Origin of the sequence: Hymenobacter negativus, from assembly GCF_016056375.1 — a bacterium.
In the GTDB taxonomy this organism is placed as follows: Bacteria; Bacteroidota; Bacteroidia; order Cytophagales; family Hymenobacteraceae; genus Hymenobacter; species Hymenobacter negativus_A.
Window position 1 is genome coordinate 57672 of sequence record NZ_JAEDAE010000005.1, and the last position, 57671, is coordinate 115342.

A 57671-nucleotide genomic window follows, 5' to 3' on the forward strand; every position below is an offset into this window, starting at 1 on the left:
GCTGCGGCAGGCTGGCCTCGTCGCCGTTCAGATAGGCCTGCACGGTGGCCTGGTGCTCGGGCGGCAGCACCTCGCGAAGGTCGCGGCCCACCAGCTGCGCCGCGGGCACGCCCATCAAATGCTCAATGGCCGGGTTCACGGAGAGCAGCTTGCCGCTGAGGTCGTGGGTACAAATCAGGGCCTGCGAGTAGTGCACCAGGTCGTGGTACTGCTTTTCGCGGCGTTCCAGCTCGTTGCGGGCTTGCTTCACAGCCGTGATGTCGGTGCTGATAGTGAGGACGTCGACCTGACCATCGGCCCGAAGCATGGGCCGCTTGTGCACCTGAAAATACAGGATTTCGCCCGAAATCTGGGTGAAGGGCAGGTCCACGGTCAGCGCCTGCCGGGTATCCTGCACCCGCTGGTTGAGGCCGCGCACCTGGTCCCGCTCCTTCAGCACCGTGGGGTCATCCACGCCGGGCTGCTGATGCCGGGCGTGCAGCACTGCGTTGTTGTAGGCTCTGTTAGAAAACGAAACCCCGCCCTCGGCGCTCACCAGGTAAATCACGTTGGGAAGCGTATCCACAATCTGCCGGATAAAATCCTGCTGCTCCTGCAGCATGGTTTGCACTTCCTGCTGCAGCTTTTCGGCCTGGTAGCGGGCCGTGATGTCGATGCCCGAGCCCACTACCAGGCGCAGGGCGCCATCGGCCCCGAACACGGGCCGCAGGTGGCGCAGCATCAGCTGCGGGCGCCGGTTGGGCCCGGTGCGCATCTCCTCCCAGGTCACGTCCTGGCCAGTGCGCACGGCCAGGTCGAAGTACTGGTTGCGCTGCTGGTCCACGCCGGTGGGGTGCCGCTGCCGGCGCAACGCAAAATACTCGTCGTTGGTGAGGCCGACGATTTGCCGGCGCACCGCCGGGTCCGAAATCGACGACGGGTTGACGAACAGGAAGCGGTGCTCCGCATCAAAAACCGCCACATCCACGGGCAGCAGGTTCAGGATGGACTCGTAGAATTCCTGCTGGCGGGCTATTTCCTGTTCGGCCTGCTTGCTGGCCGTGATGTCGGTGCCCGAGGCAATGACCAGCGGCGTGCCGTCGTGCCCCTGCACGGGCCGGTAGCTCCGCAGCAAGTACTGCGGGCCGGGGTAGGTTTCCTCCCAGGTCACCTCGGCCCAGGTGTGCAGGGCTTTGGCAAACGCGGCGGTGCGCTGCTCGATGATGGCGGCGGGCCGCCCGCGGTATTTGCTGGCGGCCTCGCTGGTCTGGCCCAGCATCCAGGCGCGAAGGGCCGGGTCGGGCTCCACCACCGGGTTGACAAACAGGTAGCGGTGCAGGGTATCGAACACGGCCACGGCCGTGGGCACCTGCTCCAGAATGCTTTCGTAGAAGGTGCGCTGCTCGGCCAGCTGCCGCTCGGCCAGTTGCCGCGCCGTGATGTTGGTGAGGTACAGCGTGACAGTTTCCTCGTCGGGCCCGGCCACGGCGGTGCACAGGTAGTGCTGCCCGTCCACCGGCAATTCCTGCTGCTGGTGCTCGGGCACGCACAAAGCCGCCTGCACCAGCGCGTACAGGCGCTGCGGCAAGTGGCCTTGCGCGTCGGCGGCCAGGGCTTGCAACAGGGGCTGGGCGGCCGGGTTGGCATAAATCACTTCGCCGGCGGCAGTCAGGCGCAGGATGGGGTTTGGGGTTTGTTGCGGAATGAAGGAGAGCGTCCGAATCTCGGCGTCGCGCTGGTGGCGCTCAGTCACGTCGCGGTAGCAAATCAGGCGGCCGGCCCCCACGGTATCCAGCACCAGGTAGTCAAGCTCAACCATCCGCCCGTCGGCCAGCCGGAACACCTCGTGCAGAGCAGTTTGCCCCGCCGCGTTCAAGGCGTGGGCCCGGGCCGTGAAAGCAGCCGGGTCGGCAAATCGGTTATCGATGTAAACCGCCGAATACGGAATCGGTGGTTCAGCCTCCAGCGGCCCGGCTACCGGCGGCAGGCCAAACAGGTCCCAAAACTGCTGATTGACAAACTGAATCTGGCCCGCGTGGTCAACCAGCACCAGACCCGCCGGCAGGTGCTGCACCAGGGCCGTGAGCTGCGTGTAATAGCGCTGGGCACCAACCGCGGCGGCGGCCAATTGCGCTTCGAGGGTAGCGGCCTGGGCCTGGGCAACGGCCAGGGCCGCTTCGGCCTGCTCGCGGCGGGCACGCTCGGCGGCCACTAGCGCGGCCCAGTCGGCATCGGATTGGGGTGCAGCAGGCATGGCCGGCGGGGAAAGGTGGCAAAAGACCACGGCCGCTATTGGTAGCAGCGGCCGTGGGGGCGGCAGCCCAAGATACGGCCGAGCTCCCGGCAAACAAGCGCCGCCGCCCGATTCCGGCCCGGCCGGGACTACATTCATTCGGTTTTTAACCACATGCCACCCTGAGCATAGCGAAGGACTTTACCCCGTCCGCTTACTTTGCTTCGTCATGTCCCTCAAACTCAAAATCCGCCTCAGCGTTTTCCTGCTGCTGGTGCTCCTGCTGGGGCTGGGCGGCTACACCTTCCTCACCATTCGCTTCCTCGAAAACGGGGCGCACGGCATCGAGCAGGCCGATTTCAACACGGCGCGCTTTGCCGTGCTGGCGTTTTTGGCAGCCGGCACGGCCGTGGGCGTCACCATGATGGTGCGGCTGCCGCGCATCGTGGTGCGCCCGCTGCACCGCCTCACCGCCGACATGGAGCGGGTGGCCGGCCCCGGCCCGGCCACCCGCGTGGCCGTGGGCAAGCGCGACGAAGTGGGCACCGTGGCCGCCGCCGTAAACCTGGTGCTAAGCCAGGCCCAGGACGAGCGCCGCGCCACCCTGGCCGAGCTGTTTACGGAGCGCAACCGCATGGAAAGCCTCGTGCGCAGCCTCGATGAGGGCCTGCTGCTGCTCGACGAGCATGGCACCATCGTGCTGGCCAACCCCGTGGCCTGCGACCTGCTGGGCCTGCCCCAACCCCGGCTGCTGGGCCAGCCCGCCGCCGCCGTGGCCGCCACCAACGAGCTGATGCGCGACCTGCTGGTGCCCCTGGCCGAAGCCAACCTAGCCGGCGACGCCGTGCCCGACCCCGTGTTCACGTTTCCGCACAAAGGCGATGCGCCGCACTACCAGCTCAGCATCAGCCCCATTGAGCTGGCGGCCGGGCCGGGGGGCAAAACGGTGGCGGGCGGCCACATTTTCTGCCTGCGCAACGTGTCCGATTTCAAGAAGCTCGACGAGGTGAAGTCGACTTTTCTGGCCACCATATCGCACGAGCTGAAGACGCCCCTGGCCAGCATCAAGCTCAGCCTGATGCTGTTGCAGAACGCCCGCACCACCGACGCCGAGCGACAGACCCTGGCCACTGGCATCGGCGAGGAAACCCAGCGCCTGCTCAACATGGTGGGCCAGCTCATCGAAGTGTCGCGCCTCGACGCGGGCGCGGGCATCAAGCTCAACGTGCAGCCCATGCACCTGGCCGACGTCATCCGCTACGCCACCCAAACGGTGCACCCGCAGCTGCACGACAAGCAGATTCAGCTCGACCTGCAGCTGCCCGAAGCCCTGCCCGAAGTGCACGGCGATGTGGAAAAAACCACCTGGGTGCTCATCAACCTGCTTTCCAATGCCATTCGGTATTCGCCCGCGGAAGCCCCGCTCATCATCCGGGCCATGCAGTGGGGCGAGATGGTGCGCGTGAGCGTGGAAGACCGTGGCCCCGGCATTCCGGCCGAGTTCCACAAACGTATTTTTCAGCGCTTTGCGGGCGTGCCGGGCCAGGGCGGGCACGGCAGCTCGGGGCTGGGGCTCAGCATCTCACGCGAGTTTATCGGGGCGCAGGGCGGGCAGCTGTGGGTAGAAAGCCAGCCGGCCGCGGGCAGCCGGTTCCTGTTTACGCTGCCGGTGGCAGTTTAACCAAGTACAAAAAAAGTATTAGACACCTCCTGGCCGGCATAAGAACGCACTGGAAATAGGGCGGTATCTGGCCCGTAGTAGGCTTCCGCATTTGCAGCCGCAAGAAGCAGTGCGTTAATCAGAATTGCAATACCTGACCGTGATGGCTGGGTGTCAGAACATTGGGCTAAGTCTCGGTTGTTTGCCGCCACCGTGCGTAAACACAACCGTACCGGCGGCTTCGTACTGCCTTTTATCCTCGAATTATATGCTGCCCCCCGCCCCCAAATTTACCGTTGAGCGCCTCACCTTTGCCACTCTCACCGAATTGCCCAATACCTGGCAAAACGCTGACTACAAGGCGCTGCTGGTGAAGATGAACTACGTCAACCCGGACGCCATCAGCGAAGCCGAGCTAAAGGAAATGTGCCTCATGGCTTTCACCGATTTGGAGCCGCGCGAGGCGGCCGAGGTGGTGCTGGGCTACTTGTACCCCGAGGAGCTGACGGCCGGGCAGGTTGAAAACCTGGCCCACCAGATGCTCACCGAAAAGCTCTGGGAAGAAAACCCCGAGCTGCCGCTACATAAGGGCTTCTACCAAGCCACTCAGCTGCTGCACGATGCCTTCAACGGCACCTTCCCGGCCACCAAAGCCGTGGAATTTCAGGTGAAATGCACCGCCGAAAACCCCGCCGATTTAGCAGTATTCGACAATGAGCCGGCCGCGCCGCTGATGCGCCTGCTAGCACCCGGCCTGCCCGATAATGCGCTGATTAACCGACTGTTTTCGCCGCAGGTGGAAGGCGATAAATTTGAGGAGGCCAAAGCTATGCTCTGGCAGCTGACCACGACGGAAAAAACCGAAAATTCCATCACCTTCGACGTGGTGAGCTCGGCCTACTGGCTGGAAGATTTCAAATACGCCGACACTTACGAAGCCACCACCCACGCCGACGCTGTGGTAACGTCCGAAGAATAAGCTTCTCCCCTTTCGGGCCGGGCCAGCATACACGGAAGCAACTTTCGCGTATGCTGGCCTACATTGGCTCCTTAGCTCGCGGCAGCCCTGCTGCGCCCCCGGCATTCTATGAGATTTTTCACCCTGCGACGAGTATTGGCACTGGTGCTGCTGCTAGCCGTGCTGGGTGCAGTAGTAGCCGTCTGGATACTGGGAAGTGACTACGGCCGCCGCCTGGTGGCCCAGAAAGTGCGCAAGGGTTTAACGCAGAATTCGGAGCTGGTACTGGCGCCGTTTCGGGTCGAAATGTCGCCCTGGCGCGACTTTCCGCATCTCACGGCCTCCATCCAGCACCTGGCCCTCACGGATACTTCGTTTCAGAAATCGGTGCCGGTGCTCAGCATCGGCCGGGTCGATTTGCGAGTTGAGCTGCTGAGCTTGCTGCGCGGCCGGGTGGAAGTGGCGCGGGTCGAAATAGATGATGTGAATTTTCAGGAGCGGGTCGACTCGCTGGGCCGCGCCTGGGGCCTGCGCGGTAAGCGCCGCAAGGGCACCGGCAACGTCCCCAAAATCAACCTGAAGCTGGACGAGCTGGTGGTGAACAACTTCCGCTTCAGCTCGCACAACGGGTACTCGCGCGGGGCCTTTGGGGTGCAGGTGCGGCAGGCGCGGCTGCAGGGACGGCTGCGGGGCGGCGTGCTGCGCGTGGCCGGCACCCTGGAGGGCGAATTGAGCTACCTGCGCACCCGCGCCGGCACGCTGTTCGAGCGCGAGCCCGTGACGGCCTGGGTGAACTATAAATACTCGTTCGAGAACCGCCAGGGCCTGATATACCGCACCCGCGCCACCCTCAACGGCGACACCATTCGGGTGAGCGGCACCCACACCGTGGCCGCCGACCAGCCCGCCGGCACCATGATGGCGCTGCGCTTTGTGGGCAACCAACCCCTCGTGGACGTGCTGCACGCCGCCCTGCCGCCGCGCCTGGAGCCCTACCTGGCCGGCACCACCAGCCCCAGCAAAGCCCACATTCACTACACCATCACGGGCCTTAGCGGGCCGAAGGTGACGCCGCGCAACGTGCTCACCTTTGGGCTGCGCGGGGCCAGCCTGCAATGGCCCGAGCCCGCCCGCCACATCCGGCGCTGGGACCTGGTGGGCACGTATGACAATGGGCCGCAGCAAAACATCCGCTCCACGGTGCTCACACTGCGCCGCTGCCGGGTGTATTCGGCCGCCGGCCAGCTCGACGTAGCCCTCACGCTTCAGAACTTCCGCCGTCCCTTCCTCAACGGCCACTTCCGGGGCCGCACCGAGCTCACCGAGCTGGCCGCCCTGCTGGCCTCCAACCGCTGGCAGGCGCGGGGCGGCACCGCCGATATCGACGTGCACCTGCGCGGCTTGCTCCCGCCCCGCGCCGACCGCCCCGCGCCTAAACGGCCGCAACGGCCCATGTCGCTGCGCGGCACCGTCACGCTGCACCGGGCCTCGCTGGTGCTGCCGGCTCGCGGGGCCGACATCTCGGGCCTGGATGTGCAGGTGGGCCTGCGCGACAGCCTCTGGCACCTGGCCAATGCCTCCGGCGTGCTCAATGAAATGCGCTTTAAAGCTTCGGCTACTACGGTTGATTTGCTGGGCTACCTCAATGGGCAGCTGGCCACGGCCAGCATCAGCGGCCAGTTTGCGGTGGATGAGTTGCGGGTGCCCCAGCTGCGCACCCTCATGCAGCCCGTGCCCCGCACCGGCGACGAGGGCTTTGCGCCCACCAGCCTGCCCAAACCCAACCGTACTCGCACGCCCCGCGACAAGGCCCAGCTGGCCGCCACCCTGGGCAGCGCCCTCATTCCGCCGGGCCTGCTGCTTGATGTGAGCCTGCGCTGCCAGCGCCTGCTGCTGGCCACCGATACGCTCAGCAACCTGGCCGTGACCATTCACCACGACGGCCAGCGCGTGCGGCTTGAGCACCTGGCCGGCCGCGTGTGGGGCGGCGACGTGCGCGGCGACGTGCAGTGGCCCACCGACCCCGAAAACCGCGTGGCTCCTGTACAATACCGGGTTGGCGTGCACTTTGCGTCCATCAACTACCAACAGTTTCTGGCGCGCCTCAACCGCCCCGCCCCCGAGGCGGTTAAGGTCGTTCGCACCCGGCGGCGCAAGGCCAACGGTGGCGCCAGCCCGGCCCTGCACGACCTGCTGCTGTCGGCCAACGGCCAGCTCACCCTCGACATCGACCGCGTGGACCTGCCCGAGGACGAAACCATGCGCCGCGTGAGCTTGCAACTCGAAAAAAGCGGCCCCACCCTGCGCATGCCCTACCTGCGCTTTCTCACGCCGGAAGGCGGGCACGGTGAAGCCTCGGGCACGGCCCAGGTAGAGGGCCTGCGCCTCACCGCAGCCGATGCCGACCTGACCCTGCGCTACGGCAACCTCGACGTGCAGCGTCTGCTCGGCCTCATCGCCAGCCTCACCGCCCACCCCGACTCGGTGCCGACCGCCCGCACCCTGGCCCGCGCCGAACGCCGAGCCGAGCGGCGCGCCCAACGTCGGCTATTGCCTGGCAACCAATCCCTGTTTTCGAACGGGGTGCTGAGCGCCGTGCTGCGCGTGGAGGCCGATAATGTGCACTATGGCCCGCTGCGCGGCGGCCGGTTCCGGCTGGTGTCGCACCTGCTCGACGGCGAGGCCCGGCTCGATAACTGCTCGTTTGATGGCTTGCAGGGGCACCTCAGCCTGAGCGGCTACATGCGCAGCACCGCCAACCGGGCCCACCACGCCACGCAGCTGCAGGTGCGCCTGGAAGACATTGAGCTGCCCGCTCTTTTTGCCACCGCCACCAGCATGGGCCTTAACATGTTGGGCGGCGACAATATCAAGGGCAGCCTGCGGGGCGTGGCCGATATCCGCACCGACCTCGGCCCCACGTTCCTGCCCAGCTTGCTCCAAACCGCCGGCTACCTCAAAACCGACGTCCGCGACCTGGAACTCATCAATGTGGAAGCCCTGATGGAGGCGCTGAAATTCATGAAATCCGAGCGCACCGGCCACCTGTACTTCGAGCCCGTGCGGGCCGAATTTGTGCTGGCGCAGGGCCAGATTATCATTCCCGGCCTGCACCTGAACAGCAATTTGAGCAACCTCGAAGTGAGCGGCCACTACGGGCTGGAAGGGGCCACCAACCTCTTCATCGGCCTCAAGCCCCTGCAAGCCCTGTTTGGCAACAACGACAAGCGCGTGGAGCGCATCCAGAACGGCGAAACGGTGAGCAAATCCACTTCCGGCAAGCTCACCTACGTGAACCTGCGCCGCACGGCCCCCGGCGAGAAATACAAGGTCCGCCTGTTTCAGCGCGACGAGCACCGCGACGCCATGACGCGCCTGCAGGAGCAGTACCGTGGCTTCCTCCGCACCCAGCGCCTCGATACCACCGTGCGGATGCTGCGGTAGGTTTTGCCTGACTGCCCCCGGCTTGCTGGCGCGCGTCTGCGACGCGTGCCGGCTGGCGGCAAGCCTGTGGCTCGGGCACCAACAAGTTGCGACAGAACTTACCTACGTTGCCATATCATAATCAACCAGTCGGCACGCGTCGCAGACGCGCGCCAGCAAGCGGTATTTACCGTTCTTTGCCCCGCTCCTCATATATGCCCATTACCATGCCTCGCTTGCTCCTCGCCGTCCTTCTGCTGGCTGCCACGCCTGCCGCTCAGGCCCAAACTTCGCCCCGCGCCCAGGATTCTGCCTTTGTCAGGGCAAACTACACCAAGCTCGACCGCCAGATTACCATGCGCGACGGCGTGAAGCTCTACACCACCATCTACGTGCCGAAAGATGCCTCTCCGGCCTCGCCCTACCCGTTTCTGATGACACGCACGCCCTACTCGGCCGGGCCGTATGGGGAAAGCAAATACCGGTTGCGCGGCCCCGGCCCCAGCCGGGAGCTGTCGCAGGAGAAGTACATTTTCGTGTATCAGGATGTGCGCGGGCGGTACATGAGCGAGGGCCAGTTTGAGGAAATGACCCCGGCCTTGGGCGCGCAAGCCAAAGGGAATAAATCCGTGGCCCACGACGAAAGCACCGACACCTACGACACCATTGAGTGGCTGCTGAAGAACGTGCCCGGCAACAACGGCCGCGTGGGCATGATGGGCATCAGTTACCCCGGCTTCTACGCTTCGGCGGCGCTGCCCAATGCCCACCCGGCCCTGAAAGCGGTGTCGCCCCAGGCCCCGGTCACGGATGAGTTTATCGGCGACGATGCCCGACACAAGGGCGCGTTTTTTCTGCTCGACAACTTTGAGTTCACCAACTATTTCGACGTGCCCCGGCCCAAGCCGGTGGCGACTTATGAGCCGCTGTTCAAGTTTGAAACGAAGGACGCCTACAAGTTTTTCCTCGACCTCGGGCCCATCAAAAACGCCAACGGCCCGCAGTATTTCAACAATCGCGCCCGCATCTGGAACGAGTACCAGCAGCACGAAACCTACGACGCCTACTGGCAAAGCCGCAACATCCGTACCGCCCTTACGGGCGTGAAACCGGCCGTGCTGGTGGTGGGCGGCTGGTTCGATGCCGAAGACCTGTACGGCGCGCTCAACACCTACAAGGCCATCGAAAAGCAGAACCCCGGCGCCACCAACCGGCTCGTGATGGGCCCCTGGACCCACGGCGCGTGGGCCCGGCCCGAGTGGAGCAAGTTCGGCCCCCTCAGCTTCGGCTCTAACACCGCCCAGACCTACCGAGAGACGCTGGAAACGCCGTTTTTCAATTTCTACCTGAAAGACAAAGGCACCTTCAATCCGGCCGAAGCCACGGTCTTCAACACCGGCACCAATGAGTGGAAAACCTACCCGGCCTGGCCGCCCAAGGCCGAAGCCCGGACGCTATTTTTCCAGCAGGCCAATAGCCTGGCCTTTAGTGCCCCTACCGCCGGCCAGAAGCCCAATGAATACCTCAGTGACCCGGCTAACCCTGTGCCGTACACCGACGGCACCCACGGCGAGCGCAACAACGAGTACATGATTGAGGACCAGCGCTTCGCCGCCAAGCGCGCCGACGTGCTCACCTTCCACACCGAAGCCTTGCCCGACGACCTCACCCTGGCCGGCCCCCTCACCGCCGACCTGTGGGTGAGTACCTCCGGCACCGACGCCGACTTCATCGTGAAAGTCATCGACGAGCAGCCCGATGGCACCCAGCGCCTGGTGCGCGCCGAGGTGATGCGCGGGCGCTTCCGCAACAGCTTTTCCAAGCCCGAGGCTTTCAAGCCCAACCAGCCCACCGAATTAAAATACGAACTGCCCGATGTGCTCCACACTTTCCGCAAAGGCCACCGGCTGATGGTGCAGGTGCAAAGCACCTGGTTCCCGCTCGTGGATAGGAACCCGCAGACCTTCGTGCCCATTGCCACGGCCGATGCGAAGGATTTTCAGAAAGCCACCATCCGGCTGTACCACGACGCCGGGCACCCCTCGGCAATGCTGGTGCCGGTGCTGCCGTAAAAGGGTTTCGTCATCCGTGCGACGCGCAACCCCAGCCCGACCGTAGCACGTAGGAGAAGCATTCCTCATCCTTTCCCCCGCTTTATGAAACTCCTCACCCTGATGCTTTCGCTGGGCCTGAGCACCGCCGCCTTCGCCCAAACCACGCCCGCCAGCAACGCGCCGGCCGACAACAACACCAACCCCACCGCGCCCTCCAACAACCAGCCCCGCGTGGGCACGGCCATGGACGGCTCCAACATCGCCAACAACCGCGACGTGCTGTCGTCCGGCACCGGCACCCCTGTCCGCACCCGCACCAATGCCGAGAAACAGGCCCACCGCGAGGCCAAGCGCGCCGCCAAGGGCAAGTCGAAATCGAAGATGTAGGCTTTATCTGCCATCCTGAGCGCCGCGAAGCACCTTATCACGCAAGAATATTCCAGCGTAATAAGGTCCTTCGCGGCACTGAGGATGGCAGACTTTTTTCTGTCCTGACCTACGCCCCTACCAACCCGCGCACAAACGCGTCGGTAAAGTCGGGCGCGAAGTGCAGCACGTTGGGCAGGTGAGCAAACTCCGCCACTTCGTGCGTGGTGGTGAGCACCACGGCTTTCATGCCGGCATTTTGGGCGGCCTCGGCCCCCTTGGGCACGTCCTCGAACACGAGGCAATCGGCGGGCGGCACGCCCAGCAGCTCGGCGCAGCGCAGGAATACTTCGGGGTTGGGCTTGCTCACGGTCACGTCGTCGGCGCTCACGATGGCCTGGAAGTAGTGCCGAATGTTAAGGTTATCGAGCACGAAATCAATATTGAACGGGATGGCGGCCGAGCCGATGGCCATGGGAATGCCCCGCTGGTGGGCCTGTTCCAGCAGCTCCATCAGGCCCGGCAGCAGGGCCAGGTGCGGCAGAAACTCGCGCTGGTAGCGCCGCTCCTTTTCAAGCGAAACGCGGTCCATTTCCTCGTCCGTGAAGCGGTCGGGGCCGAAGAGGCGCACCAGCACTTCGCGGTTTTTGCCGTACATCTGGGGCTTCACCTCGTCCCAGCTGAAGCTGCCGCCCAGGTCCTCGTTGAAGAGTTGCTGCCAGGCGCGGGTGTGGTATTCCATGTCGTGCACCATGGTGCCGTTGAGGTCGAAAATAAAGGCTTTCATGGGGAATTATGGGGATATTAATAGGATGTAGGGACGGGGCTTGCCCTCGCCTGGTCGGAGAACGGAATCACTGAAACGACGCGAACGCCGAGCGGGGACAAGGCCCGCCCCTACAGATACACCCGAAACGACGTGCCCTCTCCCACTTCGCTCTCTACCTCGATGCGGCCGCCGTTGCTCTGCACAATGCGGTTGATGAGGTAGAGGCCCACGCCCGTGCCCTCGGTGTGGGTGTGGAAGCGGCGGAAAAGTTGAAACAGCTCGTCCTGGTGGCGGTGCATGTTAAAGCCCAATCCGTTGTCCTCCACCAGCAGCACGGGCCGGCCGGCATCCTTCCACACCGATACGTGCACGCGGCAGGGCCGGGCGGGGTCGGCGTACTTGAGCGAATTGCCAAGCAGGTTGACCAGAATGGTGCGCAGGTTGGCCCGCGAGTACACCACCGTGGGGGCCGCCGCAAAATCGACGGTGACGCGGGCGCGGGCGGCCTGCATCTGGGGTTGCAGGGATTGCAGCACTTCCTGGGTCAGGTCGGGCAGCGAAACGGGCTCGGTGGGCAGGCCCGTGTTTTGCTGCGTCTGGCCCACCAGCGCCAGGTCGTCGACGGTGGTGCTGAGCTGGTGCAGGGCCTGGTGCAGCATGGGCAGCAGCAGCTCGCCCTCGGCGGGGTCGGCGAAGGTGACGGACCGCTCCAGCTCCCCAAACAGGCCCACCAAGTTGTTGATGGGTTGACGTAGGTCGTGGCTGGCGGCGTACACAAACATATCGAGGTCGGCGTTGGTGCGGGTGAGCTGCCGGTTGGTGGTATCCAGCGCGGTGTTGGCGACGGTGAGGCCGTCGTTGGCCTGGGCCACCAGCAGGCGGCTGAGCACCTTGTCGGTGGAATCGACCACGAAGGCGAGGATGCCGTGCGGCTTGCCGGCCTCGTTGGTGAGGGGCTGATACACAAAATCGATGAACCGCTGGGCAGACTGGCCCGTGTGGGCATCGTCAATCATCACCGACGACTCGACCCCTACGTAGGGCCGGCCCGTGGCAAATACCTCGTTCAGCAACTCAATGAAGCCCTGCGGCACCATTTCGGGCAGGGCTTCGGCCACCGTGGCGCCCAGGCGGGCCCGCCCCCCCACCAAGGCCTGGTAGTTGGCATTGAAGAAGCTGAAGCGGTGCTCAGGGCCTTCCAGGGTAGCCACCGAGGCGGGCACTTCGCTCAGCACCTGCGTCAGCCGGTGCTGCTGCTGGCGCAGGTGCTCGCGCTGCCGCTCGGTTTCCACCAGCGCCTGGTTCAGGGCGTGGGTGCGGTCGGCCACGCGGGCTTCCAGCTCTTGGTTGAGCTCGCGCAGGGCCTGCTGGGTGCGGTGCAGCTCGTCGTTATTGGCCAGGATTTCTTCGTTGGCGGCTTGCAGTTCCTCGTTGGCAGTGGCCAACTCCTCGTTGAGCTGGTTGGCTTGCTGCTCTTTTTCCTCGATGAGGCGGCGGGCCAGCACCTGCTCCGTTACTTCCACGGCCACATCGAGCACGCCGCGCAAGGTGCCGTGCGCGTCGAAGAGAGGTTGGTACACGAAGTTGTAGTAGGTGGTTTGCATCTGGCCGGCGCGCAGCATCGCGGCCGGCGCTTCGGTGCCGGTCACCGGCACCAGGGTGCGGCTCACCTGTTCCATCAGCTCATCAAATCCCTGCCCGCGCAGCTCGGGCACGGCTTCGAGCAGGGGCCGCCCCAGCACCTCGGCCAGGGGCCGGCCCCAGAGGGCGGCCATACGCTCGTTGGCCACGGTGATGCGCAGCTCGGGGCCCTCAAACAGGCCGATGGCCACGGGGGCCTGCGCGAGCAGTTCCTCCAGGCGGGTGCGCTCCAGCTCGGCTAGGGCCAGGGCGGCCTGCTCGCGGGCCTGGCTTTCGCGCAGGGCCTGCTCCACGGGGGTGCGCTCCTCGTCGGACGTATCGGTGAAGCTCACCAGCAGCCCGGCTCCCACGCGGCGGGCCGCCAGGCGGTAATAATCATCGAACCCGTCGAGCTGGTAGTTGAATTCGCGGTGGCCCGGCTGGCCCGAGGCCAGTACTTCGCAGTAGAACTCAAAAATGCCGCCCGGCGCCAACGTGCCGGGCACCAGTTGCGAGTGGGTCCGGGTGGGCCGGGCAGGCAGGCGCAGCATGCGCTGCGCGGCCTCGCTGAGAAGCTCGAAGGTGAAATCGGTCACGGTGCCATCGGCCGCGAGCACCGGTTTCAGCAGCACCAGCGCCGTGATGGACGTAGCAAATATGCCCGCCAGCAGGTCATCGGCCGGAAACTGGGCAAGAACTTCGGCGGGCAGTGCCGGCAGAGTAGTAACGGAATCAGGCATTAATTACAGATGGGAAGAACACGGCCCCACAGCACGCGCTTGTTCTACTCTACAAACATCGGGACTGGCTATCTATTAGAAACCAAACCCGCCGCTCGAGCCCCGCTAAAAATGCTGCCACGCCGCCTATCCGCAGCCAATACCTGTCGAGAATTGGTATTGACAAGATGGTGCGGGGCGCGAAGCAGGCGAATTTCAATCCGGACAGCAAGGGGCGCTGCCGAGCGTGTGAAAAGTAAGCCAGCCAGTGCATACCACGCCCGCAAAATCTTTCGTTAGCCCTTGCTTACATTTAAGTCCTTCATCCTTTCTGCGCTATGAAAACCGGTCTACACCTCTTCGCCCTGGGCCTGGCCCTAGGGGCCGGCCTGCTGGGCAGTGCATGTTCCAAAAAGGCCCAGGATACGCCTTCCCCGACCGCCGAAGTACCTATCGGGCCGTCCATCACCGGGCTCGTGCAGCCAGCCGATGCCTTGCTGGGGGTTTCGGTGATTGATAACACCACCCACCAGACCATTGTCAGTGTTGCCCCCGACAGCAAAGGCACTTATCAGTTCGATGCCGTGCCGGCGGGCACTTATATTTTACATTTCAACGTGAAGCGCGGCTACGTGCCGCCCCGGGAGCTGAGCGTGACCGTGACGGCTGGCAAAACCACGGTGGTACCCACGGTTACGGTGGTGCAGTCCAGGGCCTCGTTTACCGTCGATGGCGTCGCGGCGGCTCCCCCGCTCATCGATTTGATGCTATTATCTACCAGTTCCGGAAATTTTGAGCTGGTTTTCAGCAACGGCACCCTCGGGGCCACGCCCGACAGCTACCGGCTGCGCCTCTCAATGCCCTACAACCTGACCGTGGGCTCCTACCCCCTGAACAGCACGGCGGCCTTCGCCACTTTCAGCGGGGCCGATTTGGTGAGCTACGATTCCCGCGTAAGCACGCCCGCGGCCCCGGCCAGCGGAACGCTCACCATCACCTCCGTTTTCGATGTCCCCCCCTACCCCCGTTACGCTTCGGGCACCTTCACTTTCACGGGCGGAGCAGCGGCCGCTTCGGGGAGCAAAACCATCAGCGGCGCGTTCAGCGACGTTAGCTACTAGTCGGTTCTGCGTAGCCGTTTATAAAAAAGCCCCCGCTGCGGAGTTGCAGCGGGGGCTTTTTCGTGGCACTTGCTTTCCAGCCTATTTCAGCTCGTCGCCAATCACGGCCACGGCTTCGGCCAGGGCGGGGTCTTTGCGCAGGGGCTTGAGGAAGCGAGCCACGCGCCGGGCGGCCACGGAGTCGGACGCCGGGCGGGCGTCGGCCGCGAGGGCCGATACGTCGAGCACGGCCAGGGCATTCTGGGCGTCGGTTTGCTGCTTATTGATGGCGCGGGCCTCTACCTGCTGGGTGCGGTAGGCGGCCAGGTTCAGCGACAGCACGGTTTGCTTCTGGCGGGCAGTGGCGCGCTGGGCGGCCTCGGTGATGAGCTTGAAGCCGGGGCTAGCGGCCACGCGGGCGGCGCTGGCGGCCTTGAGGGGGGCCAGGGCGGGCAGCGTGTTGGCGGGCTGATACGTGGCGGGCGCAATCTCGTCCCAGGGCAGCGGGTATTCCGATTCCTGCTCGCCCTTGGCGTAGGAGGCCAGTGCATCGGGCACCACAATGTCGGGCGTCACGCCCTTGAACTGGGTCGAGCCCCCGCTCACGCGGTAAAATTTCTGGATGGTGAGCTTAAGCGAGCCCAGCGGCTTGAGGGCGTTGGCCTGCGCATTCACGGCGTTGTCCAGGTCGAAAACCTGCTGCACGGTGCCCTTGCCGTAGGTAGTGCTGCCCATGATGATGGCGCGGTGGTAGTCCTGCATAGCGGCGGCCAGAATTTCGGAGGCTGAGGCGCTGTACTTGTTCACCAGCACCACCAGCGGGCCGCTGTATTGCACAGTGGGGTCGGTATCGGCCACGGGCTGGGCCGGGCCACGGCTGGTTTTCACCTGCACCATGGGGCCGGTGGGCACGAAGAGGCCGCCCATGTCCACGGCATCGCGCAAGGAGCCGCCGCCGTTGTAGCGCAGGTCGAGCACCACGCCGGCCACGTTTTCCTTGCTGAGCTTGGCCAATTCAGCCTTCACGTCGGCCGCGCTGCTGCGCCCGCCCTTGCCGCTGAAGTCGGCGTAGAAGCCGGGCAGGTTGACATAGCCGTAGGTGCGCCCGCCCTGCTTGATGAGGGCCGACTGGGCGTAGGTTTCCTCAATCACCACCACGTCGCGGATGATGGGGATGACCTGCGTCGAGCCGTCGGGCTTGCGCACCGTGAGGCGCACTTCCGTGCCCTTGGGCCCGCGAATGAGCTTCACGGCCTTGTCCTGGCGCATGCCTTCCACGCTCACGGGCTCGGCCGCGCCCTGGCCCACGCGCAGGATGATGTCGCCTACTTTCAATTCGCCCTGCCGCGACGAGGCCGAGCCCGGCACGATGTCGATAACCTTCAGCTTGCCTTCGTCTTCCTGCAGCTGGGCACCCGTGCCCTCCAGCCGGCCCGACATCTGAATGTCGAAGTTTTCGCGGGCAATGGGGGCCAGGTAGTCCGTGTGCGGGTCGTAGCTGTTGGCAATGGCCTCGGCAAAGGCGGCCAGGCGGTCGTTGCTATCAATCTGCAGCTGGTCGGTAAAAACCTCGTCGTAGTACTTCAGCACGCGCTTGCGGGCTTCGGCCTCCATCTCGGCGGGAGTGCGGGATTTCTCGGTGGTGGTGGCCGGCGAGGCCCCAACTTTGGTGGCGGCCAGGGGTTTGTCTTTTTTCTTGGCCTCGTCGTCCATCATTTCTGAGAGGCGGGCCAGCGTCTGGTACTTCAGCATCTTGCGCCACTGCTCGCGCTGCTCGGCGGCGTTGGCGGCGTAGGTGGCCTTGGCGGGGTCGGTTTCCCAGCTTTCCTGCACCGAGAAGTCAAAGGGCTGGGCCAGAATCTGACGGTAGAGGGCCTGAATCTCGGGCATGCGCTTGGCCAGCAGCGCGCTCGTGGCGTCCAGAAACTCGTGGGTGCCGCCGCGCATCTGGTCGTCAATCTGCGTTTTGAACTGGCTGAGCCGGGCCACTTCCGGGGCCAGCAGCAGCTGCTTGTTCACGTCTATGCGCTTAAGGTACAAGTCGTACACGCGCTGCGAGAACTGGTCGTCAATCTTCTCGGGTTGGTAGTGGAGCTGGTTCAGCCCCTGCATCATCACGCCGAGCACCACCTGGTCGCGCGGCGGCGTGCCCTGGTACACGGAGTAGGAAGCCAGCCCCAGCAGGGCCAGCACGGAAGTGGAATATAATCCCAGTTTAAAGCGGGGGAATTGCATGCGGAGAGGTCTAGTGAAGAAAGGAAATTGGCAGCGGCCGGGGCCGGCCCTTACGCCCTGACGGACTGAAAGGGTAAAGATGATGCTTCCTTAACCAGAATCGCACCACTAATTGCTCCCAAAGTCGAAAAAGAACCGCCAAAGGTTGCGAAGTGGCCGCTTAGAAGCTCAACGTGAGCTGCCGGCCGGCCGTGGCGTGCTCATTATCCAGGTTGGAAAGCGTGACGCCCAGCAGCCGCACGCCCTTTTCCAGCGGAAACAACCCCTCCACCAGCTCCCGGCAAATGCGGGCCAGCACCTCCGGCCCCGGCACCGGGCCCACGCCGCTGCGGCTGCGCGTAATCTGCTGGAAGTCGCCGAATTTTACCTTCAGCGTCACCGTCCGCCCCCGGATGCCGCTGCGCTGGCAGTATTCCCACACGTCTTCCAGCAGCGGCTGCAGGGCTTCGATGAGGTCCGAAAACTCCCGTAAATCCTGCGCGAAAGTGGTTTCCGAGCCCATGGACTTGCGCAGGCGGTCGGCCACAACGGGCCGCTCGTCTTCGCCCCGCGCAATGGCGTAGTAGTAGCGCCCCACCTTGCCAAAGTGCTGGTGCAAAAATTCCACCGGCTGCGCCCGCAAGTCGGCCCCGGTGAAGATGCCCAGTTCGTTCATGCGGGCCGCCGTCACCGGCCCCACGCCGTGGAACTGGCCTACGGCCAGCCCTTCCACAAAGGCCAGGCCCTGCGCCGGCCGCACCACAAACTGCCCGTTGGGCTTGCGGTAGTCGGAGGCCAGCTTGGCCAGAAATTTATTATATGAAATGCCCGCCGAGGCCGTGAGCCCGGTTTCGGCCAGAATCCGGGCCCGGATTTCGCGCGCAATCTGCGTGGCCGAGTCCAGCTGCTTGAGGTTGTGCGTCACGTCGAGGTAGGCCTCATCCAGCGACACCGGCTCAATCAGCGGCGTGTATTCGGCAAAAATGGCCCGAATCTGGCGCGACACTTCTTTGTACACCGCAAAGCGCGGCGGCACAAAAACCAGTTCGGGGCATTTGCGCAGCGCCGTAGCACTCGGCATGGCCGAGCGCACTCCAAACTGCCGGGCCTCGTAGCTGGCCGCCGCCACCACGCCGCGCTCGCGGGCGCCGCCCACGGCCACGGGCCGGCCGCGCAGCTCGGGGTGGTCGCGCTGCTCCACCGAAGCATAAAATGCATCCATGTCCAAATGGATGATTTTGCGAATGGAGCTGGCAGTCACTATGTTTACTTTTTATTCCGGCAAAGATAAAAGGCAGGCTGCGGAAGACGGATTCTTTGTTTCCAGCGCATATAGCGGGTTTCGTATTTTAGAAATGCTATTTCCGAACTACGATTTTGCCTGATTCTCAAAAATTAGCAATGAAACAGTCTAAATAATTATATTTTTATTGATAATTCTTTTACGTAGTTTTGAATTATCAACCTTGTGGGGTGGCGGAATTGGCAGACGCGCTAGCCTATCTCGCTAGTAAAATTAGAGGTTCGAGTCCTCTCTCTACAGCAACAGTCCCGGTCGCAGCAGCGGCCGGGATTTTTTGCGTTCGGGAGTTTCGAATGGAGTCGAGGAATGGTGAGGGGGACGTAGAAACGGGCCGCCCGATGGGACAAGCATAGCCCCTCGATTGCCGGAAAAATTGTTGGCAGCGGCGCGGACCGAAAGGGATTTTACCAAAATTATTGTGGAGGCTAGTAAGGGTACTTGGCTGGTTCGGTGTAATACCCCAAACGTTTGCAGCGCGCGACTGCAATCGTTTGGTGGCGGCGCTGCCAACGGGCCAGCCAACCGCTCTTTTTACCTCCTGAACCTTATTCCCTAACGAGAATTCCCCTTATGCAAAAACTCGACTCTTTGCTATGCAGTCGGAAAAAGTCCGGCCGTCGTTTCAGCTTACTTTCAGCACTGCTGCTGAGTGCCGCCGGGGCCGGTGCCCAGACGCTCAGCGGCACTTACTACGTGGGCAGCAGCACCTCGCCCAACCCGGCCCGCACTTACGCCGACCTGCCGGCAGCCATGACGGCCCTGGGCAACGGCGTGACCGCCAACAGCAGCGTGACCTTTACCCTGCTCGATGCCGCTTACCCGCTGGGTGCTACGTCGCTGGTGGTGCCCGCTGTCGCGCTCAGCACAGGCCAGGGCGTAAGCCTGGTGCCCGCCGCCGGAGTGAGCCCAGTGATTTCGGGCAGCAACACCACGGCGCTGATTGACCTGAACGGCACGGATTATTTCACCATCAGCGGGTACGACGGTAGCACCAGCGCCCGCACCCTCACGCTGCGCAACACGGCGGCCGGGCCGGCCGTGCTGCTGCGCAACGATGCCACCTACAACACGCTGCGCAACCTAATCATCGAAAGCGCCAACACTAGTACCAGCAGTGGCACGGTGCTTTTCAGCACCTCCACCGGCACCACCGGCAACGACTTCAACACCCTGGCCAGCTGCGATGTGCGGCCGGCCAACAACAGCACCACCGTGCTGCCGGCCAACGGCATCTACTCGGTGGGCACGGCCGGGGCTACCAACAGCGACAACACTGTGCGGGGTTGCACCATCTACAACTTCACGGCCACTGGCCTGAACGTGAACACCAACAGCGGCGACAACTGGACGGTAGGCGGCGCAACGGCCGCCGAGGGCAACACCGTGTACGAAACCGTGAGCCGAAGTGTAGACCTGCGCTTTCTGCGCTTGGGCAGCGGCAGCACCCACACCGTGAGTAATAACCAACTGTACTACGCCAGCGGCACCCTTAGCGCGGCGTTCTATGGCGTGGTGCTGGTGGGCGGCACCGGCCACACGGTGAGCAACAACGCCATCGGCGGCTCGCAGGCGGGCGCGGGCGGCACGGCCTTCACCATTGGGGCCGTGGCGAGCTTTGTGTATCCAATTTACTTGGATTTGAGTGCCACGGCCGGAGCGGCCGTTACGACGGTGCAGGGCAACGTGATTCGCAACTTCGCCTCGGCTTCGACGGGCACCATGTACGGGGTGCACGCCCGCAACGGCACGGCCAACATTGTGACGCTGCAGGCCAACACCATTGGGGGCACCAGCGCGGGCCAGGGCATCACACACGCCGGCACGTTCTACGGCTTCGACCTGGGCAATGCGGTGGGAGCCACGGTGCAGAATAACACCGTAGCTGGCATCACCACAACCGTAACCAACGCGACCGGCCTGAGTGGCACGCTGGCGGGCGTGAACATGAGCAGCAGCTCGGCCAGTACCATCAGCGGCAACACGTTCAGCAATTTCAACGGGACGACGACCAATACTGTGACCAGCAACACGGTGAACACTGCCAATGCCACGCCCGTGGCGGGTGTGTACGTGAGCGGCAGCGGCGCGGCCACCATCAGCGGCAACACGATGAGCACCCTTGCTAGTGGCTCGACGTATGCCACCGGCGGCACAGGCGTCAACATTGCGCTGGCGGGCGTGTGGCTGAACGGCGGCGGCGCGGTAGCAGTGGCCAACAATACCATCAGCGGCCTGACGGCGGCCACCGGCGGCGCGGCTGTGTTTGGCATATATTCCAGCGGCAGCGGGAGCGGCACCATCAGCGGAAACCAGATTAGCGGCCTGAGCAGCAGCCTGACGGCGGCCGCGCAGCTGGCCGGCATCAACTCGACGGGCAGCGGCGTGGTGGCTATCAGCACTAATACGCTGAGTAGCCTGAGCCAGAGCGGCGCATCGGGCAACCTCTATGGCATTCAGAACACGGCCGCAACTGGCTCGGACGTGACCGGCAACACCATCACCAACGTCACCTACGCGGGCACTTCCACGGGCCAGACGGTGTACGGCATTTCGGCCAACGGCTCGAACAGCATTAGCAACAACACGATAACCACGGTACAGGCCACGGGCCCGGCTAATGCCAACGTGCGTGGCATGTACGTGGGCGGCACCAGCGCGGTGGCCATCGTAAGCGGCAACGCCGTGAGCACCGTGCTGAACGGTACCAGCGGCGCCAGCACCAACACGGCCGGCATTTACGTGGGCGCAACTTCGGGCGTGATGGGCGCAGTGACCATCAGCGGCAACCGCATCAGCAACGTGGGCACCACAGCCACGGCCGCGCCCACGGGCGGCACGGTTTATACTGTGACGGGCTTGCAGTGCGGGGCGTCGGCGGCGGGCTCGGTGATTGAGCGCAACCGGGTGTGGAACGTGTACGGCAGCAGCGCCGGCACCGGCGCCAATGCCGACCAGGTGCGCGGACTGGCCGTGATTGGCACGTATTCGGGCACGTTTGCCAACAACCAGATTAGCCTGGCGGCGGGCGCGGCCACCCAGCTTTCCTTCGGGATTCAGGACCTGTCGACCACCGGCAGCAACAGCTACTATTACAACTCAGTGTACCTGGCTCCGGCCGGCGCGGCAGCCGCCAGCAGCTACGGTTTCTGGCGCAGCGCCACCACCACGCCGGCCACCGTGCAGCTCCGCAACAACCTGTTATACAACGGCCGCACGGCCGCCAGCGGTGCCACAGCCTACGCCATCGGCACGGCCAGCACTACCGGCTGGAGCGCCACAACTTCGGATTACAACCTGCTGATTTCGCCCAGCGCCACTGCCGTGGGCAACTGGGGTGGCACGGCCCTGAGCTTTGCCAGCTGGAAAACCGCCCAGCCCGCCGGCTCGGGCGGCGACGCCAGCAGCCTGAGCACCACCAGCGCGGCCGTACCGGCGGCCAACCTGTTCACGGACCTTGCCACCGGCAACCTCGACATCAACCCCGCCAACCCCGAAGCCTGGTACGCCAACGGCACCGGCGTGCAGGTGGCCGGCCAAACGGCCGATTTTGGCAGCGGCACCGCCGGTCGGGCTACCACCGTGGCCGCAGGCGGCACCGACATTGGCTCCGATGATTTCACACCGACCTCGACCCCGCCGGCCCTCACGGCTTCGGCAGCCCCGGCGCTGGGTGGCACGCAGGTGTTTTCGCTGGGCGGCCGCGTGCTGGCCAGCCTCACGTATGGCAGCACCGGCACGGTGCCCAGCCTCGTGACGGCGCGCTACTACTCCGGCACCAACCCGCCCGCGCCCTACGTGGCCAGTGCCCGGTTTGCCAATGCCTACTTCACCTTCACGGACGTGAATGGCGACGGCACTGGCTACACCTACCAGCCCACCCTCAGCTACGACCCGGCCCTGCTGGGCACCATTGCCAGCGAGGCCGCCCAGCGCATCAGCCAGCGCACGGCCAGCAACAGCGGCTACGCCACCTTCGCCACCGCCACGGTCGACCAGGCAGCCCGCACCGTCACTACCTCTGCCCAGCTCACCCGCCTGGGCCTGCTGACCACCAGCGACCAGGCCGCCCCGCTGCCCGTGACGTTGACCAGCTTCACGGCCTTCCGCCGCGAGGCTAATGCCGAGCTAAATTGGGTGACGGCCACCGAGAAAAACAGCGCCGGCTACGAAGTGCAGGTTTCGGGCGATGGCCGGGAATTTCGCAAGCTGGCCTTCGTGAAATCGGGCTTGGCCAACAGCTCGGCTCCGCAGTTCTACCAGTACCTCGACACCGAAGCTGGCAAAGCCGGCCTGCGCTACTACCGCCTGCGCCAGCTCGACCTCGACGGTACGGAATCTTTCTCGCCGGTGCAGGTGGTGAGCTTTGGCGAAGCTGCCCCCACGGCCGCCCTGGCCGCCTACCCCAGCCCCTTCGCTACGACCCTGACGGTGGCCGTGAACGGGCCCGCCCTGAACGACCTCGCGCCCCTCACCATCACCGATGCAATGGGCCGCGTGGTGTACTCGGAGGCGGTGAAGCTGGCCGCCGGCACCACCCGCCTCGAGCTGACTCAGCTGGGCGCGCTGCCCGCGGGCGTGTATCTGCTGCACGTTGCGCTGCCCAGCCAGGTGCAGCATTTGAAAATTGTGAAACAATAGCGGAAAGAGCTGCCTGGCCTGGTCTGACCATGTCGAGCAACTCTCGACACTTAGCAATTGATAACTATAAACCCACCCTTTCGCATGAAAAAACCACTAATCCTTCTGGCCCTGAGTGCGCTGGCCCTGGACTCGGCGCAGGCCCAGACCACGGTGCCGGTGCGCTCACTGTACGCCGACTTCGGCCCCAACGACGTCACCAACGGCAACATCACGCCCAGCCCCGATGCCAACGGCAACTACTGGAACAACATCTTGAACAATACCGGCGTGGCCGACACCTTCCGGCTGGTGGACAAGGCCAACGCGGCCACCGGCATTAAGCTGAAGGTTGGGCCCAACTTCCTCACCAACGGCATCGCCACCGGCGGCTTGCTGGCCCCGAGCGCGGCCCTGCTGGGCCAATACGCCATTGCCACGGCCACGCAGGACTACTTTTTCGTGCAGGGCACCGGCTCTACGGCCACGGGCACGCTGCGCATCAGCGGCCTCGACCCCACCAAGCGCTACGTGTTTCACGTGTTTGGTAGCCGCAACGCCACCGCCGAAACGCGGGTGTCGCAGTACCGCTTCACCGGGGCCACCACCAGCACCATCACCCAAACCACCACCGGCCCCAACGTGGGCGCCAATGGCTACGCCGGCAACAACAACACGATAACCGATTCGGATACGCTCTCGGCCGACGGCAGCGGCGTTATCACCATGGAGCTGAGCAAAACGGTGGGTTCGTATGCCTACCTCAATCTGATGCGCATCGACATCGTGCCGGGCCGCGGCACCGTGCCGGTGGTGAACTACGCCTTTCAGAACCCCGGCTTCGAGCTGGGCAACCTAAACTTCTGGACCACGGTGGCGCGCGGCACCGGCGCAGCCGCCACGGTGAACACCGCCACCAAACACGCCGGCACCTACGCGGCCCAGCTCACGGGCGGCAGCCTGGGGCTGGAGCAGCAAATCAGCTACCGCGCCACCACGGGCGTGAACGCCTACAAGCTGAGCGGCTACTTCTACAATCCGTCTACTGGTGCGCTCAGTGGCAGCCAGTCGGCGCACCTGGAGCTGCTGTATTATAGCAGCACCCAGGCGCTGCTGGGCCGGTTCAAATCCGACTCGCTGGTGGCCGCCTCGCCTACTAATACCTGGACCCGGCTGGAAGCCGTGGGCACCATTCCCACGGGTACGGCTTTCGTGAAAGCGGCCGCCGTGTGGCGCAATGCGGCCGGCACCGCCACCGGCGCGGTGTATTTCGACGACCTGCTACTGCAAGCCTACTACCCGCAGAACCCTAATAAAATTGCCTTCATCGGCTCGTCGGTGCTCACCGGCGTGGGCTCGACCAACAGCAACCGCGGCTACACCACGCTCTACTCGGAGCTGCTGACGCGCCGCGCCACCGCCGGCACCGGCGGCCCCTGGGTGACCACCAACCTGGGCGTGCCCGGCAACAACACCATCGACGTGCTCGGCCGCTTCGATAACGACGTGCTGCCCACCGCCAGTAAGTACGTGCTGGTGGGCCTGGTGCTCGGCAACGAGGGCATCATCACCGGCGGGCAGCCAATTTTCGACCAGTTCCGCACCAACATGCAGCGCATCATCAGTCTGGCCCGCACCGACGGCCTGACGCCGGTGGTGGCCCTGGGCTACGGCCGCAACGACTACGCCGCCACCCAGTACACCTTTGTGCGCCAGATGAACCTGCTCCTCCACGGCTGGAACGTACCCAGCGTGAACCTGCTGGGCGGCGTGGACGACGGCAACGGCCGCTATGCCACCGGCTACTGGTGGGATGCCCTGCACCCCAACGACCTCGGCCATACCGAGCTGATGTACACTCTGGTGCCCTCGCTGTTCGATGCGCTTGGTGCCAACAAGCCCCTGCCCCGCCGCAAGGTGAGCAACGGCATCACCCTCACCAAGACCAACGGCGTAGCCACCAACATTATCCGGATGGTGCCCGAGGAAATCGTGCATCCCTTCACGCAGGCCATCCGCTTCAAAACGGGCGGCGCAGGCCGGCTCGTGGAAATCCGCGACAGCGCGGGCCTCGCGGCAGGCACCATCAGCGTGAGCAGCGGCGGCGTAGTGACGTACCAGTCGGCCAAAGGCCGGAGCATTGTGGGCTCGGTGCCGGTCACTAATAACCGCTGGCACAAGCTGGTGCTCACGCACTACTACGCCCGCGGCGCCACCATGCTCTACGTCGACAGCGTGAGCGAAGGCACCGTGCAGGAGCGCCTGCGCCCCACCCGCTTCGACCTCGGCGGCAGCGCCGCTCCCACCCGCGTGCAGTTCCGCGACTGGATGTTCTTCCGCGCGGGCATGAACCAGGACGAAATCCTGGCCCTGGCCGCCGATTCGCTCCTGAAAGGCAGCCTGGAAATCTACGCGCCCCTCGACGGCCGCCGCGTGGCCACTACCGACTCGCTCGCCAACCTGGCCCAGAGCACCAACACGCTGGCCCGCATCAGCGGCCCGCTGGCGGTGCGCGAGAGCGCCTTCGCCGCCCAGTTCAGCCTCTACCCCAATCCTACCGCTGGCCTCGTTACCATCGCGGGCCCCGTGGCGCTGGAAGGCACCCAGGCCGTGGTGTACGATGCGCTGGGTAAGGCCGTGCTCACCACCCGCCTCACCAGCGGCCGCCTCAACCTGAGTGCCCTCGCGCCGGGCGTGTACTCGCTGGTGCTCAATACCCGCGAGGGCCTGGTGCACAAGCGCGTAGTGCGGGAACAGGAGTAGCTAACCCGTTTTCTAACAAAAAAGAGCGGCTGCCTGACTGGGCAGCCGCTCTTTTTTGTCTTCGTAATAGTCAGAGCATGGTTGATTTTTCTGATTTCGTGCGGAATCAGGTTCCGCCTGGCCGGCCTGATTGGCTGGAGAAGCCCGGGGGTTCGCATCTTGCAGAAGATTAGCGTGCTGCCGGTTCCCGGCGCCGCCGGCCAGTTCCTGCTGGAACCTCCAAGTGGGTGGTAGCCACGCGGCAGCCGCCCAGCCCGCCCCAGAACTATCGCGCATATATTTTGCTTTATTGCCTGATTGTTAATTTTAGCTGTGTTTTACCCTGACCCTGCGTGGAAATAGCGCGCGAATTTTCGGAGCTGGACTGCCTGCGCCGCCTCAATCAGGGCGACGAACGGGCCTTTGATGCCCTGTTCCGGCACTACAGCGCGCTGGTCTACCGGTTTTCCTACGGCTACCTCAAGTCACGTACCGATGCCGAGGAAATTGTGCAGGAGTGCTTTCTGAAAATCTGGGAAAAGCGCGAGCAGCTGCGCGACGACGTGCCCCTGAAGGCCTACCTCTTCACCACGGCCCACAACGCCATCCTCAACCAGCTGCGGCGGCAGCAGCAGCGCAACCGCTTCCAGACCTACACCGCCGGCCTGGCCCCAGGGCAGGTGGGCAACGAGGTAGAATTCTCGGAGCTTGAATCTCTCTACCAAGCCGCTTTGGAACAATTGCCGCCCAAGCGACGCGAGATTTTCATCCTGAGCCGGCAGCAGGGCCTCTCCTACCCCGAGATTGCCCAGCAGCTCAACCTGTCGGTGAAAACCGTGGAAGCCCAGATGACGCAGGCCCTGAAATTCCTACGCGGCTACTTCCAGGCCCACGGCGAGAGCATCGTGGCACTGATGCTGTGGCTGGCCATTGCCAATTCTTAATTTTTTTTCAGAAGCCAGTAAGGGTGCTAGGCGCTAGCGGTGTATTACTGCAAACGATTGGGGAACTACGCCCCGATTGGTCGTAAGTCCACACTCACCCCGCGCTCTACCACTCAGAGATACTGGCTGTTACCTTCCAGCTATTTCGCACCCCGCATTTTTCAGCAGCCCATGGCTTTTTCCGTTACCAAAGACCTTTTCCAGAATTACCTCGCCGGCCGCACCACGGCAGCCGAAGCCGAGGCCGTAGCCGCCTGGCTGGCCGAACCTACCAACCAAGCCCTGGCCGAGCCCTGGATGCGCCGGCACTGGGACGCCCTGGCCGCCGCGCCCGCCAGCATTCCCGTGGCTGCCGAAGAGCCCAGCTACGACGCCCTGCTGAACTCCCTGCACCTGAAGCTGGGCTTTGATGCGCCGGTGCCAGCTACTGTGGCCGCATCGCGGTGGCAGCGCTGGGCCGCGGCCGCGGCGCTGGCCGGCACCGTGGCCGGCGGCGGCTGGCTGCTGTATTCGCAGCGCGTGCTGGCCCCGCAGGAAGTGGCCACGGCCTACGGCCAGGTCGACACCATTAAGCTGCCCGACGGCTCCGAAGCCACCCTGAACGGCCACTCCACGCTGCGCTACGCCAATTCCTGGGCCGCCAACAAGCCCCGCGAGGTGTGGCTGGATGGCGAAGGCTACTTCTCGGTGAAGCACCAGCCCAACAACCAGCGCTTTGTGGTGCACACCCGCGCCGGCTTTGCGGTGGAAGTGCTGGGCACCAAGTTCACCGTGTACCGCCGCCGCGACCAGGCCCGGGTGGTACTGCTATCGGGCAAGGTGCGGGTTGATTTCGACGACCAGCAGCGCCCCGACGTGATTCTGAAGCCCGGCGAGCTGCTCGAAACCCGCGACTCGCAGCCCCGGGCCGCCGTGCACAAGGCCGTGCGCACCGCCCCCTACGCCGCCTGGAAAGACGCCAAGTTGGTGCTGGAAGAAACCAGCATTGCCGAGCTGGCCACCCGCCTGCAGGACACCTACGGCGTGGAAGTGGTGGTGAACAGCCCCGAGCTCAGCGAGCGCCGCATGACCGGCACCGTGCCCGTGGGCGACCTCGAAGTGCTGCTCCAAGCCCTGCAAGAAACCTTCCACCTGAAGGCCACCCGCGAGGCGGGCCGCATTGTGCTCTCCGATAACACTGCTGCAAAATAGTGTTGGCAACCCGCCAATTTCTCCCCCTTTTACAACCCACCTTTTTCACAAAATTCCCATAACCCCATGAATCGACCCATTACGCATCTGCGTCGGCAATACGCCCTGCCGGCTTGCCTGACGGCGGGAATGCTGGTGTTTCAAGCCTCCGCCATGCCGGCAGCGGCCCAGCTGCTGGCCTTTCACCAGGAGCAGCCCGCTACCGCCTCCCCCGCCGCTCCGGCCCCCGTAGCGGGCGAAAGTGTGGCCCTGAAAACCCTGCTGCACCAGTGGGAAAAGGACCACCACGTCACCATTTTCTACGAAAGCTCGCTGGTGGGCAGCAAGCGCGTGGTGCCCCAGGCCGGTGTGACCACCCTGGACAACAAGTTGGCCGCCGTGCTGCCGCAGGCCGACCTGCGCTTCAAAAAAATTCGTGACGATTACTACCTGATTATCAGCAAGCCGGAGGTAGTTGCCAATTCTGGCAGCAGAACGTCGGCTGCCGGCGTTACGGCCGCCGACGTGCCCGTATCGGGCCGCGTGACTTCGGCCACCGGCGAAGGCCTGCCCGGCGTGACGGTGCTCGTGAAAGGCACCACCATCGGCACCACCACTGGGGCCGACGGTTCGTTTTCGCTGAACGCACCGGAAGGCAGCACGTTGGTGTTCAGCTCGGTGGGCTTTGCCCGGCAGGAAGTGGCCGTAACCGGTGCTACCAGCGCCCTGGCCATTGCGCTGAAGGACGACCAGCAGGCCCTGAACGAAGTAGTGGTGGTGGGCTACGGCACCCAGAGCCGCCAGGAACTGACCACGGCCGTCACCTCGGTAAACTCGGCCGCCATCGAGCGCCAGCCGGTGGCCGGCTTCGACCAGGCGCTGCAGGGCCAGGCCCCCGGCGTGCAGGTATCGGCCCCCAGCGGCGCGCCCGGCGCGGGCATCACCGTGCGGATTCGCGGCAACGCCACCATCGGCCTGAACGCCTCGCCGCTGTATGTGATTGATGGGATTCCGGTGCTGCCGACTTACGACCAGGAGCTGGCCGTGGGTGCTCAACGCCCCAACCCGCTCAACGCCATCAACCCCAACGACATCGAGAGCATTGATGTGCTGAAGGACGGCGCGGCCTCGGCCATCTACGGCGTGCGCGCCTCCAACGGCGTGGTGGTGATTACGACCAAGCGCGGCAAGGTGGGCAAGGCCACGGTGGGCTTCAGCACCTATTTCGGCCGCCAGACCATTCGCAAAAAGCTGGACTTGCTGAACGGCAAGCAGTTTGCCGCCCTCTACAACGACGAGCAAACCAACGCGGGCCTGTCGCCGGCCTACAACCCCGACACGGTACGCACCAACACCGACTGGCAAAACGAGGTGTACCGGCCGGCCAACATTCAGAACTACCAGCTAAACGTGAGCGGCGGCACCGATAAAACCCGCTACTACCTGTCGGGCGGCTACTTCAAGCAAGATGGCATCAGCCTGAACTCGGGCTTCGACCGCTACACCTTCAAGCTCAACCTCGACCAGCAGCTGAGCAGCCGCTTCCGGGCCGGCACCAGCCTCAACCTGAGCCGCACCAACAACAACAACAGCTCGCGCAGCGAGAACGGCGCCGGCAGCTCGGGCACGGTGCTGGGCACCCTGGCCTCGATTCCGACCATGCCGGTGCGCAACCCCGACGGCACCTACGCGGTGAACCCCTTCGCCCGCAACTTCGACAACCCCATCGGCAACCTGCTCGAAACCAGCAACAAGGCCGTGATTTACCAGGTTATCGGCAACGTGTATGCTGAGTTGGACATCCTTAAAAACCTGACCCTGCGCTCGTCGGCCGGCATCGACTTCCGCTCGCAGATTGAGAACGAGTTTATTACCCGCGACTACCCCGGCACCTCGGCCCCCGGCACGGCCGAAGCCAACAAGGGCTCCGGGCGCACCGGCACCAACCAGCAGGTTATCTGGCTGCAGGAAAACACCCTGACCTACCGCCCCAGCCTGGGCGACAAGCACAACCTGACGCTGCTGGCCGGCGAGTCGATGCAGGCCTCGGACCGCTTCACGTCCAGCGCCAGCGGCAAAGGCTACGCCGCCAACGCCGTGCCCTTCCTCTCGGGCGTGTCGGTGTTCAACAAGCCCAGCAGCTACGAGGACCAGTGGGGCCTGCTCAGCTTCTTCGGGCGCGCCACCTACGACTATGAGCAGCGCTACCTGGCCTCGCTCAGCTTGCGGGCCGACGGCTCCAGCCGCTTCCGGGATGGCCGCAAATTTGGCTACTTCCCCGCCGCCAGCGTGGGCTGGCGCGTGTCGAACGAACCGTTCTTCCCCCAGAATAAGGTGGTATCGGACCTGAAGCTACGCGGCAGCTTTGGCGCCAACGGCAACCAGGAATTCTACACCTACCAGCGCTTCTCGCAGTACGGTGTGGGCTACAGCTACCCTGGCACGGGCATCACGGTAGCGCCGGGTATCACCCAGAGCGCCATCGGCAACAACGACCTGAAGTGGGAAACCACCTACCAGTACAACGGCGGCCTGGACCTGGGCTTGCTGAATAACCGCCTGACCTTCACGGCCGACGTGTACCGCAAACACACCAAGGACCTGCTGCTCCTGGTAAGCATTCCGCCCAGCACCGGCGCCGAAGACCTGCGGATTCTGCAGAACGTGGGCAGCATCCAGAACCAGGGCCTGGAGCTGGGCCTGACTACCAACAACGTGCAGCCCCTCAACGGCTTTGGCTGGACCACCAACCTGAACTTCACCATGAACCGCAACAAGGTGCTCGACCTGGGCCAGGCGGTGGACAGTGACGGGAAAATCGGCGACCGCCGCCTCGAATCCGGCAACGGCTTCGTGCTGACCGGCCAGCCGCTGGGCGTGTTCTACGGCTACCAGGTGCAGAGCATCTTCCAGACCCAGGCCGAGGTGGACGCCGCCGCCAAGCAAAGCCCCGGCAAAACGGCCCCCGGCGACATCCGCTTCCGTGACCTGAACAACGACGGCATCATCAACGACAAGGACCGCACGATTATCGGCAACCCCAACCCCAAGTCGATTGCCGGCGTGACCAACACCTTCACCTTCAAAGGCCTGGAGCTGAGCATCTTCTTCCAGGGCAGCTTCGGCAACGACATCTACAACCAGAACCTGGAGGCGCTGGAAAGCATGCGCGACCCGATTAACCAGACCACCCGCGTGCTCAACCGCTGGACGCCTACCAACACGAACACCAACGTGCCCCGCGCCATCGCCGCCGACCCCAACGGCAACGCCCGCTACTCGGACCGCTTCATTGAGGACGGCTCCTACGTGCGCCTCAAAAACCTGACCCTGGCTTACAACCTGCCCACTAGCCTCATCAAGCACGCCGCCCTGAGCAACCTGCGCCTCTACGTGACCGGCCAGAACCTGGTAACCTGGACGCACTACTCGGGCTACGACCCGGAAGTGAGCTCCGACCCCTTCTCTACCACCGGCCAGGGCCGCGACTTCGGGGTGTACCCCCAGACGCGCACCTACACCGTGGGTCTCAACGCCTCGTTCTAAGCCGCTTGTTTGCCTAGCCTTCTAATTCCCATGAAAAAGTTTTTCATTCCCGCTGCTTTCGCGATGTCGCTGCTGGCCAGCTGCAACGTGCTGGACAAGGAGCCGCTGACAACCATCGCGCCCTCCAACTTCTTTAAATCGGCCACCGACGCCGAAGCCTCCCTCACGGCGGCCTACGACGGCCTGCAGAGCAAGGGCTGCTACGCCGAGGTGCTGAACCTGGTGGGCAACATGCCCTCCGACGACTGCACCAGCAACAACAACGACGTGCGGGCGCTCGACGACATTAACTGGAACTCCTCGACGGGCCAGGTGGGCGACGCGTACCGCGACAACTACCGTACCATCAACCGGGCCAATTCGGTGATTAAGTACGTACCCGGCGTGGCCGGCATGAACGCCACCCGCCGCGACCAGATTCTGGGCGAAGCCCGCTTCCTGCGGGCCCTGAGCTACTTCAACCTGGTGCGCCTCTATGGGGCCGTGCCCCTGCGCCTGGAGCCCACCGAAACCGGCGACCCCGCCGTGCTCAACCTGCCCCGCGCCGCCACCGACCAGGTGTACGCCCGCATCGTGGAAGACCTGACCATCGGGGCCGGCCTTATGGCCGACGTGAACCCTGCCCGCGCCACCAAGGGCTCGGCCAACGCCCTGTTGGCACGCGTGCAGCTCACCCAGCGCAACTGGTCCGCCGCCAAAGACGCTGCCCTGCTGGTGCTGGGTGGCAAAGGCGGCTACTCGCTGCAAGGCTTCAACTCGCTGTTCCCAGCCGATAACAAGGGCGAATCCATCTTCGAAATTCAGTTTTCGGGCAGCGCCGACGGCGGCACCTCCTTCACCCTGCCCGACCTGCTGCTGCCCTTGCCGGCGGCCACGTACTCGTTTGCCAAATTCAACCTGCCCACGCTGTTTGTGACCCGCAACGCCCAGCCGACGGACCTGACCTCGGTGGTGGACACCATCAACGACCAGCGCTGGAGCTACCAGGGCAACGTGAATACCGGCCGCAACCACGCCAGCTACGTGCAGGGCCGCGGCCCCAAAGCCGACGACAGCGGCCCCTTCGTGTACAAATGGCGCAGCGACGGCAGCGGCTTCAACTCGTCGGATAACTACTACGTGCTGCGCCTGGCCGAAGTGTACCTCACCGCCGCTGAGGCCAGCAACGAGCTCAACAGCCCGGCCCAGGCCGTGCTCGACTATCTGAACCCCATCCGGCAGCGGGCCGGCCTGCTGCCCCTCGACGCCAGCTCGCCCGAAGCCGCCAGCCAGGCCACCCTGCGCACCGAAATCGACAAGCAACGCCGCCTGGAACTGGCCTTTGAAGGCGAGCGGTGGTTCGACCTCATCCGCTACGCCCGCCACACGCAGGCCAATAGCGCCGTGCAGCACGCCGTCACCGCCCTCGACATGATTGCGCAGAAGCGCGGCACCCGCGACGTTAATTATCTGCTCTTCCCCATCCCGCTGGGCGAGCTGAACACCAACACGCAGCTGCAGCAAAACCCTGGTTACTAGTAGTGCCAGCGTCGTCGTTTCGGGGCAGGGAAAATGGTGGGAATAGTGAGTACCTGCCCTGGAACGACATTTTTATTTGAATGGTGAAAAGGCCGTCTTGCTGGGCAGCACCGAAGCATCGCTACCGCAGGAGTAATCCATTCGCTGCAACGAAGCGTTAGAAACGCTTTCCGGCGTTCAGCTTGACGGCCCTTCGCCTTTCTCTCCCACCCAACAACTCCCCTCCAATGGCTGCCCCTGTTTTCGCGCCAGTTACCCCCTCCCCCGCCGTGCCCGCCGGCACTGCCGCGCCGCGCTATGCGCCGGCCCTCTCGGCGCTCACGGTGCTGTTCTTTTCGTTCGGCTTCATCACCTGTCTCAATGACATTCTGATTCCTTACCTCAAGGCCATTTTCCAGCTCAGCTACGCCCAGGCCAACCTGATTAACCTGTGCTTTTTCGGGGCCTACTTCGTGATGGGCATCCCGGCGGGCAAGGTGGTGAGCCGCCTCGGCTACAAGGGCGGCATGCTGATGGGCTTTGTGGTGGCGGCGGCCGGCTGCTTCCTGTTTTACCCCGCCGCCGACAGCCACTCCTATCCGCTGTTTCTGGGGGCGCTGTTTGTGCTGGCCACCGGCGTGGTGCTGCTGCAGGTAGCCGGCAACCCCTACGTGGCGGTGCTGGGTCCGCCCGAGTCGGCCCCGGCCCGCCTCACGCTCACGCAGGCGTTCAACTCGCTGGGTACCACGGTGGCCCCGCTGCTGGGCGCCTACCTCATCCTCTCGCACCTGCCCGACCTCGACGCTGCCCGCGCCGCCGAGGCCATCGACGTGCGCGCCGTACAGGTGCCCTACCTGTGCATTGGCGGCGTGCTGATTTTCATCAGCCTGCTGCTGGCTTTCCTCAAATTGCCCGTCATCATCCACACACCCGACCCCACCGACGACGGTAGCCGCCGCGCCTGGAACTACCGGCACCTGGTGCTGGGCATGGTGGGCATTTTCGCCTACGTAGGGGCCGAAGTGGCCATCGGCTCGCACATTGTGAGCTACCTCGGCCTGCCCGATGTGCTGAACATGGCCCCCAAACTGGCCGGCGACAAAGTAGCTTTTTATTGGGGCGGTGCCATGGTGGGCCGTTTCGCGGGTGCTTACCTGCTCAACAAAATCAACCCCGGCCGCCTGCTGGCTTTCACCAGCATCGGCGCGATTGTACTGGTGGCAATTTCGGCCTGCACTACCGGCGAAGTAGCCATGTGGAGCCTGCTGGCCGTGGGCCTGATGAACTCCATCATGTTCGCTACCATTTTCACGCTTGCCGTGGCCGGCCTGGGCCGCCACACCGAAGAAGCTTCCGGGCTGCTGAACGTGGCCATCGTGGGCGGCGCGGTTATTCCGCCCCTGTTCGGCCTCATGGCCGATGCCAGTTCGCTGCGCCTGGCGCTGGCGCTGCCAGTGCTCTGCTACGCCTACATCGTGTGGTACGGCCTGCGCGGCCACGTGCGCCGGGCGGTTTAGGCCCCGGCTAATTCCTGCTTTTTCTAATCTATGCTCCTCAATTCCCACCGTCCTTTCGTTACTTCTGCCGCTTTGCTGGCGCTGCTGGCGGCCGGCACCCCGCAAGGCGCGCTGGCCCAAGGTATGCCTAAAGCTAAAAGCATGCCCCCAGGTGCGGCCGTAGCCACCTGGCTGACCACCGCCGATAAGTCGGTGCTGTTCCAGCCCCAGGCCGGCACGCTGAAGTTTGCGGCGGCGAAGAATGCCAACCCGACCATTGAGGTTGATGAGGCCAAAACCTACCAGACCATCGACGGCTTCGGCTACTGCCTCACCGGCGGCAGCGCCGAGCTGCTGCACCAGATGGGCCCCGCCGAGCGCGCCAAGCTGCTCCGCGAGCTGTTCGGCACAGAGGGCAGCAACATCGGCGTGAGCTACCTGCGGGTGAGCATCGGCGCGTCAGACCTCGATGCCAAGGTGTTTAGCTACGACGACCTGCCCGCCAGCCAGACTGACCCGGAGCTGACCAAGTTCAGCCTCGCCCCCGATGAAGCGCACCTCATCCCGGTGCTGAAAGAGATTCTGGCCATCAATCCCAAGCTGAAAATCCTGGGCTCGCCGTGGTCGCCGCCCACCTGGATGAAGACCAACGACGCCTCGAAAGGCGGCAGCCTCAAGCCCGAGTTTTACGACGCTTACGCCCGGTATTTCGTGGAATACATCGCCAGGATGAAGGCCCAGGGCATTCGCATTGATGCCATCACCATTCAGAACGAGCCGCTGCACCCCGGCAATAACCCCAGCCTGCTGATGCTGGCCGAGCAGCAGGCCGAGTTCATCAAAAAGAGCCTCGGCCCCACCTTCCGCAAGGCCAAGGTCGACACGAAAATCATCGTGTACGACCACAACGCCGACCGGCCCGACTACCCGCTCACCATCCTCAACGACGCCGAGGCGGCGCAGTACGTCGATGGCTCGGCTTTCCACCTGTACGCCGGCCCCATCGAGGCGCTGGGCAAGGTGCACGACGCCCACCCCGAGAAAAATGTCTACTTCACCGAGCAGTGGATTGGCGCGCCCGGCAAGTTTGCTGGCGACCTGGCCTGGCACACCCGCACGCTCATCATCGGGGCCACCCGCAACTGGGCCCGCACCGTGCTGGAGTGGAACCTGGCCGCCGACCCGCAGCAGAACCCACACACGCCCGGCGGCTGCACCGAATGCCTGGGTGCCATCACGCTGGCCGGCAATGCCGTCACGCGCAACCCTGCCTACTACATCGTGGCCCACGCCAGCAAGTTTGCCCGGCCCGGCTCGGTCCGCATCGCCTCCACCCTGCCCGACAAGCTGCCCAACGTGGCCTTTCGCACGCCCACCGGCCAGCGCGTGCTGGTGGTGCTGAACGATGGCGCAGCGGCCCAGTCCTTCAACATCGGCCAGGGCGGGCGACAGGCGGTGGCCACGCTGCCCGCCGGGGCCGTGGGCACCTACGTCTGGTAGATTTTCAACCCATTACCCACAATTCACACATTCCCACATTTTTCACATTTTCCCAAATTCCCATGAAAAAGCACCTTACTCTTTCCGCTCTCGCCGCGCTCGCACTTAGCTCCCTGAGCGCGCATGCCCAGTTCACCGTCGATGGCACGCTGTCGGCGGCCGAAATCGGCACGGGCAAATACCAGCTGCTGGGCACCTACGTCGGTACCCACTCCGTGAACGACCGGGGCTTGAAAGCCATTTACATGGGCACCACCGCCACCACGCTCAACATCATGGTGGTGGCCTCGCCCGAGCAGACTTCCTACAGCGCCCTCGTGCTCTACCTCGATGCGCCCAACAAAACCGGTGTGGCCGCCGGCACCCGCCTGCCCGGTGGCGACGATGCGTCCTCGCAGCTGCGCCACCGCCCTACCCTCGACTTTCAGGCCGACTTCGGCTTCCGTGTTACAGCATCGCCCCTGGGCGGTGGGGACCTCAGCGCCTACCACAGCAAAATGGACCTGACCCTGCCCCTGAACACGGCCGGCAAAGCCCCCGACAAATACCTTGGGCCGGCTGACAAGCAAGGCACTACCTTCACCATTTCCGACGCCACCACCAACTTCGTGGGGGCCAAAGTAGCCTTCAAAACCGCGGCCGGCGGCAGCGTGACGGCCAACAACAGCACGGGCTGGGAGGTGGAGTATCCCCTGAGCTCGCTGGGCGGCGCGGCCACCGGCAGCCTGTTCCGCGTGATGGCCGGCTACGTGGCCGACAACGGCGACTTCTACTCCGACGTGCTGCCTCAGGTGGCCGGCCGCACCACCGACCTCGGCACCGACCCCAACTTCACTACCATCGCCGGCAACCAGTTCTACACCTACCAGGTAGGCACCGGCCTGCTGGCCAACCGCGCCGCCACTGCCGAGGCCTTGGGCCTGAATGCCTACCCCAACCCCCTCACCAGCGCCAGCACCCTGAGCTACACCGTGGCCAGCGGCACCCAGCCCGTGAGCGTGGAAGTGTACAATGCCTTGGGTCAGCGCGTGCTGAGCCTGCTGAACGCCGACCAAGCCGCCGGCACTCACACCACTGCCCTGGCCCCGCTGCAGCAGCTGGCCGCCGGCTCGTACCTCGTGAAGCTGCAGGTGGGCACTCAGCTCACCAGCCGCCGCGTGGTGGTCGAATAATGATTTAACCCAGCCGGTGGCACCCGCTGCAACGGGGGCCGCCGGCTTTATTTTTTTCCGCTCCGCTACTTCCCCGTTATGAATCGTACTCCATTATTAGGCGTGTGCTTATCGGCATTATTGCTGGCCGGAGCGAGTTGCTCTAAAAAAACCGAAGCTACCCCCGACCCCACCCCGCCCGTGGTGGTGCCCACGCCCACCGGCCCGTCGCAGGTGGCCTTCTGGCTCACCAACACCAACCGCACGGCCCTGTTTGCCCGCCAGAAAACGGTGCTCAACTTCGCCGCGCCCACCAACTCCTACCCCACCATCAACGTCGACACCACCAAGGCTTACCAGACCATGGACGGCTTTGGCTACACCCTCACCGGGGGCAGCGCCACGGTCATCAACGCCATGAGCGCCACCAACCGGGCCGATTTGCTGCGCGAGCTTTTCGCAACCGACAGCACCTGGCTGGGCGTGAGCTACCTGCGCCTCAGCATCGGGGCTTCCGACCTCAGCGACCGGGTTTTTACTTACGATGACGTAGCCGGCGATGTCGGCCTGATGCAGTTCAGCCTCGCCCCTGACCGCACCGACCTGATTCCGGTGCTCAAGCAGATTCTGGCCATCAACCCCAGCATCAAAATAATGGGCTCGCCCTGGACTGCTCCGCTCTGGATGAAAAGCAATGGCAACGCGCGGGGCGGCACTCTCCAGGCCCAGTACTACGACGCCTACGCCCGCTACTTCGTGAAATACATCCAGCAAATGGCCGCCGAAGGCATCCGCCTCGACGCCGTGACGCTGCAAAACGAGCCACTGAACCCCGATAACGAGCCCAGCATGCTGATGAGCGCCGCCGAGCAGGCCAACTTCATCAAGAACAACCTGGGGCCGGCCTTCGCCGCCGCCGGCATCACCACCAAAATCATTGCCTACGACCACAACCCCGACCGGCCCGACTACCCGCTGGCCGTGCTGAACGATGCGGCCGCCCGCCCCTACGTGGAGGGCACCGCGTTTCACAACTACGGCGGCTCGCTCTCGGCTGCCCTCGACCAGCTGCACAGCGCCTATCCCAGCAAGGGCCTCTACTTCACCGAGTTCTGGACCCAGGCCCCGGGCAACCTGCTCACCGACTTCCCCGGTCACGTGCGCGAGCTCGAAATCGGAGCGCCCCGCAACTGGGCCAAAAATGTGCTGGAATGGAACCTGGCCAGCAACGCCAGCTACGGCCCCCGCACCGCCGGCGGCTGCTCCCAATGCCTGGGCGCCGTCACCATCTCGGGCAACAGCGTGACGCGCAACCCGGCCTACTACGCCGTGGCCCACTCCAGCAAATTTGTGCGCCCCAACTCCGTGCGCATCGACACCGACACGCCAACCAACCTGCCCAACGTGGCCTACAAAACACCATCGGGCAAAAAAGTACTGGTCGTGCTCAATTCCGGCACCGACCCACTGCAATTCAACATCCAGTTCAAGGGCAAGACCGTGAGTTCGGCCTTGGCCGGCGGCTCCGTCGGCACCTACGTGTGGTAGCTTAAAAAACGGGCCTGGGCACATTTACCAGGCCCGTTTCTTTTGGCCTTATCTAAATTTAATTTATTGATAATCAAATAATTAATTTTATAATAATATCCTCGCAACGCTCCTGACTGCTTAATTCCGGGCTGGCCCATGCTGTATGCAGCAGGTCTTTTTCACCGGCTTTTTTCTTCTGAATTTCTCTCCAACTTCCAATTCCCACAATTCATGAAAAAGCTTTACCGACCTGTTTCTGCCCTCGTTGCCGCCGGCATTCTGCTGCCCATTATGGCCCTCCGGCCGGCCCACACGCAGGCCAACGAGCCCGTGAGCGTGTGGCTCACCACCGGCGACCAGACCAAGCTGCTGCAGGCCCAGGCTGGCATCAGCTTCAGCGCCAGCACACCCGCCACCGGCACCACCATCACCGTAGACGAAAGCCAGACCTACCAGACCATCGACGGCTTCGGGGCATCCATGACTGGCGCTTCGGCCTACCTGCTGAACCAGAAAATGAGCGCCGCCCAGCGCGACGCCCTGCTGAACGACCTGTTCAGCTCCAACGGCATCCATCTGAGCTTTTTGCGGCACACCATGGGCGGGTCGGACTTTTCGGCGCAGGGCGATTTCACCTACGACGACCGGCCCCAGGGCCAGACCGACGTGGGCCTGAGCAGCTTTTCCATTGCCAACGACCTAGTGGATTTGGTGCCCATGCTGCAAGCTGCCCGGGCCAAAAACAGCAGCCTGAAAATCCTGGGCACCCCGTGGAGCGCCCCCGCCTGGATGAAGGAGCCCACCGCCAGCGGCGCGTACGAGCTGCGCAACGGCCATTTCCTCAACACGGCTTATTACCAGGCCTACGCCAATTACTTCGTGAAGTACGTGCAGGCCTACGCCGCCCAGGGCGTGCCCATCTACGCGGTGACGCTGCAAAACGAGCCGCTTTTCGCGGCTTCCTACATGTCGATGCGCATGGATGCCGGCAACCAGCTGGCGTTTCTGAAAAACAACATCGGGCCCGCGTTCCAATCGGCGGGGCTGAACACCAAGCTCATTGTATACGACCACAACTGGGACCAGCCCAGCTACCCCAACACCGTTTTTGCCGACGCCACGGCGGCGCAGTACGCGGCCGGTTCGGCTTTCCACGGCTACGCGGGCAGCGTGAGCGGCCAGAGCACCACCCACAACGCCTACCCAGCCGAGGACATCTGGTTCACCGAGATTTCGGGCTCGGTAGGCTCCAGCTTCGCCGGCGATTTGAAGTGGCACGCCTCCAACATCATCATCGGCACCACCCGCAACTGGGCCAAAAGCGCCCTGGAATGGAACCTGGCCCTCGACCAGAACAACGGCCCCACCAACGGCGGCTGCACCAACTGCCGCGGCGTGGTCACCATCAACAGCAGCACCGGGGCCGTGACGCGCAACGTGGAATACTACGCCCTGGCCCACGCCAGCAAGTTTGTGGACCCCGGCGCGGTGCGCGTGGGCTCCAATTCGGTGGCCGGCGGCATCGAAACCGTGGCCTTCCGTAACCCCGACGGCTCGAAAGTCCTCATCGCCCTGAACAATAGCAACGCCTCCAACACCTTCAAGGTGAGCTGGAACAGTCAGTCGTTCAACTACACGCTGCCGGCCGGCGCGCTGGCCACCTACAAGTGGAACACGAGTGACATTGCCCTGAACCGCATCTACGAAATCAGCGCCAAGCACAGCGGCAAGGCCCTCGAAATCGTGGGTTCTTCGACCAGCAACGGCGGGCAGGCCCAGCAGCGCACCTGGGCCACCGGCAGCAACCAGAAATGGAAGCCGGTGGACATGGGTAATGGCTTCGTTCGTTTGGTCAACGTCTTCAGCAACAAGTCGCTGGACGTACCCGGCCCCAGTACCGCCAACGGGGCCCTGGCCCAGCAGTGGGACTGGTCCAGCAACGACAGCCAGGCTTGGCTGGTGCAGCGCCAGAGCGACGGCACCTACCGCATCCTCAACAAATACAGCAACAAAGCACTAGACGTAACCAGCGCGTCCCAGGCCGATGGCGCCAACGCCCAGCAGTGGGACTGGACCGGGGCCGACAACCAGCGCTGGTGGTTCTCGGACCAGGGTCCGGCTGCCCTCACGGCCCTGGCCGCCACCGGGCCCGCCGCCGCTACCCGCCTGCAAGTGTACCCTACCACCATCAGCCAGCAACTAAACTTCGACTACACCGCCGAAACGGCCGAAACCCTGCAGGTGCAGCTTGTGGACGTGCTGGGCCGCGTGGCCCTGTCCCCGCCCGCTGTGGCCGCCAGGGCCGGCCTCAACCACATCAGCCTCGATGCGGCCACCGCCACGCCCGGCCTGTACGTGCTAAAAGTGCTCACGGCCGCCGGCCCGCTCAGCCAGCGGGTAGTCATTGCCCGCTAATTGAGTAGCCACTATGTGAGGTAGAGACGCAATATTTTGCGTCTCGTCGTTGAACAGTACGAACACACGACACCTGAACGGCGCGCACGACGAGACGCAAAATGTTGCGTTTCTACCTCAAATGCTCCACCACCTTTACTCTTATATCTGATGCCTTTGCGGGGTACCCCCGCACCCTACACTACTCCCCTTCCCAATGAACCAAAAATTCCTGTCCTTCCTATTCCTCTCGACGCTGGGCCTCGGCCCGGCCGCCGCGCAGAAAGCAGCTTCCACCACCTACTCGGCGGCCGGCAAAACGGCCCACGTTTTCGCCACCGTGCAGGGCAGCAACCAGCGCTTGGCGGCCGGCGGCGACCTCAAATTTGCGCCCGCCGCGCAGCCGCTCGAAACGCAGGTCTGCGTGTTTGTTGACCCCAATCACTCGTTCCAGACCATGCTCGGCATTGGCGGGGCGCTCACCGACGCCTCGGCTGAAACCTTCGCCAAGCTGCCGAAACCGCAGCAGCAGGAGTTTCTCAAGGCATATTATAGCCCCACGGGAGGCATCGGCTACACGCTGGGCCGCACCACCATCCACAGCTCCGACTTTTCGAGCGGCAGCTACACCTACGTGGCCGACAAGGACGAGGCGCTGAAAACCTTCAGCGTGAAGCACGACGAGCAATTCCGCATCCCCTTCATCAAGCAGGTAATTGCGGCGGCTGGCGGCAAGCTTACCATGTACGTAAGCCCCTGGAGCCCACCCGGCTGGATGAAAACCACCGGCGACATGCTGCACGGCGGCAAGCTGCTGCCCCAGTACCGCCAGGCCTGGGCCAACTACTACGTGAAGTTCATTAAGACCTACGAGCAGCTGGGCATCCCCATCTGGGGCCTTTCGGTACAGAACGAGCCCATGGCCACCCAAACCTGGGAGTCGTGCATCTACACCGGCGAGGAGGAGCGGGATTTCATCAAGGGCTACCTCGGCCCCACGCTGGCCAAGGGCGGGCTGGGCTCGAAAAAGCTCATTGCCTGGGACCACAACCGCGACCTGCTGTTTCAGCGCGCCAGCACCGTGCTCGACGACCCCGAAGCCGCCAAATACGTGTGGGGCATCGGCTACCACTGGTACGAAACCTGGACCGGCAGCAGCATGCTTTTCGAGAACGAGAAGCGCGTGAAAGAGGCTTTCCCCAACACCAACCTGATTTTTACGGAAGGCTGCAAGGAGAAATTCGACATGGCCAAAGTGAATGATTGGGCCCTGGGCGAGAAATACGGCAACTCGATGATTGGCGACTTCAACGCCGGCACCGTGGGCTGGACCGACTGGAACGTACTGCTCGACGAAACCGGCGGGCCGAATCACGTCGGCAACTTCTGCTTCGCGCCCGTCATCGCCGATACCAAGGCCGGCAAGCTCATTTATACCAGCGCCTACTACTACATCGGCCACTTCTCGAAGTTCATCCGGCCCGGCGCCAAGCGCATCAGCGCCTCCTCAAACCGCGACGCTCTGCAAACCACCGCCTACCGCAACCCCGACGGCAGCGTGGCCGTGGTGGTGATGAACCAGACCGACAAGCCCGAGGAATTCCAGCTCTGGATGCGCGGGCAAGGCGCGAAAACCACTGCCGCCGCCCACTCCATCATGACGCTGGTGGTTGATTAGTTTTCGCCATGAAATCAGCATTCTTACTGCTGCTCGTGGCGGTGCTCACCAGCACCACTGCCCATGCCCAACAGCCCACCGATGCGGCCGCCGCTAAAAAAGCGGCCGACGAGGCCTATCACCAGCGCCAGGAATACCTGCTGCACAACGACTGGCCCAACCTCCAGAAATACGCCGCCGCCAACCAGCGCCTGCCCGCGCCCACGCCCGGCCGGCCCCGCGTGGTCATCATCGGCAACTCCATCACCGAGGGCTGGGTGAAGGAAGATTCGGCCTTTTTCCGGGGCAAAACCTACGAGTATGTGGGCCGGGGCATCAGCGGCCAAGCCACGGGCCAGACGGTGGTCCGCTTCCGCGCCGATGTGATTGACCTGCACCCGGCCGTTGTCGTTATCCTGGTAGGCACCAACGACGTGGCCGAAAACAACGGCCCTTACAGCCCCCAGGTCACCATGAACAACATCATGACGATGACCGAGCTGGCCCAGGCCCACGGCATCCGCGTGGTACTGGGCGCGGTGGCCCCCAGCACCGATTTCTGGTGGCGCAAGGGCCTGAACCCTGCCCCCAAAATCCTGGCCCTTAATAAGAAAATCAAGGCTTACGCCGACCAACACCACCTCGTGTACTACGACATGCACACCGCCCTGAAAGACGACCAGAACGGCCTGAAAAAAGCCTACGGCGAAGACGGCGTGCACCCCAACCTGACCGGCTACCGCGTGATGGAACCCCTGCTAAACCAAGCGGTTGCCGCTGCTTTAAAGAAGAAATAGCCTCCTTCCCAATCCATGCGCCAGTGCCGCCCGGCAGCTCCCAGCTGCTAGGCGGCACTGGCTTTTTTGCGCCCGGCTGGCTTCTTCTTTTTGGCTTTGGGCCGGGCTTTTTTGCGGCGGGGCGGCAGCCGCTCCCGCTCGGCCTTGCGCTCGGCCCGCATGAGCAGGCGCTCGGGCAGACGGGCAATGAGGCGCTCGCGCACGTACTGCGCCAGGCTGGACAGCGGCACCAGCTGTGTGGTGCGCAGGAAGTTGCTGACCTCGCGGCTGCGCAGCGTGCTCACACCCGTGAGGCCCCGCGCCAGCAAAAACTGCTTCACTTCTTCCAGTAAAAGCAGCTTGGCCAGCGGCGCACGCTCCACGGTGGCGTTGTATCCGGCGGCGCGGTGCGGGTGCAGCCCGCCGGCCGAGGCCACCAGCACGCCCACCCACTCGGGCAGCAGTAGCAGCAGCTTGGGCAGGTGCTTTTCGGTGACGATGAAGGTGACGAAATCATAGACCTCGCCGTAGCAGCGCAGCTGGTTGGCCACGCGCTGTAGGGTGTCGCCGTCGCCTTTCACCTCATAGCCGTGCATGAAATGCTCAGTGATATGCACCACGTCGGCCCGCGTGGTGCCGGTGGGCAACTCATCGATGCGCACACCGCCCAATAACAGCGGGTAGAGCAGGGCGCGAATTTCCGGGTCGTTCATGGCAACCCCAAAAATAGCTTCCCGGCACGCAACAGGTAAACTTTAATCACATTTAATATTTATAATATTAATTATAAATAAATTTTACTATTTTTGTTTAGCCACGAAATAGTTGTACCGGGGTAATAATTGATGCGCGCCGGGGCCGGCGCTTCGAGCGCGGCAGGAGGTGGTTTGGTGGCTGGGGATGGTGTGGCTTAATCAGTTTTCTGAATAATTATATCATTATGAAAAACACTGTAATCGAATCAGTTAATTACTGCTTCACCCGCGAAACCATTACCCGGCTCGGCCTGCGCCTGGACGAAGCCGCGCCCAATGTCGAACACGCGCTAAGCCAGTCGGTTCCGCTGGTGCTGAATGAGTTGTCGGAAAGAGTGGGCCACGGCCTCACGCCCGAAGGCTTGCTGGAACTGGTGCGCGAAGCCGACGCGGCCCAGGTGCTCCAGCAGCTGGCAAACCTGCCCCCGGCCGCCCGCTACGAGCGGGGCGTAAACCTGCTGCTCGACCTGCTGGACGGCGCCTACCGCAGCACCGTGAGCCGCATTGCCGCCGGGGCCGCCATCAGGCCCTCGGCCAGCGACACGCTGCTGCAAATAGCCGCCACGGCCGTGCTGGGCGTGCTGGGCCACGCCGCCACCGAAAAAGCCTTCACTCCCACCGACTTCGTTTATTGGTTGCACGCCGAGAAAGAAGCCATTGCGGCGGCCATGCTGCCGGCTTCGGCCCTTGGTGCCGTGCCGCCCCTGCCTACCGAGCAAGGCCTGCGCCGCCAGCCTCCCCAACCAGCACCGCTGGCCCCCGCACCCGCTGCCACCTGGGCCGAACCAGCTGCGGAGGCCGCCCCGGGCAGCGGCCTGTCGCCGTACTGGCAGTGGGGCGGGCTGCTGCTGCTGGCCGTGTGCCTGGGGTATTTTTTTGGTCACAGCACCCCAGACCGGGCTCCGCAGCCAGTAGCGGCTACCAATCTGGTGGAGGCAACCAGCCCGCCACCGGCTACCGCGACGCCCGCTGCCGCTACGGTCGCCGCCCCAGCTCCTGAAACCGTGCCGGCCGAGGCGGCCGCTCCTGCTCCCGCAACGACGATGCCCGCAGCCCGGACCGCCCCGGCCACCGTAAGCCGGCCCATTGAAGTGCTGCCTGCCCGCACTCCGGCCACCGCGACCAATGTGGCCGCCCGCCCGGCAACAACAGCTCGTCCGGCCGCCATCGGCAACGAGCCCAACGGCCGCTACGACCAGGACCGGGACACCTACATCTACGATACCGGCAAGCCCATCGTGCTGACCCTGGCCGACGGCACCACCCAGAAAGTGGGGGCCAATTCGACCGAAAACCGGCTTTATACCTTCCTGTCCTCGCCCGCTTTCCAGGTCGATTCGGTGAACCGGACCAAGGGCTGGATTAATTTCGACCGCATCAATTTCGAAACCGGCAAGGCCCAGCTCACGCCCGAGTCGGCGCTGCAATTGGGCAATATTGCCAGCATCCTCAATACGTTTCCGCGGTCTATTGTCAAAATCGGGGGCTACACCGACAGCACTGGCGAAGCCACGGTGAACTACCAGCTCAGCGAAGACCGCGCCCGGGCGGCCATGCTCACGCTGGCCAGCATGGGCGTGAATGTCAACCGCTTGCAATCGAAAGGCTACGGCCCCAAATACTTCGTGCGCCCCAACAATACCCCCGCCAACCGCGCCCTCAACCGGCGCGTCAGCATCCGGGTGGTGCACAAGTAGGCACCCGCGGGCCCCTACGGCCACTGCATTCAGGCACTGAATTTCGGCGCCAGCTGGCAGGTACGCAGCCAAGCTTCGGCCTCGGGCACCTGCTGAAAAATCTGGAGTTCCAACGTGCCGGCCGCCCCGTGGTTGAAATGCACGGTGAGGATATCGGACAGGGAATCGGCCTGCACTACGTGGGCCACGTAGCGCAGGCCCATGGTGGCGGCTTGCGGCACCCACACGCGCTCCAGCCACTCGATGGAATCGAACCACGGGCCCATCAGCGCCACATTGTCATTGAGCAGACAGGGGTTGCGCAAGCCTTGCAGGATGCGCAGGTAGGTATCGGCCCCGCGCAGGGCCTCCTGCGTGTCGACGAAGCCGCGCCAGGTAGCACGCAGCCATCCCTCGGGCTCTTGCGAAAGGGTGCAACGGCTGCCGTCGGCATCGGGAAGGGAGCAAAGAATCATGGCAGAAATCAGTAGGTGGGCTCGTCGGCTATTCAAAGTGAAGATGCCCCGTAAATTGTTTTGTTTCAACTGCGTACGGCTCTTTCACATTCTCGATGCGTTGGGCACAGGGCGGGCTGCTGGCACGGGGCCAGCCAAGGTCAACCATTGAAATCAGTTGAAGCTGATTTAGTTGACACTATGCACCGCTTACGTTCACATCGGCATCACAAAGCTGCCTGGCGAAGGAGTATGGCTGTCAAAACGCGCAGTTGCTAACCTTTGAGATTTGAAAACGGTTGCGGTAGCGCGCACCACGGACGGGGGTGTTATTTCGCCCCTCCTACTGTACCTTGGCGGCGTGCCGGCCCTGCCGTGGGGCAGCCCGCCGGCGGCTTGGTTGCTTCAACTTTTCTTCCTGCATGTCCCGAAAAAAGGCTCTGTTTCTCATCGGCTCGCCCAACCAGACCACGCAGATGCACCAGATTGCGCAGCTGCTGGAAGACGAGTTCGACCCCTACTTTAGCCAGCTTTACTACGATGGCTGGCAGCGCCAATTCTACAAGTTCCTGCTCTGGACCGGGGGCCTGGACAAAACCATCGTCACCGGAAAAATCAAGGCCAAGGCCGATAAGTATCTGGCAGAGCACGGGTTGCAGAACGATTTTGAGGCCCGCGTTTTCGACAACACTTACGACCTCATCGTGTGCTGCTCGGACGTGATTGTGCCCTGGCCGTTGATTAAAAAGACGAAAACCATATTCGTGCAGGAGGGCATGACCGACCCGCTCAACCTGTGGGCGCGGCTGGTGAAACGCTTCACGCGCTACCCCATCCTGGCCATTGGCACGGCCCTCAACGGCATGAATAACTGCTGCGACATCTACTGCGTGGCCTCGGAGGGCTATGCCCGGCACTTCGAGCGCGTGGGCGTTGATGCCGATAAGCTTGTGGTTACGGGCATTCCCAATTTCGATAACACCGAGCAGGTGCGCCACAACGACTTTCCGCACCACGGCTACGTGCTGGTGGCCACCTCCGACCTGCGCGAAACCTTCACGCCCGAAAACCGCCCCAAGTTTATCCGCGAGTGCGCCCGCATTGCCAATGGCCGCCCGCTGGCTTTCAAGCTGCACCCCAACGAGGAATTGCCCCGCGCCGTGGACGAAATCAAGCAGCACGCCCCGCCCGGCACCCTCATTTTCACCGAAGGCAACACCGACCACATGATTGCCAACTGCGTGGAGCTCATCACCCAATATTCGACGGTGGTGTACGTGGGACTGGCGCTGGGCAAGCCTGTGCATTCCTACTTCGATGTGGACGACCTCAAGCGCAAGCTGCCCTGGCAGAACGGCGGCACTTCGGCCCGGCGCATTGCGGCCATTTGCCGGGGCTTTAGCCACTTTGCGGGCAGCGGGCCGGCGTTTTTGCGGCAGTTCGATGCGGAGGATTTTGCAAACGTAGCGGCAGCCGAGGCCTCTTCGGTGGAGAACTAGCCATTGGCGGCACTATTTTAAGAATGTATTTGCCAATGGCTTACCAATTAGCCCGCGTTTTGCCCGGCGAATTTTAGCGTATTTCCGTTTCACGTCCGACTACGCGGTAGCGACTCTCTTCCTTATATGCCCGTTCCGAAGATTCTGACCGTTGTGCAGGCCCGCATGGGCTCCTCGCGCCTGCCGGGCAAGGTGCTACTGCCGCTGGCTGGCCAGCCCCTGCTGGTGCGCATGGTGCAGCGGGTGCAGCGCGCCCACCTGTCCGGCACCGTGGTGGTGGCCACCACCACCGACCCCGCCGATGATGCCATTGCGGAACTGTGCGCGGCCCACGGACTGGCATGCTTTCGGGGCGATGCGCTGGACTTGCTCGACCGCCACTACCAGGCCGCCCGCCACTACGGGGCCGACGTGGTGCTGAAAATCCCCTCCGACTGCCCGCTCATCGACCCCGCCGTGATTGATGAAGTAGTGGGCTACTATCTGCATTTTGCCGACCGCTACGACTTCGTGAGCAACCTGCACCCTGCCACCTTCCCCGACGGCAACGACGTGGAAGTAATGCCCATCGATGCCCTGGAAACGGCCTGGCGCGAAGCCCGGCGGCCACTGGAACGCGAGCACACCACGCCGTTTTTCTGGGAAAACCCTGGCCGGTTCCGCATCGGCAACGTGGAATGGGATGCCGGCCAAGACTTTTCGATGAGCCACCGCTGGACCATTGACTACCCCGAAGACTACAATTTCATAAAGGCCGTTTACGACGCGCTGTTCCCCACAAACCCGACATTTGGCCTGCCGGAAATTCTTGCCCTGCTCGAAAAGCGGCCCGATATCGCCCAAATCAACGCCCGCTACGCCGGCGTGAACTGGTACCGCAACCACCTCGACGAACTCCAAACCGTGGATTCGTCGCAAACTAAAATCCTGTAGCACAGGCTTTAGCTTGTGCCACATTCTCCAAGCCCCCAATGACTCTTGAGAACCAACAGAAACTAGAGAAAATGGCCCTGAGTGTGCGCGAGCATATCGTGCGCCTGAGCACCGATGGCGGCTGCTTTACCGGCGCCTCCCTGAGCTGCGCCGATTTGCTGGTGTACCTCTATTCCGATTTCCTGAACGTGCGGCCCGACAACCTCCAGGACCCCACCCGCGACTACCTGTTCTTGAGCAAGGGCCACGACGTGCCCGCCCTCTACGGCACTTTCGTGGAGCTCGGCTTCATCGACAAAGCCCGCCTCGACCAGCACCTGAGCACCGACGACCACATTTACTGGCACCCCAACCGCAACGTGCCGGGCGTGGAGTTCCATTCGGGTTCGCTCGGGCACCTGCCCAGCGTGGCCCTGGGCGTGGCCATGGATTGCCGGATGCGCGGCCAGGACAACAAGGTCATCGTCATCACCGGCGACGGTGAGCTGAACGAGGGCACCGTGTGGGAAAGCCTGCTGGTAGCCAGCGCCCATAAAATCAACAACCTGACGCTGGTCGTCGACCGCAACCATTTCCAGGCCAACGTAGCCACCGAAGACCTGATTCCGCTGGAGCCGCTGGCGCCCAAATTCGAAGCCTTCGGCTGCGAAGTGCGCCGCATCGACGGCCACAATTTCGAGCAGCTGGCAGACACGTTCTCGGCCCTCCCCTTCTCCGAAACAAAGCCCTCCGTCATCATCTGCGACACGGTGCGCGGGCGCGGCCTGCCCAGCATCGAAGCCCGCGCCGACCGCTGGTTCTGCAATTTCTCGGCGGATGAAGTGGCGGAGTTGCTGCGCGAATTACACAGCCAGGTGGCCACCACGCTCACCAGCGAAACGCTGACAGTACGGTAACAAAACGTAGCGTGGACTCTGCGAGTCCGCGCCTTCATCCCATTCATTCGCGGACTCGCAGAGTCCACGCTACTAGTATGAACTACGAAGAACTTATCAAGGAAACCGCCCTCGCCGATGAGCGCTTGGTGGTGATGACGGCCGAAAACCGCGCCCTCATCCGCAACCTGCCGGCCGTGCTCGGCCCGCGCTTCATCGACACCGGCATCACGGAGCAAACCCTCATTGGGGCGGCGGCCGGGCTGGCCCTGCGCGGCCGGGTGCCGGTGGTGCACGCGCTGGCCACCTTCCTCACGCTGCGGGCGTTCGAATTTATTCGCACCGACGTAGGCATTGGCAAGCTGCCGGTGAAGCTGAGCGGCTTCGTGCCCGGATTCCTCTCCGACGGTAACGGCCCCACCCACCAGGCCATTGAGGACGTGAGTTTGATGCGCGGCATCCCCGGCATGACGGTTTTCGCGCCCGCCGACGAGCAGGACATGCTGGCCATGCTGCCCGCCATCTGGGCCTCGCCCGCGCCGGCCTACGTGCGCATCAACACCCGCCCCGCCACTTACGAGCATACTCTGTTCGAGCTGGGCAAAGCCGAAATCGTGGCTGAAGGTACCGACATCACCATTCTCACCTACGGCATGCTGTTCGAGCAGACCCTGGTAGCCCGCGAGCTGCTGCAGGCCCAGGGCAAGTCGGTGGGCCTCATCAACCTACGCAGCCTCAAGCCGATAGATGAAGCCGCCCTGCTCGACGTAGTGCGACGCGGCTCCCTCATCGTGACGGTGGAGGACCATTTCATCACCGGCGGCCTGTATTCCATTCTGGCTGAGGTGCTGCTGCGTAACCAGCTCACGGCCCGCGTGCTGCCGCTGGCGCTGGAAGAGCGGTGGTACCGCCCCGGGCGCCTGAGCGCCGTGCTGGAGTATGAGGGCTTCACCGGCCATCACATCGCGCGCCGCATCACGGAGTATCTGGGCGAGTCGGGCGCGGCCATTGCCGAAGGTCCGGCCGTGCTCGAAAACGAGTTTGCGGAGTAGAGACGCAATATTTTGCGTCTCGTCGTTGAACGGCCGGAACCACGCCGAACCACACGACCCTGCGCAGTCATAACAACATCAGCAACGACGAGACGCAAAATATTGCGTCTCTACAGCTTTCCCAACCATGCCCAACACCGTTTCCTTCAACGAGAATTACCCCGACATCGCGAAGTCGGACGAGCTCTACGCCCGCGCCCAGAAAATCATGACGCCGGTGACGCAGACCCTGGCCAAAGGCCCCGGTCAGTATACCAAAGGCGTGAGCCCCAAGTACGTGAAGCGCGCCAAAGGCTCCCATATCTGGGACGTGGACGGCAACGAATACATTGATTTTCAGATGGGCATCGGCCCCATTTCGCTGGGCTACGCTTATCCAAAGGTTGACGATGCTATTCGAGCTCAACTCGAAGACGGCATTACCTTCTCGATGATGCACGAGCTGGAAGTGGAGCTTTCGGAGCTGATTCACGAGATTATCCCCAACGCCGCAAGCATCCGCATCAGCAAAACCGGCGCGGATGTGTGCTCGGCGGCGGTGCGGGTGTCGCGGGCTTTCACGGGCCGCGACAACGTGCTGTGCTGCGGCTACCACGGCTGGCACGACTGGTACATCGGCACCACCAGCCGCGATAAAGGCATTCCGCAGGAAAGCAAGGACTTGGTGGCCGCGTTCGAGTACAACAACATTGATTCGCTCAAAGCGCTGCTCGATGAGAATGTGGCCTGCGTGATTCTGGAGCCTTTCATTTTCGACGCACCCAAAGACGACTTCCTGCACGAAGTGGCCCGCCTGTGCAAGGAAAACGGCACGCTGCTGATTTTCGATGAGATGTGGACGGGCTTCCGCGTGGCCGTGGGCGGGGCGCAGGAGTACTTCGGCATCACGCCCGATTTGGCGGTGTACTCCAAGGCGTTTGCCAACGGAATGCCCATCGCCCTGCTCACCGGCCGGCGCGATGTGATGCAGCTGTTTGAGCAGGATGTGTTCTTCTTCACCACCTTCGGGGGCGAAGCGCTGAGCCTGGCCGCCGCTGTGGCTACCATCTCGGAGATGCGCGAGAAAAACGTGCCCGCCCGCCTCGCCGAGCAGGGCAAAAAGCTGAAGGACGGCTACAACGACATCGCCGCTGAGCTGGGCATCAGCCAATACACCAAGTGCTACGGCTACGACTGCCGCACCATCGTCACCTTCGACCCTTCGGCCGGCAACGGCATGGAAATAAAGGCTTTCGTGCAGCAGGAATTATTCAAGCGCGGCATCATGTGGGGTGGCTTCCACAACATGTGCTTCTCGCACACCGATGCCGACGTGGCCCACACCCTGGCCGCCTACCGCGAGGTGCTGCCGCTGCTGAAGGAAGCCATTGAGGCCGGCGACGTGGCCTCCCGCCTACTGGGCGAACCGGTGGAAGCCGTGTTCCGCAAAGTGACCAACGCCGCGCCGGTTAAAGCCAAGTAAGCCCGATGAACCTCTTTGATTTAACGGGTAAAACAGCCATTGTCACCGGGGCCTGCGGACTTATCGGCCAGAAGCACTGCGCGGCCCTGGCCGAAGCCGGAGCCAACGTAGTCGTGGCCGACCTGAACGCCGAAGCCGCTGCCGCCGTGGCTTTTGGGTTGGGTGGCGGGCCGCATCTGTCGTTGGCCGTTGATGTGACCAGCCCCGACTCGCTGGCGGCCGCGCGCGACCAGATTCTGGCCCGCTTCGGCCACATCGACGTGCTGGTGAACAATGCCGCCATCAACGACATGTTTGAAAACCCCGCGCTGGCCGCTGACCTCAGCAAATTCGAGAACTTCCCACTGACTACTTTCCAGAAAGTGCTGGAGGTGAACGTGACGGGTGTATTTCTGGCGGCGCAGGTGTTTGGCACGCCCATGGCGCAGCAGGGCCACGGCTCCATCATCAACGTGGCCAGCACCTACGGCATCGTGGGGCCCGACCAAAGCATCTACCGCAACGAATCCGGCGAGCAAACCTTCTACAAATCACCCTCCTACCCCATGACCAAGGGTGCGGTAGTAAACTTCACCCGCTACCTGGCGGCCTATTGGGGCCAGGCCGGCGTGCGCGTAAACACGCTCTCGCCAGGTGGCGTCGAAAACAGCCAGGACGCCTTTTTCGTCAAGCAATACAGCGCCAAAACGCCACTCGGCCGCATGGCCACGCCGACCGATTACCAGGGTGCAGTCGTGTTCCTGGCTTCGGATGCGTCGGCATACATGACCGGGGCCAACCTGGTAGTAGACGGCGGCTGGACGGCTATTTAAACCCAGATAATTTACCGGATGCAGAGACGCATATTTGCGTCTCGTCGTTGAACAAAACCCTTCAAGAACGCATCCGGCAGATGTTTAACGACGAGGCGCAAGTATGCGTCTCTACCCATCTCACCGGCACAAGCTAAAGCATGTGCCACACCCTAACCCTTCGCCTCATGCAAGCTGTTGAAATTCGCAAAAACCGGTTTATTGGCGCGGGCCAACCGGCCTATATCATCGCCGAAATCGGCATCAACCACAACGGCTCACTCGACCTGGCCAAGCAGCTTATTTCGGAAGCCGCCAAGGCCGGCTGCGACGCCGTGAAATTTCAGAAGCGCACGCCCGAGCTGTGCGTGCCCAAAGACCAGTGGGAAAAGCAGCGTGACACCCCTTGGGGCCGCATGAGCTACATCGACTACAAGCGCCGCACCGAGTTCGGCCAGGCCGAATACACAGCCATCGACGACTACTGCCGCGCCCTGGGCATCGACTGGTTTGCTTCGTGCTGGGACGAGCCGTCGGTGGATTTTATGGAGCAGTTTGAGCCCGTGCTGTACAAGATGGCCTCGGCCTCGCTCACCGACAAGCCCCTGCTCGACCGCGTGCGCGCCACCGGCCGCCCGCTGATGCTGAGCACCGGTATGAGCACACTGGATGAAATCCACCAGGCCGTGAAATGGGTGGGCCTTGATAAGCTGATGATTGCGCACTCCACCTCCTCCTACCCCTGCCCGCCTGCCGAGCTGAACCTGCGCATGGTGCCCGTGCTGCAGAGCATGTTCCCGAACACGCCCATCGGCTACTCGGGCCACGAAACCGGCCTGGCCACCACCGTAGCCGCCGTGACCTTGGGGGCCTCTTTCGTGGAGCGCCACTTCACCCTCGACCGCGCCATGTGGGGTTCCGACCATGCCGCCAGCGTGGAGCCCGGCGGCATGGCCAAGCTCGTGCGCGACATCCGCGACGTTGAGGAAGGCCTCGGCGATGGCGTGAAGCGCGTGTACGACTCCGAGCTGGAGCCCCGCGCCCGCCTGCGCCGCGAGCTGACGCCGAACAACGAATAGACAGTTCGGTTTTGCGTCTGTCATCCTGAGCGCAGCGAAGGACCTTATCACGTCTAAAAGTTGTCGTTATTCAAGCGGCACAAGCATGACAAGGTCCTTCGCTGCGCTCAGGATGACAGACGTTTTCTTAATCTACGCTACCCCATGCATCACGTCGAACTCATCACCACGGCCATTTTGCTGATTTGGGTGGCTGTGGTCATCACGCTGGAACGCATTATCCCCTACCGCAAGGGGCTGCCGTTTTTCCGCGAGGGTTTCTGGACCGACCTTGTGCTCTACACCTTCGTGCAGAGCTACGCGCTGAAAATCATTATTTTCGATTACATCATTCAGCCGCTCGACCAGCATTTTGGATTCTCGAAGCTGCATTTTGTGACGGGCTGGCCCATTTGGGCGCAGGTGTTGTTTTTCGTGATTACGCACGATTTTTATATCTACTGGTTTCACCGGTTTCAGCACAGCAGCCCGCTGTTTTGGCGCACCCACGAGGCGCACCATTCGGGCAAGCAGGTGGACTGGCTGGCCGGCTCCCGCTCCCACGCACTGGAAATCATCATCAACCAAACCATTGAGTTTGCGCCCATCATTCTGCTTGGGGCCGACCCGATGGTGGTGCCCATCAAGGCCTGTATTGATGCCGTGTGGGGCATCTGGATTCACTGCAATGTAGACGTGCGCTCGGGCCGCCTGCAATACTTTATCAACGGCCCTGAGATGCATCTCTGGCATCATGCCGACCACGAGGAGGTATTCTACGCCAATTTCTCGACCAAATTCGCTTTCTGGGACTGGATTTTTGGCACTGCCTACCTGCCCAACGGCCGCAAACCGCAGAAATGGGGTTTGCCTTACGTTTTCCCAAAGGACTACTTCAGCCAGCACGTCTTTTCGGTGGCCCGTTTCGATGAAGAAGAACTGGCCAAACGTTCGCCGCTATTTCGCGCCTACCACGGCATCCGGGTGCGCCTGCTCACCAAGCTGACGGACCGCGTGCCGGCCCTGAAACCCCTGCACGGCTGGCCCGTGCCCGAGCCCTACACCGAAACCATTCCGGCGCAGCGCCCGGGCGGTAATTTTGGCGCACCTCCGGCTCCGGCCGCTTCCACCCATTCCTCCACTGCTGCTTCGTCCCGTTGATTAATCCCTGGTTTTCGCTGTTTCTGGCCTCGTTCATGGAGGTTTGCTGGACGTATAGTCTTAAGGCGCTCAACATGCAGCGCATCAAGGAAGTAGCCTGGTTGCACAGCTTCACGCAGCCGGCTCTCCTGCTACCGGTGCTGCCACTGCTGGCCTACGTAGCCTTTGGGCTGGCCAACGTGCTGTTTCTGTCGCAGGCCATGCGGGCCATTCCCACCGCCACCGCCTACTCGGCTTGGATGGCGCTGGCCGTGGTGGGCATCAAGCTTGTGGATGTGCTGTATCTCAAGCAGCCGTTTTCCTGGCAGAGTGTGTTTTATACCAGCCTGATAATCATTGGTGTGCTGGGGCTGCGGCGCATCGAGTAGCCCGTATTTTTTGCCATTCGCAAGCGGCTCTTTCTGAATAGAAAGGGCCGCTTTTTTATGCGTTCAAACTTCCCGGCGGCCCAGCCAGCACCTCCAACAGCGCCCCACCGAAGAGTACAGGAAGGTTGGCCGCTGTGACGCGAAGTTCTTGCGGCATCTTTCACGTACTCCCACCCGGTACCCGTGGCGCTTCCTGCTCGCTTTCATCTGGCTTGGCTGCTGACTCTGTTGGAGTTAGGCCTGGGGCATGATGTGCCGGCCCAGGTGCTGCGGCGGCCGGTGCCGGATAAGCTGGTCGTGCTCACCTTCGACGATGCGGCCGTGAGCCACGCCACTTTCGTTGCCCCACTGCTGAAGAAATACGGGTTCGACGGCACGTTTTTCGTGTGCGAATTCCGGGAGCCGCCGTTTTCGGACAAGTCCAAGTACATGAGCTGGGCGCAGATTCAGGGCCTGCACCGGCGGGGGTTTGAGGTGGCCAGCCACACGCTCACCCACCAGCACGTGAACAAGATGAACCGGGTGCAGCTGGGAGCCGAGCTGGATTCCATTGAGGCCCGTTGCCGCACCTGGCACATTCCCAGGCCCGTCACCTTCGCCTATCCCGGCTACGATACCGCGCCTACGGCCACGGCGCTACTGCCCGAGCGCGGCTACCAGTTTGCCCGCGCCGGCGGCGGCCGGGCCTACAATCCCGCGCAGGATAACCCCATGCTGCTGCCCAGCTTCAGCATTTCGGGCACCGATACGGCGAAGGTGTTCAATGCCATTCGGCAGGCGCAGAAAGGCCGCGTGGTAATCCTGACCGTGCACGGCGTGCCCGACGTGGCCCATGACTGGGTGACGACCCCGCCCGCACTGTTTGAGCAATACCTGCAGTACCTGCACGACCGTCACTACCGCGTCATCGCCCTGCGCGACCTGGCCCGCTACGTGAACGTGCCCGAAGCTCTGCGCACCCTCCCACCCCGCTACGAAAACCTGAAATAAGGCACTCTTCTTACAATCCCACCCATGAAAACCAACTACTTACTCACCTTGAGTGGCCTGCTGCTGAGTTTCGGCATCCACGCTCAGACCCGAATGGCTACCGGAGGCCAGAAACCCATGCCGGCTGCCGAGTGGATTGACGCCGACACCGGCCACAAGCTGGTGCGCCTCACGCCCCTCGATGGCGCAAACGAGAGCTTTTACTTTCACAACAACCCATTTGTGAAAAGCCTGGGCACCGAGGGCGACAAAATGGTGTACTACCACACTTCTCCCGCCGGCAAGGCGCTCTACGCCCTCAACCTGAAAACCCACCAGACCGAGCCGCTTACGCGGGCCTTCAGCAAAGTGCACGGCGAAATAGTGGCCCGCAAGCGCCGCGAAGTGTTTTATCAGGTGGGCGACACGGTGTATGCCACGCACATCGACAGCAAGAAGACGCGCCGTGTGTTCGTTTTCCCGGCTGATTTTAAGGCGGACATCACGACGTTGAATGCCGATGAAACCCAGCTGGGCGGGGCCTGGGGCAGCGATGCAGAAAAGGAAATATACCGCCAGTACCCGGCCAAAAAGGACTTTTTCAACCGCATTTATGACGCCAGGCTGCCGCGCACCCTCTTCATGGTGAGCACCGAGGGAAAGGGCCAGCTCACCAAGCTCTTCACCGACAAGGCCTGGCTGAACCACGTGCAGTTTTCGCCCACCGACCCCAATTGCCTGATGTTCTGCCACGAAGGGCCGTGGGAAAAGGTGGACCGCATCTGGACCATCGACACCAAAACCCAGGCTGTGAAGCTGATTCACAAGCGCACGCTGGACCGTGAAATTGCCGGCCACGAGTGGTTCGGGGCGGACGGCAAAACCATCTGGTTCGACCACCAGAAGCCGCGCGGCGAAACCTTCGCCGTGACCGGCACCAACCTGAAAACCGGCGCGGAGAAAAGCTACGCGCTGACCCGCGACGAGTGGTCGGTGCACTACACCAGCTCGGCCGACCAGCAGATTTTTGCCGGCGACGGCGGCTATCCGACTTCGGTCGCCAAGTCGTCGGAAGGCCACTGGATTTACCTGTTCACACCGGCTGGTGACCATTTTCAGGCCGAAAAACTGGCCAACCTAAAGATGCACGACTACGCACTGGAGCCGAACGTGCATTTTTCGCCGGACGGGAAATGGCT

38 protein-coding genes and 1 tRNA gene (2 of these 39 cut by a window edge) are annotated in these 57671 nt (G+C 63.2%); 32 read left to right on the top strand and 7 right to left on the bottom strand.

Features of this window, described 5'->3' with window-relative positions:
* Positions 1-2233 carry the 5' portion of a PAS domain S-box protein gene (locus I7X13_RS12540; RefSeq protein ID WP_198075748.1) on the bottom strand. It extends 1307 nt beyond the left edge of the window, so the window shows 2233 of its 3540 coding nt (coding positions 1-2233); its start codon is at positions 2231-2233; the stop codon falls past the left edge of the window.
* 208 nt (positions 2234-2441) lie between these two features.
* On the opposite strand from I7X13_RS12540, the gene I7X13_RS12545 reads away from it, so the two are divergent.
* The 5 genes from I7X13_RS12545 (at position 2442) to I7X13_RS12565 (ending at position 10694) form a co-directional block, all read left to right on the top strand.
* Positions 2442-3893 carry a sensor histidine kinase gene (locus I7X13_RS12545; protein ID WP_198075749.1) on the top strand — a complete coding sequence of 484 codons (1452 nt, stop codon included), beginning with the start codon at positions 2442-2444 and terminating at the stop codon, positions 3891-3893.
* A 247-nt stretch (positions 3894-4140) separates the two neighbouring features.
* Positions 4141-4851: a hypothetical protein gene (locus tag I7X13_RS12550; protein WP_198075750.1), complete on the top strand. Its 711-nt coding sequence runs from the start codon at positions 4141-4143 to the stop codon at positions 4849-4851.
* Between the two features lie 108 nt (positions 4852-4959).
* Positions 4960-8274: an AsmA family protein gene (locus tag I7X13_RS12555; RefSeq protein WP_198075751.1), complete on the top strand. Its 3315-nt coding sequence runs from the start codon at positions 4960-4962 to the stop codon at positions 8272-8274.
* A gap of 206 nt (positions 8275-8480) precedes the next feature.
* Positions 8481-10325: a CocE/NonD family hydrolase gene (locus tag I7X13_RS12560; protein ID WP_198075752.1), complete on the top strand. Its 1845-nt coding sequence runs from the start codon at positions 8481-8483 to the stop codon at positions 10323-10325.
* An 84-nt stretch (positions 10326-10409) separates the two neighbouring features.
* The gene (locus tag I7X13_RS12565) at positions 10410-10694 is read left to right on the top strand and encodes a hypothetical protein (RefSeq protein WP_198066384.1); all 285 of its coding nucleotides are present in this window, start codon (positions 10410-10412) and stop codon (positions 10692-10694) included.
* 109 nt (positions 10695-10803) lie between these two features.
* Here I7X13_RS12565 and I7X13_RS12570 read toward each other — a convergent pair whose 3' ends face one another.
* Complete coding sequence (locus I7X13_RS12570; protein WP_198075753.1) at positions 10804-11460, bottom strand: HAD family hydrolase; 657 nt, start codon at positions 11458-11460, stop codon at positions 10804-10806.
* Positions 11461-11570: 110 nt separating this feature from the next.
* A complete protein-coding gene (locus I7X13_RS12575) occupies positions 11571-13802 on the bottom strand; it encodes a PAS domain-containing protein (RefSeq protein ID WP_198075754.1) in 2232 nt (743 codons plus the stop codon).
* A gap of 317 nt (positions 13803-14119) precedes the next feature.
* Here I7X13_RS12575 and I7X13_RS12580 point away from each other — a divergent pair, with 317 nt between their 5' ends.
* Positions 14120-14902 carry a DUF6252 family protein gene (locus I7X13_RS12580; protein ID WP_198075755.1) on the top strand — a complete coding sequence of 261 codons (783 nt, stop codon included), beginning with the start codon at positions 14120-14122 and terminating at the stop codon, positions 14900-14902.
* An 81-nt stretch (positions 14903-14983) separates the two neighbouring features.
* Here the strand turns inward: I7X13_RS12580 and I7X13_RS12585 are convergent, their stop codons facing one another.
* Together I7X13_RS12585 and dinB are read right to left on the bottom strand one after the other, a co-directional pair.
* A complete protein-coding gene (locus tag I7X13_RS12585; protein ID WP_198075756.1) occupies positions 14984-17116 on the bottom strand; it encodes a carboxy terminal-processing peptidase in 2133 nt (710 codons plus the stop codon).
* Positions 17117-17276: 160 nt separating this feature from the next.
* Positions 17277-18356: a DNA polymerase IV gene (gene dinB, locus I7X13_RS12590; protein WP_198066389.1), complete on the bottom strand. Its 1080-nt coding sequence runs from the start codon at positions 18354-18356 to the stop codon at positions 17277-17279.
* Positions 18357-18562: 206 nt separating this feature from the next.
* On the opposite strand from dinB, the gene I7X13_RS12595 reads away from it, so the two are divergent.
* The 14 genes from I7X13_RS12595 to I7X13_RS12660 all read left to right on the top strand — a co-directional run bounded on the left by I7X13_RS12595 (position 18563) and on the right by I7X13_RS12660 (position 43439).
* Positions 18563-18638, top strand: a tRNA-Asp gene (locus I7X13_RS12595).
* A gap of 330 nt (positions 18639-18968) precedes the next feature.
* Positions 18969-23036, top strand: a complete 4068-nt coding sequence (locus I7X13_RS12600; RefSeq protein ID WP_198075757.1) for a T9SS type A sorting domain-containing protein — start codon at positions 18969-18971, stop codon at positions 23034-23036.
* An 84-nt stretch (positions 23037-23120) separates the two neighbouring features.
* Entirely contained in the window at positions 23121-25778 is a 2658-nt protein-coding gene (locus tag I7X13_RS12605; RefSeq protein WP_198075758.1) for a GDSL-type esterase/lipase family protein, read from the top strand.
* Between the two features lie 332 nt (positions 25779-26110).
* A complete protein-coding gene (locus I7X13_RS12610; RefSeq protein ID WP_198066425.1) occupies positions 26111-26701 on the top strand; it encodes an RNA polymerase sigma-70 factor in 591 nt (196 codons plus the stop codon).
* Positions 26702-26872: 171 nt separating this feature from the next.
* Positions 26873-27892 (top strand): FecR family protein, encoded by a 1020-nt coding sequence (locus I7X13_RS12615; protein ID WP_198075759.1) that lies wholly within the window; start codon positions 26873-26875, stop codon positions 27890-27892.
* 66 nt (positions 27893-27958) lie between these two features.
* Positions 27959-31417, top strand: a complete 3459-nt coding sequence (locus tag I7X13_RS12620) for a SusC/RagA family TonB-linked outer membrane protein (protein ID WP_198075760.1) — start codon at positions 27959-27961, stop codon at positions 31415-31417.
* Positions 31418-31447: 30 nt separating this feature from the next.
* The gene (locus I7X13_RS12625; RefSeq protein ID WP_198075761.1) at positions 31448-32935 is read left to right on the top strand and encodes a RagB/SusD family nutrient uptake outer membrane protein; all 1488 of its coding nucleotides are present in this window, start codon (positions 31448-31450) and stop codon (positions 32933-32935) included.
* Positions 32936-33162: 227 nt separating this feature from the next.
* The gene (locus I7X13_RS12630; RefSeq protein WP_198075762.1) at positions 33163-34431 is read left to right on the top strand and encodes a sugar MFS transporter; all 1269 of its coding nucleotides are present in this window, start codon (positions 33163-33165) and stop codon (positions 34429-34431) included.
* Positions 34432-34554: 123 nt separating this feature from the next.
* Positions 34555-35910: a glycoside hydrolase family 30 protein gene (locus tag I7X13_RS12635; RefSeq protein WP_198075916.1), complete on the top strand. Its 1356-nt coding sequence runs from the start codon at positions 34555-34557 to the stop codon at positions 35908-35910.
* A gap of 62 nt (positions 35911-35972) precedes the next feature.
* Positions 35973-37082 carry a T9SS type A sorting domain-containing protein gene (locus I7X13_RS12640; RefSeq protein WP_198075763.1) on the top strand — a complete coding sequence of 370 codons (1110 nt, stop codon included), beginning with the start codon at positions 35973-35975 and terminating at the stop codon, positions 37080-37082.
* Positions 37083-37160: 78 nt separating this feature from the next.
* Entirely contained in the window at positions 37161-38609 is a 1449-nt protein-coding gene (locus tag I7X13_RS12645; protein ID WP_198075764.1) for a glycoside hydrolase family 30 protein, read from the top strand.
* 213 nt (positions 38610-38822) lie between these two features.
* Positions 38823-41006: an RICIN domain-containing protein gene (locus I7X13_RS12650; protein WP_198075765.1), complete on the top strand. Its 2184-nt coding sequence runs from the start codon at positions 38823-38825 to the stop codon at positions 41004-41006.
* A gap of 196 nt (positions 41007-41202) precedes the next feature.
* Positions 41203-42663 carry a glycoside hydrolase family 30 protein gene (locus I7X13_RS12655; RefSeq protein WP_198075766.1) on the top strand — a complete coding sequence of 487 codons (1461 nt, stop codon included), beginning with the start codon at positions 41203-41205 and terminating at the stop codon, positions 42661-42663.
* Positions 42664-42671: 8 nt separating this feature from the next.
* Positions 42672-43439 (top strand): GDSL-type esterase/lipase family protein, encoded by a 768-nt coding sequence (locus I7X13_RS12660; protein WP_198075767.1) that lies wholly within the window; start codon positions 42672-42674, stop codon positions 43437-43439.
* A 47-nt stretch (positions 43440-43486) separates the two neighbouring features.
* On the opposite strand, the gene I7X13_RS12665 is transcribed toward I7X13_RS12660, so the two are convergent.
* Positions 43487-44131 (bottom strand): sce7726 family protein, encoded by a 645-nt coding sequence (locus I7X13_RS12665; protein WP_198075768.1) that lies wholly within the window; start codon positions 44129-44131, stop codon positions 43487-43489.
* Positions 44132-44358: 227 nt separating this feature from the next.
* Here I7X13_RS12665 and I7X13_RS12670 point away from each other — a divergent pair, with 227 nt between their 5' ends.
* On the top strand, positions 44359-45870 hold the full coding sequence (locus tag I7X13_RS12670) for an OmpA family protein (protein WP_198075769.1): 1512 nt from the start codon (positions 44359-44361) through the stop codon (positions 45868-45870).
* A gap of 29 nt (positions 45871-45899) precedes the next feature.
* Here I7X13_RS12670 and I7X13_RS12675 read toward each other — a convergent pair whose 3' ends face one another.
* Positions 45900-46325 carry a hypothetical protein gene (locus I7X13_RS12675; protein WP_198075770.1) on the bottom strand — a complete coding sequence of 142 codons (426 nt, stop codon included), beginning with the start codon at positions 46323-46325 and terminating at the stop codon, positions 45900-45902.
* Positions 46326-46726: 401 nt separating this feature from the next.
* Between I7X13_RS12675 and I7X13_RS12680 the strand changes: the two genes are divergently transcribed.
* From I7X13_RS12680 to I7X13_RS12730, 11 genes are all read left to right on the top strand, one after another.
* The gene (locus I7X13_RS12680; protein ID WP_198075771.1) at positions 46727-47803 is read left to right on the top strand and encodes a hypothetical protein; all 1077 of its coding nucleotides are present in this window, start codon (positions 46727-46729) and stop codon (positions 47801-47803) included.
* Positions 47804-47929: 126 nt separating this feature from the next.
* Positions 47930-48736 (top strand): cytidylyltransferase domain-containing protein, encoded by an 807-nt coding sequence (locus I7X13_RS12685; protein ID WP_198075772.1) that lies wholly within the window; start codon positions 47930-47932, stop codon positions 48734-48736.
* A 38-nt stretch (positions 48737-48774) separates the two neighbouring features.
* Entirely contained in the window at positions 48775-49632 is an 858-nt protein-coding gene (locus I7X13_RS12690) for a transketolase (protein ID WP_198075773.1), read from the top strand.
* Between the two features lie 77 nt (positions 49633-49709).
* Positions 49710-50663, top strand: a complete 954-nt coding sequence (locus I7X13_RS12695) for a transketolase family protein (protein WP_198075774.1) — start codon at positions 49710-49712, stop codon at positions 50661-50663.
* 127 nt (positions 50664-50790) lie between these two features.
* Complete coding sequence (locus tag I7X13_RS12700; RefSeq protein ID WP_198075775.1) at positions 50791-52125, top strand: aminotransferase class III-fold pyridoxal phosphate-dependent enzyme; 1335 nt, start codon at positions 50791-50793, stop codon at positions 52123-52125.
* Between the two features lie 5 nt (positions 52126-52130).
* Positions 52131-52937, top strand: a complete 807-nt coding sequence (locus tag I7X13_RS12705; RefSeq protein ID WP_198075776.1) for an SDR family oxidoreductase — start codon at positions 52131-52133, stop codon at positions 52935-52937.
* Positions 52938-53104: 167 nt separating this feature from the next.
* Positions 53105-53995: an N-acetylneuraminate synthase family protein gene (locus I7X13_RS12710; RefSeq protein ID WP_198075777.1), complete on the top strand. Its 891-nt coding sequence runs from the start codon at positions 53105-53107 to the stop codon at positions 53993-53995.
* 144 nt (positions 53996-54139) lie between these two features.
* Positions 54140-55135 (top strand): sterol desaturase family protein, encoded by a 996-nt coding sequence (locus I7X13_RS12715; RefSeq protein ID WP_198075778.1) that lies wholly within the window; start codon positions 54140-54142, stop codon positions 55133-55135.
* Positions 55132-55503 (top strand): DMT family transporter, encoded by a 372-nt coding sequence (locus tag I7X13_RS12720; protein ID WP_198066447.1) that lies wholly within the window; start codon positions 55132-55134, stop codon positions 55501-55503. Before I7X13_RS12715 ends, I7X13_RS12720 begins: the two co-directional genes overlap by 4 nt.
* 183 nt (positions 55504-55686) lie before the next feature.
* Positions 55687-56493: a polysaccharide deacetylase family protein gene (locus I7X13_RS12725; protein WP_317191572.1), complete on the top strand. Its 807-nt coding sequence runs from the start codon at positions 55687-55689 to the stop codon at positions 56491-56493.
* Positions 56494-56517: 24 nt separating this feature from the next.
* On the top strand, positions 56518-57671 hold the 5' portion of the coding sequence (locus I7X13_RS12730) for an oligogalacturonate lyase family protein (protein WP_198075779.1). The gene runs 70 nt beyond the window's last position; 1154 of the gene's 1224 nt are visible here — the first part of the coding sequence; the start codon lies at positions 56518-56520; its stop codon lies beyond the right edge, outside the window.

Coding starts and splice junctions, on each gene's coding strand:
- I7X13_RS12545 (WP_198075749.1), top strand. CDS start 2,442: ATGTCCCTCAAACTCAAAATCCGCCTCAGCGTTTTCCTGCTGCTGGTG.
- I7X13_RS12550 (WP_198075750.1), top strand. CDS start 4,141: ATGCTGCCCCCCGCCCCCAAATTTACCGTTGAGCGCCTCACCTTTGCC.
- I7X13_RS12555 (WP_198075751.1), top strand. CDS start 4,960: ATGAGATTTTTCACCCTGCGACGAGTATTGGCACTGGTGCTGCTGCTA.
- I7X13_RS12560 (WP_198075752.1), top strand. CDS start 8,481: ATGCCTCGCTTGCTCCTCGCCGTCCTTCTGCTGGCTGCCACGCCTGCC.
- I7X13_RS12565 (WP_198066384.1), top strand. CDS start 10,410: ATGAAACTCCTCACCCTGATGCTTTCGCTGGGCCTGAGCACCGCCGCC.
- I7X13_RS12570 (WP_198075753.1), bottom strand. CDS start 11,460: ATGAAAGCCTTTATTTTCGACCTCAACGGCACCATGGTGCACGACATG.
- I7X13_RS12575 (WP_198075754.1), bottom strand. CDS start 13,802: ATGCCTGATTCCGTTACTACTCTGCCGGCACTGCCCGCCGAAGTTCTT.
- I7X13_RS12580 (WP_198075755.1), top strand. CDS start 14,120: ATGAAAACCGGTCTACACCTCTTCGCCCTGGGCCTGGCCCTAGGGGCC.
- I7X13_RS12585 (WP_198075756.1), bottom strand. CDS start 17,116: ATGCAATTCCCCCGCTTTAAACTGGGATTATATTCCACTTCCGTGCTG.
- I7X13_RS12600 (WP_198075757.1), top strand. CDS start 18,969: ATGCAAAAACTCGACTCTTTGCTATGCAGTCGGAAAAAGTCCGGCCGT.
- I7X13_RS12605 (WP_198075758.1), top strand. CDS start 23,121: ATGAAAAAACCACTAATCCTTCTGGCCCTGAGTGCGCTGGCCCTGGAC.
- I7X13_RS12615 (WP_198075759.1), top strand. CDS start 26,873: ATGGCTTTTTCCGTTACCAAAGACCTTTTCCAGAATTACCTCGCCGGC.
- I7X13_RS12620 (WP_198075760.1), top strand. CDS start 27,959: ATGAATCGACCCATTACGCATCTGCGTCGGCAATACGCCCTGCCGGCT.
- I7X13_RS12625 (WP_198075761.1), top strand. CDS start 31,448: ATGAAAAAGTTTTTCATTCCCGCTGCTTTCGCGATGTCGCTGCTGGCC.
- I7X13_RS12630 (WP_198075762.1), top strand. CDS start 33,163: ATGGCTGCCCCTGTTTTCGCGCCAGTTACCCCCTCCCCCGCCGTGCCC.
- I7X13_RS12635 (WP_198075916.1), top strand. CDS start 34,555: ATGCCTAAAGCTAAAAGCATGCCCCCAGGTGCGGCCGTAGCCACCTGG.
- I7X13_RS12640 (WP_198075763.1), top strand. CDS start 35,973: ATGAAAAAGCACCTTACTCTTTCCGCTCTCGCCGCGCTCGCACTTAGC.
- I7X13_RS12645 (WP_198075764.1), top strand. CDS start 37,161: ATGAATCGTACTCCATTATTAGGCGTGTGCTTATCGGCATTATTGCTG.
- I7X13_RS12650 (WP_198075765.1), top strand. CDS start 38,823: ATGAAAAAGCTTTACCGACCTGTTTCTGCCCTCGTTGCCGCCGGCATT.
- I7X13_RS12655 (WP_198075766.1), top strand. CDS start 41,203: ATGAACCAAAAATTCCTGTCCTTCCTATTCCTCTCGACGCTGGGCCTC.
- I7X13_RS12660 (WP_198075767.1), top strand. CDS start 42,672: ATGAAATCAGCATTCTTACTGCTGCTCGTGGCGGTGCTCACCAGCACC.
- I7X13_RS12665 (WP_198075768.1), bottom strand. CDS start 44,131: ATGAACGACCCGGAAATTCGCGCCCTGCTCTACCCGCTGTTATTGGGC.
- I7X13_RS12670 (WP_198075769.1), top strand. CDS start 44,359: ATGAAAAACACTGTAATCGAATCAGTTAATTACTGCTTCACCCGCGAA.
- I7X13_RS12675 (WP_198075770.1), bottom strand. CDS start 46,325: ATGATTCTTTGCTCCCTTCCCGATGCCGACGGCAGCCGTTGCACCCTT.
- I7X13_RS12680 (WP_198075771.1), top strand. CDS start 46,727: ATGTCCCGAAAAAAGGCTCTGTTTCTCATCGGCTCGCCCAACCAGACC.
- I7X13_RS12685 (WP_198075772.1), top strand. CDS start 47,930: ATGCCCGTTCCGAAGATTCTGACCGTTGTGCAGGCCCGCATGGGCTCC.
- I7X13_RS12690 (WP_198075773.1), top strand. CDS start 48,775: ATGACTCTTGAGAACCAACAGAAACTAGAGAAAATGGCCCTGAGTGTG.
- I7X13_RS12695 (WP_198075774.1), top strand. CDS start 49,710: ATGAACTACGAAGAACTTATCAAGGAAACCGCCCTCGCCGATGAGCGC.
- I7X13_RS12700 (WP_198075775.1), top strand. CDS start 50,791: ATGCCCAACACCGTTTCCTTCAACGAGAATTACCCCGACATCGCGAAG.
- I7X13_RS12705 (WP_198075776.1), top strand. CDS start 52,131: ATGAACCTCTTTGATTTAACGGGTAAAACAGCCATTGTCACCGGGGCC.
- I7X13_RS12710 (WP_198075777.1), top strand. CDS start 53,105: ATGCAAGCTGTTGAAATTCGCAAAAACCGGTTTATTGGCGCGGGCCAA.
- I7X13_RS12715 (WP_198075778.1), top strand. CDS start 54,140: ATGCATCACGTCGAACTCATCACCACGGCCATTTTGCTGATTTGGGTG.